Annotated in this window: 45 protein-coding genes and 1 tRNA gene (2 of these 46 cut by a window edge); 34 read left to right on the top strand and 12 right to left on the bottom strand. The window is 57.9% G+C overall.

From position 1 onward, the window contains the following. The 13 genes from QS713_RS07320 to QS713_RS07260 all read left to right on the top strand — a co-directional run. On the top strand, positions 1-4383 hold the 3' portion of the coding sequence (locus tag QS713_RS07320; RefSeq protein ID WP_313274000.1) for an acyl-CoA dehydratase activase-related protein. It extends 99 nt beyond the left edge of the window; only the last 4383 of its 4482 coding nucleotides appear in the window; its start codon lies off the left edge, out of view; its stop codon occupies positions 4381-4383. Positions 4384-4507: 124 nt separating this feature from the next. After that, complete coding sequence (locus tag QS713_RS07315; protein ID WP_313273997.1) at positions 4508-5725, top strand: NADP-dependent isocitrate dehydrogenase; 1218 nt, start codon at positions 4508-4510, stop codon at positions 5723-5725. Positions 5726-5875: 150 nt separating this feature from the next. Beyond that, positions 5876-7018, top strand: coding sequence for a DNA adenine methylase (locus QS713_RS07310; RefSeq protein ID WP_313273995.1), 1143 nt, complete (start codon positions 5876-5878; stop codon positions 7016-7018). Positions 7019-7185: 167 nt separating this feature from the next. Then, positions 7186-9486: a 6-phosphofructokinase gene (locus tag QS713_RS07305; RefSeq protein ID WP_313273992.1), complete on the top strand. Its 2301-nt coding sequence runs from the start codon at positions 7186-7188 to the stop codon at positions 9484-9486. 11 nt (positions 9487-9497) lie between these two features. Beyond that, positions 9498-11162: a glucose-6-phosphate isomerase gene (gene pgi / locus QS713_RS07300; RefSeq protein WP_376779577.1), complete on the top strand. Its 1665-nt coding sequence runs from the start codon at positions 9498-9500 to the stop codon at positions 11160-11162. Between the two features lie 83 nt (positions 11163-11245). After that, positions 11246-12232, top strand: a complete 987-nt coding sequence (locus QS713_RS07295; RefSeq protein WP_313273991.1) for a malate dehydrogenase — start codon at positions 11246-11248, stop codon at positions 12230-12232. A 397-nt stretch (positions 12233-12629) separates the two neighbouring features. After that, positions 12630-13709 (top strand): sugar-binding transcriptional regulator, encoded by a 1080-nt coding sequence (locus QS713_RS07290; RefSeq protein ID WP_313273988.1) that lies wholly within the window; start codon positions 12630-12632, stop codon positions 13707-13709. Positions 13710-13726: 17 nt separating this feature from the next. Next, positions 13727-14788 (top strand): NAD(P)H-dependent glycerol-3-phosphate dehydrogenase, encoded by a 1062-nt coding sequence (locus QS713_RS07285; RefSeq protein ID WP_102217158.1) that lies wholly within the window; start codon positions 13727-13729, stop codon positions 14786-14788. Positions 14789-14961: 173 nt separating this feature from the next. Next, the gene (purU, locus tag QS713_RS07280) at positions 14962-15816 is read left to right on the top strand and encodes a formyltetrahydrofolate deformylase (protein ID WP_313273985.1); all 855 of its coding nucleotides are present in this window, start codon (positions 14962-14964) and stop codon (positions 15814-15816) included. Between the two features lie 57 nt (positions 15817-15873). Next, positions 15874-17157: a serine hydroxymethyltransferase gene (gene glyA, locus QS713_RS07275; protein WP_313273984.1), complete on the top strand. Its 1284-nt coding sequence runs from the start codon at positions 15874-15876 to the stop codon at positions 17155-17157. Next, positions 17154-18044, top strand: coding sequence for a bifunctional methylenetetrahydrofolate dehydrogenase/methenyltetrahydrofolate cyclohydrolase (locus QS713_RS07270; RefSeq protein ID WP_313273981.1), 891 nt, complete (start codon positions 17154-17156; stop codon positions 18042-18044). The genes glyA and QS713_RS07270 overlap by 4 nt, the downstream gene beginning before the upstream one ends. 152 nt (positions 18045-18196) lie before the next feature. Beyond that, positions 18197-19021, top strand: coding sequence for an exodeoxyribonuclease III (locus tag QS713_RS07265; protein ID WP_313273979.1), 825 nt, complete (start codon positions 18197-18199; stop codon positions 19019-19021). Between the two features lie 112 nt (positions 19022-19133). Continuing rightward, positions 19134-20717 (top strand): Rib/alpha-like domain-containing protein, encoded by a 1584-nt coding sequence (locus QS713_RS07260; protein WP_313273977.1) that lies wholly within the window; start codon positions 19134-19136, stop codon positions 20715-20717. Between the two features lie 376 nt (positions 20718-21093). On the opposite strand, the gene QS713_RS07255 is transcribed toward QS713_RS07260, so the two are convergent. Both QS713_RS07255 and QS713_RS07250 read right to left on the bottom strand, forming a co-directional pair. Continuing rightward, positions 21094-22395 (bottom strand): YihY/virulence factor BrkB family protein, encoded by a 1302-nt coding sequence (locus QS713_RS07255; protein WP_313273975.1) that lies wholly within the window; start codon positions 22393-22395, stop codon positions 21094-21096. A gap of 133 nt (positions 22396-22528) precedes the next feature. Then, the gene (locus tag QS713_RS07250; protein ID WP_313273973.1) at positions 22529-23068 is read right to left on the bottom strand and encodes a 2'-5' RNA ligase family protein; all 540 of its coding nucleotides are present in this window, start codon (positions 23066-23068) and stop codon (positions 22529-22531) included. 131 nt (positions 23069-23199) lie between these two features. On the opposite strand from QS713_RS07250, the gene pth reads away from it, so the two are divergent. The 7 genes from pth to QS713_RS07215 all read left to right on the top strand — a co-directional run bounded on the left by pth (position 23200) and on the right by QS713_RS07215 (position 32196). Next, a complete protein-coding gene (gene pth, locus QS713_RS07245; RefSeq protein ID WP_313273971.1) occupies positions 23200-23799 on the top strand; it encodes an aminoacyl-tRNA hydrolase in 600 nt (199 codons plus the stop codon). A 221-nt stretch (positions 23800-24020) separates the two neighbouring features. Further along, positions 24021-27623 carry a transcription-repair coupling factor gene (gene mfd / locus QS713_RS07240; protein WP_313274036.1) on the top strand — a complete coding sequence of 1201 codons (3603 nt, stop codon included), beginning with the start codon at positions 24021-24023 and terminating at the stop codon, positions 27621-27623. 61 nt (positions 27624-27684) lie between these two features. Next, positions 27685-28233 (top strand): hypothetical protein, encoded by a 549-nt coding sequence (locus tag QS713_RS07235; RefSeq protein ID WP_313273969.1) that lies wholly within the window; start codon positions 27685-27687, stop codon positions 28231-28233. A 305-nt stretch (positions 28234-28538) separates the two neighbouring features. Then, a complete protein-coding gene (eno, locus tag QS713_RS07230; RefSeq protein WP_313273966.1) occupies positions 28539-29819 on the top strand; it encodes a phosphopyruvate hydratase in 1281 nt (426 codons plus the stop codon). A gap of 168 nt (positions 29820-29987) precedes the next feature. Beyond that, positions 29988-30656 (top strand): FtsB family cell division protein, encoded by a 669-nt coding sequence (locus QS713_RS07225; RefSeq protein WP_313273964.1) that lies wholly within the window; start codon positions 29988-29990, stop codon positions 30654-30656. After that, a complete protein-coding gene (locus QS713_RS07220; RefSeq protein ID WP_313273962.1) occupies positions 30646-31236 on the top strand; it encodes a DUF501 domain-containing protein in 591 nt (196 codons plus the stop codon). Before QS713_RS07225 ends, QS713_RS07220 begins: the two co-directional genes overlap by 11 nt. A gap of 30 nt (positions 31237-31266) precedes the next feature. Continuing rightward, entirely contained in the window at positions 31267-32196 is a 930-nt protein-coding gene (locus QS713_RS07215; RefSeq protein ID WP_313273960.1) for a Ppx/GppA phosphatase family protein, read from the top strand. 185 nt (positions 32197-32381) lie between these two features. Here QS713_RS07215 and nhaA read toward each other — a convergent pair whose 3' ends face one another. Further along, a complete protein-coding gene (gene nhaA / locus QS713_RS07210; protein WP_313273959.1) occupies positions 32382-33770 on the bottom strand; it encodes a Na+/H+ antiporter NhaA in 1389 nt (462 codons plus the stop codon). A gap of 142 nt (positions 33771-33912) precedes the next feature. On the opposite strand from nhaA, the gene QS713_RS07205 reads away from it, so the two are divergent. The 3 genes from QS713_RS07205 to QS713_RS07195 all read left to right on the top strand — a co-directional run bounded on the left by QS713_RS07205 (position 33913) and on the right by QS713_RS07195 (position 35525). Then, a tRNA-Leu gene (locus QS713_RS07205) sits at positions 33913-33986 on the top strand. 83 nt (positions 33987-34069) lie between these two features. Further along, positions 34070-34984, top strand: coding sequence for a Bax inhibitor-1/YccA family protein (locus QS713_RS07200; RefSeq protein WP_313273957.1), 915 nt, complete (start codon positions 34070-34072; stop codon positions 34982-34984). A gap of 133 nt (positions 34985-35117) precedes the next feature. Beyond that, complete coding sequence (locus tag QS713_RS07195; RefSeq protein ID WP_376779575.1) at positions 35118-35525, top strand: FKBP-type peptidyl-prolyl cis-trans isomerase; 408 nt, start codon at positions 35118-35120, stop codon at positions 35523-35525. 21 nt (positions 35526-35546) lie between these two features. Here the strand turns inward: QS713_RS07195 and msrA are convergent, their stop codons facing one another. Beyond that, a complete protein-coding gene (gene msrA / locus QS713_RS07190; RefSeq protein ID WP_313273956.1) occupies positions 35547-36176 on the bottom strand; it encodes a peptide-methionine (S)-S-oxide reductase MsrA in 630 nt (209 codons plus the stop codon). 273 nt (positions 36177-36449) lie between these two features. Between msrA and QS713_RS07185 the strand changes: the two genes are divergently transcribed. Then, on the top strand, positions 36450-37838 hold the full coding sequence (locus QS713_RS07185; RefSeq protein WP_313273955.1) for an AI-2E family transporter: 1389 nt from the start codon (positions 36450-36452) through the stop codon (positions 37836-37838). A gap of 169 nt (positions 37839-38007) precedes the next feature. On the opposite strand, the gene greA is transcribed toward QS713_RS07185, so the two are convergent. Next, positions 38008-38487 carry a transcription elongation factor GreA gene (gene greA / locus QS713_RS07180; protein ID WP_102217141.1) on the bottom strand — a complete coding sequence of 160 codons (480 nt, stop codon included), beginning with the start codon at positions 38485-38487 and terminating at the stop codon, positions 38008-38010. Between the two features lie 190 nt (positions 38488-38677). Next, positions 38678-39370 (bottom strand): PAQR family membrane homeostasis protein TrhA, encoded by a 693-nt coding sequence (trhA, locus tag QS713_RS07175; protein WP_313273935.1) that lies wholly within the window; start codon positions 39368-39370, stop codon positions 38678-38680. Positions 39371-39536: 166 nt separating this feature from the next. Here trhA and QS713_RS07170 point away from each other — a divergent pair, with 166 nt between their 5' ends. After that, positions 39537-40304: an isoprenyl transferase gene (locus QS713_RS07170; protein WP_313273934.1), complete on the top strand. Its 768-nt coding sequence runs from the start codon at positions 39537-39539 to the stop codon at positions 40302-40304. Between the two features lie 139 nt (positions 40305-40443). On the opposite strand, the gene QS713_RS07165 is transcribed toward QS713_RS07170, so the two are convergent. Both QS713_RS07165 and xseA read right to left on the bottom strand, forming a co-directional pair. Next, positions 40444-40698 carry an exodeoxyribonuclease VII small subunit gene (locus QS713_RS07165; RefSeq protein WP_313273933.1) on the bottom strand — a complete coding sequence of 85 codons (255 nt, stop codon included), beginning with the start codon at positions 40696-40698 and terminating at the stop codon, positions 40444-40446. Positions 40699-40756: 58 nt separating this feature from the next. Continuing rightward, entirely contained in the window at positions 40757-42064 is a 1308-nt protein-coding gene (gene xseA, locus QS713_RS07160) for an exodeoxyribonuclease VII large subunit (RefSeq protein WP_313274033.1), read from the bottom strand. A 167-nt stretch (positions 42065-42231) separates the two neighbouring features. Here xseA and QS713_RS07155 point away from each other — a divergent pair, with 167 nt between their 5' ends. After that, positions 42232-43242, top strand: coding sequence for a 4-hydroxy-3-methylbut-2-enyl diphosphate reductase (locus tag QS713_RS07155; RefSeq protein ID WP_313273932.1), 1011 nt, complete (start codon positions 42232-42234; stop codon positions 43240-43242). 31 nt (positions 43243-43273) lie between these two features. On the opposite strand, the gene QS713_RS07150 is transcribed toward QS713_RS07155, so the two are convergent. Beyond that, positions 43274-44287 (bottom strand): DNA recombination protein RmuC, encoded by a 1014-nt coding sequence (locus QS713_RS07150; protein WP_313273930.1) that lies wholly within the window; start codon positions 44285-44287, stop codon positions 43274-43276. Between the two features lie 119 nt (positions 44288-44406). On the opposite strand from QS713_RS07150, the gene ychF reads away from it, so the two are divergent. After that, entirely contained in the window at positions 44407-45492 is a 1086-nt protein-coding gene (ychF, locus tag QS713_RS07145; protein WP_313273928.1) for a redox-regulated ATPase YchF, read from the top strand. Positions 45493-45723: 231 nt separating this feature from the next. Here ychF and QS713_RS07140 read toward each other — a convergent pair whose 3' ends face one another. After that, positions 45724-47619, bottom strand: a complete 1896-nt coding sequence (locus QS713_RS07140; protein WP_313273926.1) for a potassium transporter Kup — start codon at positions 47617-47619, stop codon at positions 45724-45726. 245 nt (positions 47620-47864) lie between these two features. On the opposite strand from QS713_RS07140, the gene QS713_RS07135 reads away from it, so the two are divergent. The 4 genes from QS713_RS07135 to QS713_RS07120 all read left to right on the top strand — a co-directional run bounded on the left by QS713_RS07135 (position 47865) and on the right by QS713_RS07120 (position 53814). After that, positions 47865-48848, top strand: coding sequence for an ABC transporter permease (locus QS713_RS07135; protein ID WP_313273924.1), 984 nt, complete (start codon positions 47865-47867; stop codon positions 48846-48848). A 2-nt stretch (positions 48849-48850) separates the two neighbouring features. Further along, the gene (locus tag QS713_RS07130; protein ID WP_102217132.1) at positions 48851-49816 is read left to right on the top strand and encodes an ABC transporter permease; all 966 of its coding nucleotides are present in this window, start codon (positions 48851-48853) and stop codon (positions 49814-49816) included. Next, positions 49813-51960 carry an ABC transporter ATP-binding protein gene (locus QS713_RS07125; protein WP_313273922.1) on the top strand — a complete coding sequence of 716 codons (2148 nt, stop codon included), beginning with the start codon at positions 49813-49815 and terminating at the stop codon, positions 51958-51960. Before QS713_RS07130 ends, QS713_RS07125 begins: the two co-directional genes overlap by 4 nt. Before the next feature lie 174 nt (positions 51961-52134). Next, positions 52135-53814 carry an ABC transporter family substrate-binding protein gene (locus tag QS713_RS07120; protein ID WP_313273919.1) on the top strand — a complete coding sequence of 560 codons (1680 nt, stop codon included), beginning with the start codon at positions 52135-52137 and terminating at the stop codon, positions 53812-53814. 152 nt (positions 53815-53966) lie between these two features. Here QS713_RS07120 and QS713_RS07115 read toward each other — a convergent pair whose 3' ends face one another. Further along, positions 53967-54566, bottom strand: coding sequence for a hypothetical protein (locus QS713_RS07115; protein ID WP_313273918.1), 600 nt, complete (start codon positions 54564-54566; stop codon positions 53967-53969). A gap of 179 nt (positions 54567-54745) precedes the next feature. Here QS713_RS07115 and typA point away from each other — a divergent pair, with 179 nt between their 5' ends. Then, a complete protein-coding gene (gene typA, locus QS713_RS07110) occupies positions 54746-56665 on the top strand; it encodes a translational GTPase TypA (protein ID WP_313273915.1) in 1920 nt (639 codons plus the stop codon). A gap of 111 nt (positions 56666-56776) precedes the next feature. On the opposite strand, the gene QS713_RS07105 is transcribed toward typA, so the two are convergent. Further along, positions 56777-57094: a putative acetyltransferase gene (locus tag QS713_RS07105; protein ID WP_313273913.1), complete on the bottom strand. Its 318-nt coding sequence runs from the start codon at positions 57092-57094 to the stop codon at positions 56777-56779. Positions 57095-57188: 94 nt separating this feature from the next. On the opposite strand from QS713_RS07105, the gene fdxA reads away from it, so the two are divergent. Beyond that, positions 57189-57512: a ferredoxin gene (fdxA, locus tag QS713_RS07100; RefSeq protein WP_102217128.1), complete on the top strand. Its 324-nt coding sequence runs from the start codon at positions 57189-57191 to the stop codon at positions 57510-57512. Positions 57513-57621: 109 nt separating this feature from the next. Then, on the top strand, positions 57622-57671 hold the 5' portion of the coding sequence (locus tag QS713_RS07095) for a citrate synthase (RefSeq protein WP_313273909.1). 1306 nt of this gene lie beyond the right edge of the window; 50 of the gene's 1356 nt are visible here — the first part of the coding sequence; it begins with the start codon at positions 57622-57624; its stop codon lies off the right edge, out of view.

Below are 57671 nucleotides of genomic sequence, written 5' to 3'. Positions count from 1 at the left end.
AATACCGGTGAACGCGTGTTCGCAGACTACCGGCGTCACAACGCAGACGTGCGCCGCGAACTTGTGAAACTCCTGCGCGACGTCCTGCAGGACGTGGGGAACACGCCCGCACTAATGGCGGTTACCGGCTCGGGTGGGTTCGCTGTTGCCCAAGCGATGGGCGTTCCCTTTGTGCAAGAGGTAATCGCTGAAACAGAAGCCACCCGCGTGTTCCACCCCGACACGGATGTGATCATCGAGCTCGGGGGTGAGGACGCCAAGCTAACCTACCTGCACCCCACGCCGGAACAGCGCATGAACGGTACGTGCGCCGGGGGAACGGGCGCGTTCATCGACCAGATGGCCACTCTGCTGGACACCGACGCGTCCGGCCTAAACGAGCTGGCTGCCCAAGCGAAAACCCAGTACCCGATCGCCAGCCGCTGCGGTGTATTCGCTAAATCTGACGTGCAGCCCCTGCTCAACCAAGGAGCTGCCCATGCTGACATCGCTGCCTCCGTATTCACCGCTGTGGCCACCCAAACCATCGCAGGCCTGGCCTGTGGGAGGCCGATCCGGGGCAACGTCATGCTCCTGGGTGGGCCCCTGCACTTCCTCCCTGAATTGCGGGAAGCGTACCGCGCGCTGCTCCCTAAAGTGGAGAGCTTCATAACCCCACCGGATGCACAACTGTACGTCGCCCTCGGCGCAGCCCTCATGGCAACGCACACCAAACCGGGGCAAGATCCGCAAACCCCACGTCCCCTCAAAGACCTCATCAAAGACCTGGTACAAGCCGAAGTGGTAGCCGAATCCACGCGCATGCGGCCACTGTTCAAAGACGCGGCAGAACGCCAGGCGTTCGACACCCGCCACGCACAAGAAACCATCGAACAAATCCCCACTTCCCAAGCTCACGGGCGCTGCTGGTTAGGGATCGACGCGGGATCCACAACCATCAAGGCGGTAGTTATTGATGAGCGCGACCGCATCGTGTTCACCCACTACGCTTCCAACGAAGGGGATCCACTGCGCGCCGCCATTGAAATCGTTAAACAAGTGCGGACGCAACTGCCAGAGGACGTGGTGATTGGCCGGTGCTGCTCAACCGGATACGGCGAAGGACTCGTCAAAACCGCCTTGACCATGGACGAAGGCGAAGTGGAAACCATGGCGCACTTTAGGGCTGCGAACTACATGTCGCCCGGCGTTTCCTCTGTAATCGACATCGGTGGGCAAGACATGAAGTACATCCGCATTAAAGACGGCGTGGTGGATTCCATTTCCGTAAACGAGGCTTGCTCCGCCGGATGCGGCTCGTTCCTGCAAACATTCGCCGCCTCCATGGGGGTGAGCGTAGAAGAGTTCGCTAACCTCGCCACGCAATCACCCGCCCCCGTAGATTTGGGGACGCGCTGCACCGTGTTCATGAACTCCTCGGTTAAACAAGCACAAAAAGAGGGGGCGGACACGGGAGCGATCGCCTCCGGCCTATCCTATTCCGTAGTGCGCAACGCACTGTATAAAGTTATAAAACTAAAATCCCCCGAAGATCTGGGCGAAAAAGTAGTTGTTCAAGGCGGCACCTTCCTCAACGACGCCGTGCTGCGCGCCTTCGAGCTGCTCACCGGCCGGCAAGTAGTTAGGCCCAACATCGCGGGCCTCATGGGGGCGTACGGGGCGGCCCTCACGGCCAAAAACCACGACGACGGCACGGGCGTGTCCTCACTGGTGCAGTTAGAGGACCTCAAGAATTTCCAAGTGGAAACCACCCGCAAAACCTGCCGACTGTGCCAAAACCACTGCAACATGACGATCTCAACGTTCTCAAACGGGGAACGGCACGTGTCTGGGAACCGGTGTGAACGCGGTGCCTCCCTGGAGCGGATCCCAAAGAAATCCGAACTTCCGAACCTGTACGAATGGAAGTACAAACGCATGTTCGGATACCGGCGGCTGCGTGAAAAAGACGCGTACCGCGGCGACATGGGGGTGCCGCGCGTGCTGGGAATGTACGAAGACTACCCACTGTGGTTCACCGTGCTCACTAAACTCGGGTTCCGCGTGATGATTTCGGGGCGGTCAAACCACGAACTGTTCGAACGCGGGATGGAATCCATTCCGTCCGAGAACGTGTGCTACCCCGCTAAACTTGCGCACGGGCATATCGAAAGTCTGCTCGATAAGGGGCTGAAGAACATCTTCTACCCGTGCGTGAACTACAACCAGAAAAAAGACAGCCACGACGCGAACTTCAACTGCCCCATCGTCGCCACCTACCCGGAAGTGCTGCGGCACAACATGGAATCGCTCGCGGACGGACGGGCGAATTTCATTAGTCCGTATATGAATCTAGATAACCGTGAGGCCATGGCCCGGCAACTAGTGAAAGCGCTCGCGCCGTGGGATGTGGAACTAGAAGAAGCGCTGGCCGCGATCGAAGCGGGGTTTGAGGAACAAGAGGCGGTGCGCTGCGAAATCGCGCAGAAGGGGCGGGAAACGCTCGAGTGGATGCGCGAACACGACACGCGCGGCATCGTTCTGGCGGGCCGCCCATACCACTTGGACCCCGAGATTAACCACGGGATACCCGAGGTCATCGTGGGCTTGGGGATGGCGGTGCTCACCGAGGATTCAGTTATGGATCAGCGGTTAGCACGCCCTATTCGGGTGCGGGACCAGTGGACGTACCACTCGCGGTTGTACGAAGCGTCCGCCACCGTGTCCATGAGCCCGGATCTGCAGCTGGTTCAACTAACCAGTTTCGGCTGCGGCTTAGACGCGGTCACTGCCGAGCAAGTGCAAGAGATCTTGCAGCAAAACGGTGATATCTTCACCCAGCTGAAGATCGACGAAGTGTCCAACCTGGGGGCGGCAAAGATCCGGTTGCGTTCCCTAGACGCTGCCGCGGCCGAACGCGCCACCTCCTCCCAGGTGCTGGCCACGTATCCAGCTGGGAAAGGACGTGAGGACGGGGTTCCGTCCCCACTGGTACACACTGATTACGACCCGGTTGAGTTCTCGAAGCGGATGCGCGATGAAAACTGGGAAGTCTTGGTACCCCAAATGGCGCCCATCCAGTTCCGACTCGCCGAAGTGGCGTTGCGCAAAGCCGGCTATAACGTGCGGCTTTTAGAGCAAACCACCCCGGAGTCGAACGAACTGGGGTTGAAGTTCGTTAACAACGACGCCTGCTACCCCGCGATCGTGGTGATTGGACAACTGATCGACGAGCTGGAGTCCGGGCGGGTAGACCCCAACCGGGTTGCGGTTGCGATCTCACAAACCGGGGGTATGTGCCGCGCCACCAACTACGCGTCACTGCTACGCAAAGGGTTGCGCGACGCCGGTTACGGGCAAGTGCCCGTCCTGCCCGTCTCACTGCAGTCAGTGGAGAAGGCCTCCGGGTTCTCCCTCACTCCCGGGATTGTGCACTCCGTTATCCAATCGATCGTCATGGGTGATGCGCTGCAGACCATGGTGTTGCGCACCCGCCCGTACGAAGTGGAACCCGGATCCGTGATGGCCCTGTACGAGCGGTGGAACACGCTGATGCGCTCTTGGCTTGCCTCTGGCCGGGCCGGTGAGTTCGGACGCATTCGCTACAGCCGCCTAATCGCCCAGTGCGTAAGCGAGTTCGACAACCTTCCGATCGCCGGGCCGCGCAAACCCAGAGTCGGCTTAGTGGGCGAGATCCTCGTGAAATTCCACCCCTACGCGAACAACCACGCGGTCGGCACCATTGAAGACGAAGGCTGCGAAGCCGTCCTCCCCGGACTGCTGCAGTTCTTCCAATCCGCCATGTCAGACGGCGATTGGCGGGCAGAAAACATGGGTGAGACCGGTGGGCGCCGCCTGAAAAAACTCGTGCTCGCAGCCCTGTCACTGTACGAACGCCCGGTGCGCAAAGCGTTTGCGAAAACCAACGGGAAGTTCGAAGCCTCCACCCCGATCGACCAGATGGCTAAACGCGCCGCTGATATCGCGCCTCAAGGCCTGCAGGCGGGGGAGGGCTGGTACCTGGTCGGAGAAATGATGGACATGATCGAAAACGGGTGCCCCAATATTATTTGTGCGCAACCGTTCGCGTGTCTTCCGAACCACGTGGTGGGGAAAGGCATGTTCCGTCCGCTGCGGAAGAAGTATCCGCAAGCAAACATTGTGGGGATAGATTATGACCCGGGCGCGTCCGCAGTGAACCAACTGAACCGCATTAAACTCATGATTTCGACTGCGCTCATGGCCGACGGGTCGCTGCAGTGGGATGAGGCGGCGGTGGAAGCGCAGCCTGCGACTAAACCTGGAGCGGTGCCCGCATGTGGAGCTGCGTGTGGATGCGCTCCAGCGGGGCGCGCGGCCGGCCCGGTGGCAATTGGTATGCCGAGTGTGCGCAGCGCCCGCTAGTGGTTCAAAACCCCAAAAAGTATCTTGATGTCGAGTAATCTTGAGGTGTGTCCGAATGTGTCACTGATGGTTTACCCGCAGTAACACGCTATGCCTAGTTAGGGATGCTGGAGTTAGGAGAGCCATGTCGAAGATCAAGGTAGCAGGCCCAGTAGTGGAGCTTGACGGCGACGAGATGACGCGCATCATGTGGCAGTTCATCAAAGACCGCATGATCCACCCGTACCTCGATATCGATCTGAAATACTACGACCTCGGGATTGAAAACCGCGACGCCACGAACGACCAGGTGACGATCGATGCGGCGAACGCGATCAAAGAACACGGAGTGGGCGTCAAATGCGCCACCATCACGCCAGACGAGGCACGTGTCAAAGAGTTCGACCTCAAAGAGATGTGGAAGAGCCCGAACGGAACTATCCGCAACATCCTCGGGGGCGTAGTGTTCCGCGAGCCCATCATCATTTCGAACGTTCCCCGCCTCGTGCCGAACTGGACGAAACCCATTGTGATTGGCCGTCATGCGCACGGCGACCAGTACAAGGCCACTGATTTTAAAGTTCCCGGCGCAGGTACCGTAACTTTGACGTTCACCCCAGAAGATGGCAGTGAACCAATTCAGCATGAGGTAGTGAAGATGCCTGAGGGCGGTGGCGTCACAATGGGCATGTACAACTTCAATGAGTCAATCAAAGACTTCGCCCGCGCATCCTTCACCTACGGTCTGCAGCGCGGATACCCCGTGTTCCTGTCGACGAAGAATACGATCCTCAAGGCCTACGACGGGGCGTTCAAAGATATTTTCCAGGATATTTATGACTCCGAGTTCAAAGAGGAGTTTGAAAAAGCGGGGTTAACGTACGAGCACCGGCTGATTGACGACATGGTGGCCTCGTCCCTCAGGTGGGAAGGTGGCTACGTGTGGGCGTGTAAGAACTACGATGGGGACGTGCAGTCTGACACGGTGGCCCAAGGGTTCGGGTCGCTGGGGCTGATGACGTCCGTGCTGATGACGCCCGATGGGAAAACTGTGGAAGCGGAGGCCGCGCACGGCACGGTGACCCGCCACTACCGTCGTCACCAAAAAGGGGAACCGACTTCCACCAACCCCATCGCGTCGATTTTCGCTTGGACCGGGGGGCTGAAGCACCGAGGTAAACTCGACTCCACCCCGGAAGTTACGGGTTTCGCCCAAACCCTGGAGGACGTGATCATTAAGACCGTTGAGGGCGGGCAGATGACTAAGGACTTGGCGCGACTCATCGGGCCGGACCAGGAGTGGTTAACGACCGAGCAGTTCCTGCAGGCGCTAGACGAGAACTTGCAGGCACGGTTGAAGTAACGCGCAGCAAAACGAGGTTGCATCGCCACCCGCGAGCCATCATCTAAGATGGAGCGGGTGGCGTTCGCGTGAGCCAACGGGGTGCGGCGCCCCGCCGGAATAAACGAGCGTGGCACACGCCAGGTGTGCGAGCACGGTTTTGTAGGCACCATGCTGGCAGCGCAGGCACGGCAGGTGCAGGCGAACGAAAAATTCGTAACTTATGGAAGGGCGGACTTGTTCAAGTACTTAGGGTCAAAGCGGCGGCTTGTGCCCGCACTGGCACAGATTGCGCAGACCTTGGGTGCCGAAACGGCGGTGGACCTTTTCACCGGAACCACGCGGGTTGCGCAAGCGTTTAAAAAACTCGGGATCCACACCACCGCCTGTGACATCGCCACCTATTCGCACGTGCTGGCGCAAACTTACGTGCAAACTGACGCGCGCTCGCTCGACATGCGTGCGTTAGAAAAAGCCGTGGAGCAACTCAATGCCCTCGAGGGCAAAGACGGGTACGTGACTGACACGTTTTGTAAAAAGGCGCGGTATTTTCAACCCAAGAACGGGCGACGAATAGATGCGATTCGCGACCAGATTGAACACCGGTACGCTGGCACTGAGCTGTATCCGATCTTGCTGACTTCCCTGATGGAAGCTGCGGACCGGGTGGATTCCACAACGGGGGTGCAGATGGCGTACTTGAAACAGTGGGCGGCGCGGGCTTACCGCGATATGCATCTGCGGATCCCACATTTGCTGCCCGGTGGCGGCCGAGCCGTGCGAGGTGACGCCATGCGGCTCGTGGACGAACTGGAGCCCGTGGACCTCATGTACCTGGATCCGCCGTACAACCAGCACCGGTACTTTACGAACTACCACATTTGGGAAACACTGGTGCGTTGGGATGCGCCGCAAACCTACGGGGTTGCCATGAAACGCGTGGACGCGCGCGAAGACGCAACGAAATCTGTGTTCAACTCAAAACCGCGGATGAAACGCGCGTTCTTCGATCTTTTAGGCCGCGCTCGCGCCCGCACCCTGGTGGTGTCGTACAACGACGAATCTTGGATTGAAGCAGATGAAATGCGAACGCACCTAAAAAATGTTGGGTTCGAAGACGTCGCTATGCTCGCATTCGACTACAACCGGTACGTGGGGGCGAAAATCGGGATCCACAGCCCCACTGGTAAGCGGGTGGGGAAAGTGTCGCATACGCGCTGTAAAGAATGGGTTTTTGTGGCGGGGCCGCGCCAGCAGGTACAGCGGATCCGTGGGCTCAAAGGAATCGTGCCCGCAGGTGCGCCGCATCCGTAACCGCAACGCATAGTGAGGGACGTTAGCCCGAAATCCAGCGTGAGTACACCACAGGATTATTTTGAAACTTAAGAATTTTGTGTTGGGGATCGCGCATGAGGCACTGGGTTCGACATAATGGTGTGGGGCGCCTGGAAGGTAGCCGGGCGCATAACCGAAGGGGTGCTATGTCGAAGGTTCAAACACGCGCAGCAAAACCAGACGGGAAGAAACGCATTGGGATCCTCACTTCGGGTGGGGATGCGCAAGGCATGAACGCCGCGGTGCGGGCTGTTACTCGCACTACCCTCGAACTTGGTGGGCAGCCGTACGCGATCCTCGAAGGGTGGCAGGGCGCCGTGGATGGGGGCGATGGGATCCGGCAGATGCACTGGTCGGACGTGTCCTCGATCCTCAACGAAGGTGGCACTGTGATCGGTACTGCGCGGTGCGCTGCGTTTCGGCAACGCGAAGGGCTGCGGGCGGCGTGCAAGAATTTGATTGAACGCGGCATTGACCGACTCGTGGTGATCGGTGGGGACGGGACCCTCACGGGTACGAACGAGTTCCGGGAAGAATGGCCATCACTCGTGCAGGAACTGGTGGTGGATGGGCAGATCACAGAGCAGACCGCGCAGGCCCACCCGCAGCTGATGATCGTGGGGCTGGTGGGGTCGATTGATAATGACCTCGTTGGATCCGACATGACGATCGGAACCGACTCGGCGTTAACTCGGATCTTGGAGGCCATGGACGATATCGCTTCCACCGCTGCCTCCCACCAGCGCACATTCGTTATTGAGGTGATGGGGCGGCACTGCGGGTACCTCCCCCTCATGGCCGCGGTTGCGGGGGGCGCCGACTACGTGTTCACCCCAGAGAATCCCCCCTCCTCAGAATGGGCGGCAGACTTAGCGCAAAAACTACGGAAAGGCCGGGCGGCGGGCCGGCGCGATTCCATAGTGATCGTTGCCGAAGGAGCTCAAGACGCGGATGGGAACCGCATCACGTCCCGCGATGTGGAGCAGGCAATCAAAGATGAACTGCAACTGGACGCGCGCATCACCATTTTGGGGCACGTGCAACGCGGGGGTACCCCATCGGCGTACGACCGGTGGATGCCCACCCTCATGGGGTACGGGGCGGCGCAAGAACTCATGGACGCTAACCCGAACGATCCGGCTTACATAATTGGGGTGCGGCACAACCGGCTCACCCGCATTCCCCTCATGGAAGCGGTAGAGGCAACCCGTAACGTTTCCGCCCTCGTGAAAGACAAGCAGTTCGACCAGGCCATTCGCGCACGCGGAGTTTCGTTCACCCAAATGGTGCGCGTTAATGAAGTGCTTTCCACACCTCCTCAAGATCTTGAGGGCGTGCCCGAGGGGGCGAAACGCGTGGGGATTTTGCACGTCGGTGGGCTTGCGCCAGGGATGAACACGGCGGCTCGGACGGCGGTGCGTGCCGGGTTGGAAGCCGGAATGGAGATGGTGGGAATCCACGGTTCATTCCAGGGCCTCATGGATTCTAACGTGCAGACCCTTAAGTGGTCGGATGTGGAAGGTTGGGCATTCAAAGGGGGTGCGCAGCTGGGAACGCGCCGGCACATTCCGAAACTGGAGGAGTTCTACGCGCTGGGGCGGGCGATAGAGAATAACCGCATTGACGCCCTGCTGGTAATCGGTGGTTTCAACGCGTACCTGGCGGTGTACAACATGGTGTCGGAACGCGACCGATACCCCGCGTTCAACATTCCGATGATGCTGGTGCCCGCCACGATCGATAACAACCTGCCGGGTTCTGAACTGTCTATCGGGGCGGACACGGCGTTGAACAATGCGGTGTGGGCGCTGGATCGGATTAAAGAATCCGCGGCCGCGTCTAAACGCTGCTTTGTGGCGGACACGATGGGGCGCCGCTGCGGGTACCTGGCTTTAATGGCAGGCCTGGCCAGTGGGGCTGAGAAAGTGTATTTGAATGAGCAGCCGCAGGATTTAGCGTCGATTAGTGAGGACGCGCAGAATCTGAAAGAGAGCTTCCAAAATGGACGCCGCCTCCTCCTTGCGGTGCGTAACGAGGACGCGCACCCGCGGTACAACCGGGAGTTTTTAGCGCGCGTGTTCCTGTCTGAAGGGGAGGGGCTTTACGATGTGCGCCATTCCGCGTTGGGACACATGCAGCAGGGTGGGGCCCCGTCTGCGTTCGACCGGATTTTAGCGACCCGCTTGGTGTTCAACGCGATTGGTGAACTAGCGCAGCTGCTGGCGCGGGGAGAGAAGCAGGCGCTTTATATTGGGCAAAGTGGGGGAACGATTCGTTCCCACCCGGTTACGCACATGTTAGATGAGATAGATTTAGAGGCGAGGAGACCCATTAGCCAATGGTGGATGGGTTTGGCACCGGTTGTGCCCGTGGTGTCGATGCCGGGGGTTAAACGTAAACCCGCGCGCATTCCGATTGGTGACCCGGTTTCGTTAACGCCATATTAGAGAGGATATTGATCGTGAACATTGTGGATCCCACGAAGTTGGAGGCGTGGCAGGCCTTGAAGCAGAAGGCAGCGCAGTTTACGCCGAACTTGCGGGAGTGGTTCGAGCAGGACCCGCAGCGGTACCAGAAGTTCAGTTTTGATGCTGCTGATTTGCATGTGGATTTGTCGAAGAATCTGGTGGATGACGAGCTGGTGGAGTTGCTGACGGATTTGGCGCGCCAAGTGGATTTGGAGGGCCATCGGGAAGCGATGCTGCGTGGGGAGCACATTAATGTGACGGAGGACCGCGCGGTTTTACACACGGCGTTGCGCCTTCCAGCGGATGCGCAGTTGCGGGTGGATGGTCAGAATGTGGTTTCGGATGTTCATGAGGAATTGGCGCGGATCTACGCGTTTGCTAACCAGATCCGCAATGGGGAACGCAAGGGTGTTACGGGTAAGTTAATTAAGACGGTTGTGAACATCGGGATCGGTGGTTCAGACCTGGGGCCCGTGATGGTGTATGAGGCGTTGAAACCCTATGCGAGCAAGGGGATGGATGCGCGTTACATTTCTAATATTGATCCCCAGGATGCGGCGGAGAAGCTGGCGGATTTGAATCCGGAAACCACGTTGGTGCTGGTAGCTTCGAAGACGTTCACGACGTTGGAGACGCTGACGAACGCGCGGGTGGTGCGCGGCTGGCTGTTGGATTCGTTGCGGAAGGTAGATCCGGAAGTTGATGAAGCACAGGCGGTGCGGTCGCATTTCGCGGCGGTTTCCACGGCGCTGGATAAGGTGGAGGCCTTTGGGATTGACCCGCAGAACGCGTTTGGGTTCTGGGATTGGGTTGGCGGCCGCTACTCGGTGGACTCGGCTGTGGGCACGTCCTTGGCGATCGTGTTTGGGCCGGATGTGTTCCGTGAGTTCTTGGCGGGCTTCCACGCGATGGATGAGCATTTCAAATCCGCACCGCTGGAACAGAACGTGCCTGTGCTCATGGGGCTGTTGAATGTTTGGTACACCAACTTTTTGGGTGCGCATTCGCATGCGGTGCTGCCGTACTCGCAGTACCTGCATCGGTTCCCCGCGTATTTGCAGCAGCTCACCATGGAGTCGAACGGTAAGGGCGTGCGGGCAGATGGCAGCCCGGTTACGTACGATACGGGGGAAGTGTTCTGGGGGGAGCCAGGTACTAACGGTCAGCACGCGTTCTTCCAGTTGATTCACCAGGGGACGCGGCTGATTCCGGCGGACTTCATTGCGTTTGCGAACACGAAGGCGCCGTACCGTGATGGGGATGCAGACATGCACGAACTATTCTTGTCGAACTTCTTTGCGCAGACCCGGGCGTTGGCGTTCGGGAAGACCGCGAGCGAGGTGCGGGCAGAAGGCACGGATGAGGCGATTGTACCGGCCCGGGTGTTTGCGGGTAACCGGCCGACCACGTCCATTATGGCGCGGCGTTTGGATGCGCGGACGCTGGGAGAGTTGATCGCACTTTACGAGCACATCACGTTCACGCAAGGCGTTGTGTGGGGCATTGATTCGTTCGACCAGTGGGGCGTTGAGCTGGGTAAGCAGCTTGCCAAAGAACTTACGCCCGCGGTGGGGGGCGATGAGTCGGTGATTGACCAGCAGGATAGTTCCACTGCCGGGTTGATTCACTACTACTTGGAGAAGCGGGATAACTAGGACCACTTTCGCGCTCTCGAACTGAGGGAGCGCACTAATATTAGTAATGAGACAGAGACAACAACGTTGAAGGAGTTTTTGGTATGTCTGAACCTCGCGTCGTTACGGTAACGGGTGCGGCCGGTAATATCGGTTACGCCCTTTTGTTCCGCATCGCTTCGGGCCAGGTGTTTGGCCCGGATACGCCTGTGAAGTTGAATTTGTTGGAGATCCCGCAGGCAGTTAAAGCCGCTGAGGGCACCGCGATGGAGTTGGATGACTGCGCGTTCCCACTGCTGTCTGGGGTGGATATTTACGACGATGCTGCGAAGGCCTTTGAGGGCACGAACGCGGCGTTCCTGGTGGGTGCGCGTCCACGCACGAAGGGGATGGAGCGTGCTGACCTGCTGGCTGCGAACGGTGGTATTTTTGGCCCGCAGGGTAAGGCGATCAACGATGGTGCGGCTGATGACGTGCGCGTGCTGGTTGTGGGTAACCCCGCGAATACGAACGCGTTGATCGCTGCTTCTGCGGCACCGGATGTACCGGCTTCGCGGTTCACCGCGATGATGCGTCTGGATCACAACCGGGCGTTGTCACAGCTTGCACACAAGACGGGTAAACCGGTTTCAACTATTAAAGACATGGTGGTGTGGGGCAACCACTCCGCAGACCAGTACCCGGACGTGTCTTATGCAACTGTGGATGGCAAGCCGGCGGCGGACCTGGTGGACGAAGCTTGGCTTGATGACTACTTCGTCCCCACGGTTGCGAAGCGGGGCGCTGCGATCATTGAGGCGCGTGGAGCGTCTTCCGCGGCTTCCGCTGCGGGCGCGGCGATTGACCACATGCACGACTGGGTGCAGGGCACGCCCGAGCACACGTGGGTGACCGCGGGGATTGCGTCCGACGGATCGTACGGTGTGCCGGAAGGTCTGATCTTCGGGTTCCCGGTGCGTTCCAACGGTGGTGAGTGGGAGGTCGTGAAGGACCTCGAGATCTCCGATCGTACCCGCGCTGGAATTGAACGGAACGTGAAAGCACTGGAGGAAGAACGCGACGCCGTGCGTGAACTCGGGTTCGTTAAGTAACCACGAGATTACAGCGCCGCTGCTGCAAAGGTGCCGCCGCAAAGGTGGCATCACCGCTGCGCAGAAACGCTACTTACGCAGTAGCACCGCTTCTGCGTGGAAACTCCGTTTGACGCGGAGAGAGGAAGTTTCACAGCAGCGGCACTTAAGCAGCTGCTAACACTAAGCGCGCCTGGGGGAGTGACCAATTGGCCCACCCAGGCGCGCACTCTTATGCCGCTGGAAGTGCAGGTGATAGATAACTGCTTTCTCGACGCACAAAAAAGCTGGCGCTCAAAACCACTTTCTTTTAAAAAGCCTGCACTTATGAGCAGAATTTGCGTTCGCGTACACATGTGCGCACTCGTGTGGCATGCTGGAGGTGCGCTTGCAAGGATATGCAAGAGACGCGGGCTTTATGCGGCGGGCTTTATGCACAAATCGGCGGGCGCCACAGCTTAGCTGCGAAGCGACGATTTTGCCGGAGGAGGCGGGTAATCCGATGCGCGAAGACGACATGGTGACCGCCGCCGAACTTTATTACTTCGAGGGACAAACCCAGTCTGCGATTGGGAAAAAACTCGGGTGCACCCGCTGGACTGTTGGGCGTTTGCTGGAGCAGGCCCGCGCAAGCGGCTTAGTGACGATCACGATTAATCACCCGCGGGCCCGCAACCGGGAGCTGGAACAAGGGCTGGAGCAGTGCTTCCACCTGGAACGCGCGATCGTGGTGGCCTCCCCTGAGGCGGGGAATGTGGCGCAAGTGGCGGCGCGCTACCTGGCGGACCTGGAGCCAACCCCAAAACGCGTGGCGGTGTCGTGGGGGCGAACAGTCGGACGGGTGGCGGAGGAACTACCGCAAAGCTGGGCACCTAACGCGAAGATTTACCAAACCAACGGCGGCCCCGTGCAAACGGGGGACGAAGCGGTGTCCCGTTCAATCGGGGTGATGGCCCGACGCGCCCCCGGGGTGGGGTACTCCCTACCGGCCCCGGCGATTACGGCAAATAAAACACTTGGGGACGCGCTGCGCGGCGAACCGAGTATTGCCCGCACCCTGGTGAACGCCGCGAAAGCTGAGCACATCATCTACTCACCCGGGGCCGTGTCCGTGGATTCGGTGCTGGTTGAATCCGGCTACTTGGACGCCAGCGCAATTGAAGCAATTCAAAACCGTCAGGGCGTCGCAGACGTGCTGTCGCACTATGTGGATGCAAACGGTGTGCCCCTTTCGCAATCCCTTGAGAGCCGCACCATTTCAATTTCACTGCAGGAGCTGCGGCAAGCCCACGCGATAGCCATTGTCGATGAGGTCGAGAAAGTACCGGCACTCAGCGCCGTTTTAGCCGGTGGGTACGCCCGCGTGGTGATCACTGACGCCACGGTGGCGCGCCGCGTGCTGGATGGCTGTGCAAATACCCCGCAGGGGGCACGGGATTTAGATGTAGCGACCCCCTCAAGCAAAAATAGGTTTCAAAAACAGTTTCAAAAACAGTAATTAAAAGGAGAATGAATATGGCGAAAATAGCGATCCTCGGTGCGGGCATCATGGCGACCGCGTTGACGTTTCCACTGACTGAAAATGGGCACGAAGTTCACCTGGTGGGTACGCACCTTGACCAAGACATAATCGCATCTATCCAAAAGGATGGGACCCACCCGAATCTGGGGTTGAAGGTGAACGACGGGGTCACGGCCTACCAGCTGGAAGACGCGGATGAAGCGTTTGAAGGTGCGGACGTGGCGATGTCGGGAGTGAACTCGTTCGGGGTGCATTTTGCGGGCAAACACCTGTCGCAACTGGTTAAACCAGGTATGCGCGTGCTGTCGATCACCAAGGGGATGGAAGCGGACGAAGACGGTACGCTGCACATGCTGCCGGACGTGCTGAAAACCTACTTCACGCCCGAGTTGCGCGATTCCGTGTCGTGGTCAGCGATTGTGGGGCCTTCCATTGCGGGTGAACTGGCGGTGCATCACGATACTTGCGTAGTTTTTTGCGGTGAGGACCAGGCGGCACTCGATTACTTAGCAGGCCTGTTCCGCACGGACTACTACCATGTGTGGACGTCCACGGACTTCTTGGGCCACGAAATCGGGGCGTGCATGAAGAACATTTACGCGTTCGCCGCAGGGCTCGGGCAGGGCCTGACAATTAAAGAAGGGAAACAGGACGACCGGTACATTCGTTACAACTACAACGCAGCCGTTTTTGCGCAGGGGCAGAAGGAACTACGCCAGTTCATGCAGCTGCTGGGAGGGGTGCCAGAAACCTCCGATGGCCTAGGCGGGGTTGGGGACATGTTCGTAACCTCCATGGGCGGGCGCAACGTGCGTGCCGGTGAGTTCGTGGGGCAGGGCCGTCCGTTCTCAGAGGTGCGCGATTCCCTCATGAAAGGCGTGACCCTGGAGGGTGTCAACGCGATCCGCGTGGTTGGGGGTGCGTTGAAACCACTGACGGAACGCGGCGTGGTGAAACCACAGGATTTCCCCCTGTGCCGCTACCTGTACTCAATCATTGAAGAGGATGCGCCGCTGGACATGCCGTGGTCCAAATTCTTCGGAGGCGAAAAATAGCCTGAGGTCTCACGTGCCCGGGCCGACCCCGATGCGGGACAGTTCAACTCGATAATCGGGTGCGCCTGGGCCTAACACCCGGCTTGCTAATCTGGTGCGCCCCGGCTTAGCACCCGGCGCGACAGTGCGGACGCGTGGGCGTGGGGAGCGTGAAGTGTCCTATGGTTAGGGCTATGGAATCTAACGAGGACGCTTTCGTGCTGACCCTGTCTTGTTCCGACAGGCCCGGTATTGTAGCTAGGGTGACGGGACTGATCGCAGCTGCGGGTGGGAACATTATTCAATCCCAGCAGTTCGGTGACCCGCACACGCACCTGTTCTTCATGCGCGTTGAACTTTCGATTGAAGCGGGCCGCCACCGGATTGAGCAGGCCATGGCTGATTTCGCTGCGGATTTTGAGGCCCGGTGGGAACTGCATGGGTTGGGTGAGCAGCTCCGCACCCTGATTATGGTGTCACGGGAGGGTCACTGTTTGTCCGACCTGCTGTACCGCCACCGGGAGGGGCAGCTGCCAATCAACGTGGTGGCGGTTGTGGGGAACCATCCGGATTTGGCGCCGCTGGCCCAGTTCTACGGCGTGCCTTTTCTATGCATTCCAGTTACGCCGGAGTCTAAACCGAAAGCGGAGCGGGAACTACTGAACCTAGTGCATTCCGAACGCGTGGAACTCGTGGTTTTGGCGCGGTACATGCAGATTCTTTCCGAACAGCTGTGCCGGGAATTAGAGGGCAACGTGATTAATATTCACCACTCGTTCCTACCGTCTTTTAAAGGCGCGAGGCCGTATGCGCAGGCACACGATCGGGGCGTGAAACTGATAGGGGCAACCGCTCATTACGTGACCGCGGATTTGGATGAGGGGCCGATAATTGAACAGGACGTCACGCGGGTAACCCATCGGGATACGACGTCGGACCTGGTGGCGCGCGGGCAAGATGTGGAGCGGCGGGTCCTAGCTCAGGCGGTGCGGTGGCACAGTGAGCACCGGGTACTGCTTAACGGAGACCGCACCGTAGTTTTCGACTAGTCGGATTCTGAAAAAGCGTGATTGCGTTACACTAAATCTGGACTTCAGGAGGTTTACGTGACAAAACTTAATGATCTGCCCTTGGCGGAACTTGACCCTCAAATCGCACAGGTTCTAGATGGTGAGCTTGAGCGTCAACGCGGAACTTTGGAAATGATCGCGTCAGAGAACTTCGTGCCCCGCGCAGTGCTGCAGGCACAGGGGTCGGTGCTGACGAATAAGTACGCGGAAGGCTACCCTGGGCGCCGTTACTACGGCGGTTGTGAGCAGGTGGATATCGCGGAGAACTTGGCGATCGAACGCGCTAAAGAAGTGTTCGACGCGCAGTATGCGAACGTGCAACCCCATTCGGGTTCGCAAGCGAACGCGGCGGTGCTAGCTGCGCTGGCTAAACCTGGGGACACGATCTTGGGGCTCGCGTTAGATAACGGGGGGCACCTGTCGCACGGGATGCGGTTGAACTTTTCGGGCAAACTGTACGACGCCCAGTTTTACCACGTGAACGAGAAGTCCATGCGTATTGAAATGGATGAGGTCCGAGCTGCTGCCGTGGAGCATAAGGCGAAGGTGATTATTGCCGGCTGGTCTGCTTACCCACGGGTGTTGGATTTCCAGGCTTTTCGCGGTATTGCCGATGATGTGGGAGCTTACCTGTGGGTGGATATGGCGCATTTTGCTGGCTTAGTGGCTGCGGGTCTGCATCCAAACCCGGTGCCGTACGCGGACGTGGTGACCACCACGGTGCACAAGACGATTGGTGGGCCGCGGTCTGGGATGATCCTTTCGCGTGACCCGGAGCTGGGCAAGAAACTAAACTCCGCGGTGTTTCCCGGTCAGCAGGGCGGGCCATTAATGCACGTGGTGGCTGCGAAAGCGGTGTCTATGAAGGTGGCTCAAACCGAGGAGTTTAAAGACCGGCAGCGCCGCACTGTTGAGGGAGCGCGCATCATTGCGGACCGGTTGTTGCAAGATGATGTGAAACGCGCAGGTATTACCCTGGTTACCGGGGGGACGGACGTGCACTTGGTACTAGTGGACATGCGCGATTCGAAGTTGAATGGGCAAGAAGGTGAGGACGCGTTGCACGCGGTTGGGATCACAGTGAACCGTAACGCAGTGCCGTTTGACCCGCGCCCACCCCGCGTTACTTCGGGTTTGCGTCTTGGCACGCCAGCGCTTGCGACCCGTGGGTTTGGCGCCGCCGAGTTCGAAGAAGTTGCCGATATTATCGCGCAAACCTTGGTGCAGGCGGCGGCCGGCCAGGTGGATACCGAGCAGCTGAGTGGCCGCGTGAAAGCGTTGACGGATGCGTTCCCACTGTACGAAGGGTTGCAGCAATGAGGTTTCCATGGGCAGGAGCGGCGAAGCCTTTAGATGGGAAGCGTTGCGCCGCGCAGATTAAGAACGAGCTGAAGACCCGGGTGCAGGACCTCAAAAATAAAGGTATAACCCCAGGTTTGGGAACGATTTTGGTGGGGCAAGATCCAGCTTCGCAAACGTACGTGGCGGGCAAACACCGGGACTGTAAGGAAGTGGGGATTGAATCGTTCCGCATTGACTTGCCGCAGTCCGCCACGCAGGAACAGATTTTACGTTCGATTGAGGCCTTTAATCGCAATCCGGCACTCACGGGCTATATTGTGCAGTTGCCCCTGCCGCCGCAGGTGGATACGAATTTGTTGCTTGAGGCGGTGGATCCAGCTAAAGACGTGGACGGGCTCCACCCAACGAACTTGGGGCGGATGTTGCTGTCGGTCGATGGGTTGATTGATAATCCGCTGCCATGTACGCCCCGGGCGGTGGTGGAACTGCTGCGGCGCAATAACTTGTATCTGAACGGCAAGCACGTGTGCGTCATTGGGCGTGGGACCACGGTTGGCAGGACGATCGGGTCGCTGTTGACCACGCGGGAGGTAAATGCGACGGTCACGCTGTGCCACACGGGGACGCGGGATCTGAGCCGACACGTGCGGGCTGCGGACGTGGTTGTGTCTGCTGCGGGGGTAGCGGGGATCGTTACTGCGGACATGGTGAAACCCGGAGCGATTGTGCTGGACGTGGGGGTGTCGCGTGAAACGCATGAGGGCAAAACCCGGATCGCGGGTGACGTCGCCGATGGCGTGGATGCGGTGGCCGGGTGGATCACCCCGAACCCCGGTGGGGTGGGGCCGATGACGCGGGCGATGCTGCTGGCCAACGTCGTGGAAGCTGCGGAACGCACAGCTTAACTGGCTCGACCCCGCCGAGCGGTGGCGAAAACTGCTGCGTCTAACCGGCCCAACTGGCCATCGGTGGAACGCAGAGACTAACTGGCCCTGCCGAGAAAGTGCGGAGCACGGAGTCAAACGGGCCCGGTCTGGATGCATGGGATAATCGTGGTATGAGTATTGAGATTTCGACCTTTAATGTGAATGGTATCCGTGCGGCTTCCCGCAAAGGATTTGCCGAGCTCATGGCCGCAACCGGCCCGGACGTGGTTGCGTTGCAGGAAGTGCGCGCGTCTGACGAGATTGTCGATAAGCTCTTGGGGGAGCAGTGGGAGGTAGTTAATTTCCCGTGTGAGGTAAAGGGCCGCGCAGGGGTTGCGCTGGCGGTGCGAAAGAATGGGCGCGTGCAGATTGACCGCCAGAGCGTACGGTTCGGAGCGCAGCCGCAGGGTGTGGACGCGGTTGCCGTTGACACGGGCCGGTGGCTGGAGGCCGACATGCGTGCAGGTGATGAGGTTGTGCGCGTGGTGAGTGCGTACCTGCATTCCGGTCAGGTGGGTACCGAGAAAATGGATCAAAAGTACGCGCACTTAGAGTTGGTTACCCAGCGGATGCAAGAGCTGCTGGATGCGGATGTGCCGACGGTGGTGTGCGGTGATCTGAACATTGTGCACACGGAGCGGGATATTAAGAACTGGAAAGGGAACCACAATAAGTCCGCGGGCGTGCTGGATGAGGAGATCGCGTATGTGGACGCGTGGTTAAACCAGGGGTGGCGTGACGTGGTGCGAGACCTGGTGGGGGAGGAACAGGGCCCGTATACGTGGTGGTCCTACCGGGGGAAAGCATTTGATAATAATGCGGGCTGGAGGATTGACTACCAGTTGGCGTCCCCAAGCTTGGGGCAGAGGGCGCAGGCATGGCACGTGGATAGTGCGGATGCGTATGACGCGAGGGTGTCAGATCACGCTCCGCTGCGAATCTCCTACGGCTTGTAATTTTAACGACTCACTTATCTAAGCAGAGCTTTTTCGTATTCCTCCAGATGAGAGCGATTGCGGGGAATGATATTTTCAAGTTGTCATTGCCGACAATCGTTTAGGAGAGAATATGAGGTTAGAAAAGTGGTCGGCTAGTTCCCCGAGAGCGCTGCGGCGGTCTTGGCGGGCAGTGCTGTCTGCGTTCGCGGTGGGTGGTTTAGTGGTTGCGGGTGGAGCAGGTGTATCTGCGACCGCGTTCGCCGAAGATAGTACTGGTACCCCCGCAGCTGCGGATAGGGCAGAGGACTCCGCGTCCAAGCAGGCGATGTTAGATGTCGTTGAGTCATATCAGGTTAATGCTGGGCAAACCATTTGGAACATTGGGCTGGTAGAAGCTGCGCAATACGCGGACGGTAGTGATGCGAAGAAAGCAGTGGAGATCGTCAAGGACCCGGCGTTGGAAGGGAAGATTGAGTTTTCTAGTCCCAGCCAGATTGTCGCCCAGGTACCGGGTGAGTATCAGCTGAAACTGCACCTCACTTTGAAGACGGGGACCCCGATTGAACGCACGGTAGCGCTGAAAGTGTGGCCGGAGTACACGATCATTACGACGTACATGAAGTACATTACGGTTGATGACGTGAACTTGAAGGCGGACCAGACTACCGCGTTAAATGAGAAGTTTAGGGACGTGGCGCTAACGCTGACTTCTGAGGATAAGCAGAGTGAGTACACGTTCGACAATCTTTTCGCCAACGTTGGCGCGTATAAAGATTTCGAATCCGAAAAGCAGATTATTCGTTTAGATAAGGGATACACGAGTTCTGCGGCTAATGTGCCTGCGGGATATTTTTACGCGGGGCTGCTGCGAACCGGTTGGGATGGGGCCACTCGAACACCCCGGAAGGTGTTGAAGTTTAGTGCGAACACGATTGGCACACCGTATATCCGCCCCCTGTTCTACAGTAAGCTTTGGTATGCGGATTTGGATTTAAGTGAATCCGATGAGGGGAAGAAGACAGTAACGCCAAAGTTGACCCATGAGGATGCGGGGATTTCGTTAAAGTTTATTGCCAGCAACTTCCCGAAGTGGGCGTCGCTCGATGAGGCAACGGGTGCGGTGACGGTGGATGCGAAGTCGGTTCCGGCTGGCACGCGAGAGCTGAGTGTGATCACGAAGTATGGGGATCACGAGGTCACTCGCGTGACGAAAATGACGGTTCGTAAGACCGCGGATGCAGGGGTAGTTACGCCGGTCCCGCAGATTTCTAAAGATCAGATTGTGCCCGTGGTGATTCACAAGGGTGATGATTTAACTCTTGGAGCGGCTAATATCAAAAATTTGCCTGAGGGCGCCAAAGCGGAGGATATTACCGCGGATGGCGCTGTAAATACCGCTAAGCCAGGTGAGTACACGGGGAAGATTAAGGTTACGTTTAAGGATGGTTCATCTCGTGTGGTTGAGGTACCCGTGACTGTTAAAGACCGCGTTCCCGCAGCAACCTTAGAGCCTGCACAACCGATTAACCCCAGCGAGCAACCCGGAAATGGTGAATTGAATAACCCTGGGCATCACGGGAATGGCGCAATCACTTCGAGCACCCATATGCAAGGGAATAAGCAGCTCGCTAAAACTGGTATTGCTGCCGGTGCTATCGGTTTGGCTGCAATCGCGGTTACGGGAGCTGGGGTTGGACTCGCTAGGCGCCGTTAAGTAACGGAAATGTTTGCGGCACAACTACATGCGATTAGTTTTTAAGAGGAAAACATACGTGTCCGAAACATTCATTGAGTAGCTAATGGAAAACTAGTTGAGTAGTTAATGGAAGGAGCGCATAATGAACACCGCAGTTTTCTTTTCTGTACTTACGATTGTTCTTTATGTAGTGATTGCCGTTGCTGTTGTTGCCTTGTTTATTGCGGTTTGGCGGTATATTCATCGGACCAAACAATAGGAGCTATACGCAAATAGTAGGAGTAAGCGACCTAGAAACCTGATCAATAGAGATCAAACCGGATCAAGATAGCTCGAAAAAACTGTGGGGCTGCGGAAATAAATCCGCAGCCCCACGAAGTTTGCCCATCTGCACCTACTTTTTGTTGCGATGCTGAATCTTTCCCAGCGTCCATAGTTGCCGGCGGTAGCGGTCCGCTTTTCCGGTGTGCACGTCTATGCGCTGACGTAACCGGCGTGCCTGCGGTGAATGCCACGTAGCTGAATCCAAAACAATCTCCGTTGTGTTCGGGTCCATCAACGGGTCGGGTTCCAGGTCGCCCGTCATAGTGTGATGGGGCCACTGCAAAGTGCGCCGGTCCGAGTCAGTAACGTAGTTAGGGGACTCGTACCCATGCATGTGCTGCACTGATTCCGGTGTCGGTGCAATCGGCGGATTCGCCATCCAAGCAGCCGACATCAAAACAATCCGCGCCAACAAGTTAACCCACAGGAGCACCGTCACAATCGCCACGGACGCGCCTGTAAGAGCACTATCCGCCGACCCCAACGCGGAAGTACCTAAGAAACGCACTACCGAGGAACCTACCCCAGCGATCAACGCGCCGATCCACAAATCTTTCGCGGGCGCCCTCATTCCCGCAATCAACCGGATCAGACCCGCAATCACCAGCGTGTCAACCAGCAATCCCACCAGGATCGACAGGATCCGAAGTAGTACCTGCCCCAGTGTCCCAGAAATTCCTAGCCACTCCAGCACCTGAGAGCCGAGAGTGGATGAAACAATGCCCAGCACCGCGGTGAGCAGCACCCCTCCGGCAATTAACACGAATCCAAATAGGTCGCGTGCCTTAATCCATACCGCGTTCTCCGGAATCTTAACGATCCCAAACATGGACCACAACGATTTCTTCAACGCATCCATAACCCTAGATGCAGAAAACAAAAATAACACTAGAGCAATGAAACCAGTCAGAGTAAACGGGGAATCTGCCACCAAAGAATCGGGGTTGACCAGACCCTCCGGATGGCCGGAAGTTTGAATCAAACCGGGCATTGAAGAATCTATCGCGTCCAATACCGCGTTGCGAAGCTCCGCGTTAGACCCTAACACCGCCATGAAAATCGTCCACCCCACGGTTAAAGCCGCGGTTATAGAGAAAATCGCTACGTAAGAAATCCCCCCGGCCAGCAGGTTACCGCGTTTAACACTGTAGCGATCCAAACCACGTGCCACGCGGGTGTGCTTCCACCACGAGAGCGCAAGCTTCGCCTTCTCTCCCCACGTTTTTGCAGCCCAAGCTGCGGACAGGGACGGGCCCTCCACATGGTGATGCTCCGCCTGACGGGGAGCGTAAAGGTGGTGAACCGGTTCAACATCAATCTCATTCGCCGGTTTCGAATGCGCAACCAGTGGTGTCTGTGAAGATTTCGGCATACTGAAAACCTACCTGATTTCGCTCGCTTCTGCCGTGTCAACCACGATTCCAACCCAGCCCAGCGATAGCGCAATCTCGCTGATCAACAACACCTCTTGGGCCCATCCCCAAAAATCTGCACAGGCGGATTCTCTATGAGTTCAGTTCAAAAAGTGCCCTCGACTCGTACGCCCCACCCGCACTGACCGTATCTAAATGAAGCGACCGAGCTACCCAGGACGCCTCAAAATCCGCGCATTCCTGCGCCGCAAAATCCAACTGTTCCGGTGGCACAGACTGGGCAACAGTCACATGAGGGTGGTACGGAAACCGCGTGGGCCTATCCAGAACTCCACTGCGAATATCACTTTCTAACGCCACCAGCTCATGCACCCCACCCACAACTTGAATGTAAACAACGGGGGACACGGGTTGGAACGTTCCGGTTCCACGCAACGTAATTTGGAACGGCACGCTCCCTGCCGCCGCTTTTTGTAAGTGCTGCCGAACGCGCACGCGCTCCGCCACTTTCACCACAGTTGGTGGCAATAACGTAATGTGCGGCACAACCTGGTTTGCTAGCGGGTCACCGAACTGTAGACGCCAGTTAGTTAGCTGACTCCGCCACGGTTCCGGTACGGGGATCAGCACACCAATGACCTCCTCATCGGGGCCTGGTTGCGGCAAATACATGCAAATCCCTCATACAGAAACGAACAAAAGAACGTAACTATTGTTCCCCGTTGTCACTCTAGGTGCAAATACCAGCGTCGCGGTAAGATTCCGGTTAGGACCTAGAGGGAAATAGAAACTCAGGAGGGAACGTGGCTAGCAGTGGGCCGTGGCTAATCGTCGGACTGGGCAACCCGGGTGAAAAATACGCGCGGAACCGGCACAACATCGGCCACCAGGTTGTGCAGTACCTGGCAGAAAGTAACGGTGGCACGTTCACTCACCACAAGGCGGGGGCAAGCACTGCGCAAGTGCGGCTCGGGACGCTCCCGGGAGGCCGCCCAGGCCCCGCCGCTACAGTTGCATACCTGGACTGCTACATGAATGTGTCAGGTGGACCAACGGCTGCCCTCATGAAATTCTTTAAAATCCCCACCGACCACCTGCTGGTAGTACACGACGAACTGGACCTAGATGAGCACGTACTGCGGCTAAAGAAAAACGGTGGGGAAGGGGGCCACAACGGGTTGAAATCCATTTCCGCAGCCATCGGCACCCGCGATTACGCGCGTTTACGCGTCGGGATTGGGCGGCCTCCAGGGCGCATGAACCCCGCGGACTACGTGCTCAGCGACTTCCCACCACGCGACCAAGTGGAATGGGAAATAACAGTTCGCGAAGCCGCGGATGCAATCACGGACGTGGTGAGCACAGACCTTCCGGCCGCGCAGCAGCGCCTGCACACCCGGTAAGAGCGCGCTCATTTGAGCCACGCAGGTATAAATCGGGCGGGGCGGATGGGGCGCACTCGGGTGGCGGGGTGCGAATCAGCTTGGACAGCGACGCGGACTCGGGTGGGCGCGAGGGCGCGAGGAAATCAGCTTGGGCGGGGAATCGGACTCGGTCGGCGCGGGCTTAAGTGGGTACGGTAGGGAACGCTATGAGTGCGCGATAGACTGTGGCGGTGGAGAGCATGAAACTAACGGGTTTACTTGAAGAAATAAAAACGGACCCCGCGGCGGTGCAAGCAGCGCAAAGTATTAATGAGGGCGTCACCGCCACGGTCGTGGCACCCACAGGCGTACGCGCGCCCCTTGCTGCGCTAGCTGCCGCACACTCGCACGCTCGTAAACAAATCATCATTACAGCCACCGGTCGTGAAGCCGAACAACTCGCGGCTGCCCTGCGATGCTACACCGGCGGTGTGGCGGTGCTACCCAGTTGGGAGACCCTGCCGCACGAGAGGCTCTCTCCACAAGCAGACACAATGGCCCAGCGGGTTGCGGTGATGCGCCGTTTAGCACACCCGGAACCGCATGGACGAGCGGGCGCCATCCGGATCCTAGTGGTACCCCTGCGCGCATTTTTGCAACCCATTATCGGTGGTCTCGGAGAGCTGGAACCACTGCGCGTCCACGAAGGCAACATTGTGGACCTAGACCACCTGGTTGAGCAGCTGAAAAACCTGGGGTACGAAACCACCGATATGGTTCGCTCCCGCGGGCAGATGGCGGTGCGCGGCGGAATCCTCGACGTATTCGCTCCCATCGACCCCCACCCAATCCGCGTGGAACTATTTGGCGATGAAGTCGACGACATCCGCTACTTCTCTGTATCCGACCAACGTGCCGTCGGGAAAGCCCCGGATGGCCTGTGGGCACCCGCTGCCCGCGAACTCCTCTTAACCCCAAAAGTTAAAGAACGCGCCGCAAAACTCGTGGGGGAACTGCCCGGGTCAGAACAAACCCTGGAACTCATTGCCCAGGGCATCGCGGTTCAAGGCATGGAATCGTTAAGCCCCGTACTGGTCGACCAGATGGTGACGCTACTTGACCTCGTGGATAGTGACACCACCGTGGTGCTGTCCGACCCCGAACGTATCGCCGCCCGCTCAGAAGACCTCGTGGCCACAACCGAAGAATTCCTCTCTGCCGCCTGGAGTGCCGCTGCCGCTGGGGGGAACATCCCCGTACAAGCCGGCGCGGCCTCCTTCAAGACACTAGAAGAAATGCACACTCAAGCCGATGATCAACAACTCGGGTGGGTGCAACTAACCGCCCTGCCACCAGCTGCGCTCGCGGGCGCAATTCAAAACCAAGTCGAAACCCAAGAAACGGACGCGCAGCACGGCTCCATCGTCGTGTCAAAGCATTTAATGCAGGTGGGGGCCCGTGCCGTAGTGCCATACCGCGGCAACATCGAAGCAGCCACAAAAGACCTCGCGGATTTAGAACAACAAGGTTGGCGCCTGGTCCTCACTACAGCCGGCCCTGGCCCGGCGAAACGGTTGCGCGACGTGCTGGCCGACAAAGATGTAGCAGCCCGGCTCGTAGACGCGATCCCGCAGTGCGTGGAACCCGGTGTAGTGCACGTCCTCGCTGCCAGCGCGCACGTGGGATTCGTGCTTGAACAACATCGCCTCGCGGTCATCACCGAATCCGACCTCACCGGCAGGTCGGGCCCATCCACCGCGGACATGCGCAAAATGCCGTCCCGCCGCAAACGCGGCCTAGATCCCCTCACGCTAAAAAAAGGTGACTTCGTCGTTCACGAGCATCATGGGATCGGCAAGTTTATTGAAATGGTGTCGCGCACCATGGGTAGTGGGAAGCAGGCGGTGACGCGCGACTACCTCCTAATTGAATATGCACCCACGCGGCGCGGACAGCCGGGGGATCGCCTCTACGTGCCCACCGACCAGCTTGACCAAGTTTCGAAATACTCTGGTTCCGATGCTCCCTCCCTGTCAAAAATGGGTGGGGCCGAATGGGCGAAGACTAAAGCCCGTGCCCGCAAAGCCGTACGGGAAATCGCGGGTGAACTCGTGCGTCTCTACGCGGCTCGGCAAGCCACTAAAGGGCACGCATTCAGCCCGGACACCCCGTGGCAACGCGAACTGGAAGACGCATTTGAACACGTGGAAACTCCCGACCAGCTGGTGACGATCGACGAAGTTAAATCCGACATGGAAAAACCCGTGCCGATGGACCGGCTGCTGTGTGGCGACGTGGGGTATGGGAAAACGGAGATCGCAGTGCGCGCGGCGTTCAAAGCCGTGATGGACGGTAAACAAGTTGCCGTCCTCGTCCCCACCACGCTGCTTGTTCAGCAGCACATGGAAACGTTCACGCAGCGTTATGCCGGGTTCCCGATCGAAGTGGCGTCACTATCGCGGTTTTCAACCCGCAAGGAATCACAGGAGGTTCAGCAACGTCTCCTCGACGGGCAAATTGACATTGTGATTGGCACCCACTCCCTTCTGACCGGTGCGGTCCGGTTCAAGGACCTGGGGTTGGTAATTATTGATGAGGAACAGCGTTTCGGCGTCGAGCACAAAGAAACCCTCAAGCAATTACGCACGAACGCGGACGTGCTATCCATGTCTGCGACCCCTATTCCACGCACCTTGGAGATGGCGGTTACGGGCCTGAGGGAAATGTCTTTGCTGCAAACCCCACCGGAGGATCGCCATCCGATTTTGACGTTTGTGGGGGCGTATACGGATCAGCAGGTCAGTGCCGCCATTAAACGAGAACTGCTGCGCGACGGGCAGGTGTTCTACGTGCACAACCGGGTGAATGATATCGATAAGGTGGCGGCGCACTTGCAGGAGCTAGTGCCGCAAGCACGCGTGCGGGTTGCGCATGGGAAGCTGTCTGAATCCCAGCTTGAGGCCGTGATCGTGGACTTTTGGAATCGGGAATTCGACGTCCTCGTGTGCACCACGATTGTCGAAACCGGGTTGGACATTTCGAACGCGAACACGCTGATTGTGGATCGGGCGGACGCCATGGGCCTGTCGCAACTCCACCAACTGCGCGGCCGCGTCGGGCGGGGCCGGGAACGAGCCTACGCGTACTTCCTCTACCCGGGGGATAAGGCGCTCACAGAAACGGCGCACGAACGTTTAAGCACAATCGCGGCGAACACGGATTTGGGGGCGGGTCTGGCGGTAGCGCAAAAAGATTTGGAAATCCGCGGGGCCGGTAACCTGCTTGGCGGAGAACAGTCCGGGCATATCGCGGGCGTCGGATTCGACCTGTACGTGCGCATGGTGGCCGACGCGGTAACCGCCTTCCGCGGTGGGGAAGAAGAGAAACGGGAGGACTGCCGGATCGAACTACAAATCGACGCGCACATTCCCGTTGAGTACATAAAGGGCGAGCAACTGCGGCTCGAAACGTATGCGAAAATCGCCGCTCTCACGTCGGCGCAAGACGCGGCGGACGTGCGCGACGAACTCACCGACCGGTACGGGCCGATCCCAGAGCAGGTGCAACTGCTGTTCGCCCTGTCTGGCTTGCGTGCTCACGCCCGGGCGGAAGGGATTGAGGAGGTCGTGGCGCAGGGCAAATACATTCGCTTCGCCCCGGCAGAACTGTCAGATGCAGCTGCAATGCGCCTCAAGCGCCTGTACCCAGGGGCGATTCAAAAAGCGGCGGTTCGACAAGTACTGGTACCCGCCCCCACTACCTCGCGCATAGGCGGGAACCCGCTGGTGGACCAAGAACTCATCGACTGGGTCGACAAGTTCATTGACTCCATCGTTGCTTACAAACCCGCCCGCAGCCACTGAATGGGTACCATAGGGTGCAGCGGGTAGCATAGAAGCGGTGAGAAAACTTTTGGGAGGATTAGTGAAAAAGCGGTTTTTAGCAGCAGGTTTGCTAGCAGCCACACTGGGATTATCAGCCTGTGGCACACACCCCGGGGCAGCGGTGATTGTGAACGGGACGCAGTACTCGCAGGCAGATGTGAGTGAAGCTTCGCAGCAACTGTCGCAGGCGCTGCAGAATAACATAACGCCCGCAATGGTGGTGAACTACCTGTCGTACAAAGATGCGTTCGAGCAGGTAGCGAAAGATCACAACGTGGCAGTAGCCGTGGGGGATGTGCGCAACCAGTTCACTGAGCAAGAGAAACACTTGGGGGTAAAGTTCACTCCCACAACGGTTGACCTACTGCATTTCTTCAGCAACAACCAAGCCGTGCAGCAAGTGGCGCAAGACCCGAAGAGTGGGGGTGCAGACCAGCTCAACGCGGAGTTAGCGAAAGCGCAGGAGAAGCAGCACCTCAACGTGAACCCGCGGTACGGGCAGTTAGCCCCCGGGAACGTGCTGACGGCCTCCACACTGCCCGGAGTGCTGGCGCAAAACGCGCCCGCTCAAATGTCCGGTGATAACTAAGCAAAAGGAAACACGCCTTTCAGGCCGTGGGCGGGATCGATTGTAGGCACACCCACTAGGGTGAGGTGACTGCACCTGAACGAGATAGTGGGTGGCCCTATTGGAATCTGAGACGGATCTACCGGTTAGTAATGTCACGTTAAATCCGCGTTGAGCTGGGACCATTGGCTTTAGTTACCCAGCCCACCTTTAACCGCGGTTGGGGTGGCGCGGGGAAAACCTTGCCTATGCTTTCACCGCGGCCAGAAACGTAATAACGTATAAGTAGTGCGACGATATCGCAAACCAAAAGAAGGAGATAGACTGTGGCACTTATTGAAGCAATCGGCGCTCGTGAAATCCTAGATTCACGCGGCAACCCCACTGTTGAAGTTGAAGTGGAGCTTGAGGACGGTACCACGGCCCGCGCGGACGTGCCTTCGGGCGCATCCACCGGTGCTTTCGAGGCAGTTGAACACCGCGACGGTGACAAGGAACGCTACCAGGGCAAAGGCGTTCAAGAAGCTGTGGACGCTGTCATTGAGGTGATTGCTCCTGAGCTGATTGATGAGGATGCTGCTGAGCAGCGCCGCATCGACGAGATCATGATCGACCTCGACGGAACGGACAACAAAGGCAAACTGGGGGCCAACGCAATCCTCGGGGTTTCGCTCGCGGTTGCGAAAGCTGCGGCTAACTCCGCTGGCTTGCCACTGTACCGTTACCTGGGTGGGCCAAACGGCCACGTGCTTCCCGTTCCGATGATGAACATCCTGAACGGTGGTGAGCACGCAGACACGAACGTGGACATTCAAGAGTTCATGATCGCACCGGTGGGTGCTCCCACTTTCCGCGAAGCACTGCGTTGGGGCGCCGAAGTTTACCACCAGCTCAAAGCGGTGCTCGGTGAACGCGGGCTCGCTACCGGCCTGGGCGATGAGGGTGGTTTCGCCCCGAACCTCGATTCGAACTCCGCTGCGTTGGACTTGATTATTGAAGCGATCGAGAAGGCTGGTTACAAGCCGGGTGCGGACGTGGCGTTGGCACTCGACGTGGCGTCCACCGAGTTCTTTAAGGACGGTGCCTACCAGTTTGAGGGCGCTGCCAAGACCACGGATGAGATGGTGAAGTACTACGAGGAACTCGTCGCTAAGTACCCGCTGGTTTCCATTGAAGATCCGCTCTCTGAGGATGAGTGGGACGCCTGGGCTTCGCTGAACAAGGAGCTCGGCGACCGGGTACAGCTGGTGGGTGACGACCTGTTCGTAACGAACCCGGCTCGGTTGAAGAAGGGCATCGAGATGGGAGCGGCGAACGCTCTGCTCGTAAAGGTGAACCAGATTGGTTCGCTAACTGAAACCCTCGCCGCCATCGACATGGCTCACCGCGCGGGCTACCACACGATGACGTCGCACCGCAGTGGTGAAACTGAGGACACGACGATCGCGGACCTGGCTGTGGCAACGAACTCCGGTCAGATCAAGACGGGCGCTCCGGCTCGTTCTGAGCGCGTAGCTAAATACAACCAGCTGCTACGCATTGAGGGCCAGCTCGGGGACGCAGCGCAGTACGCGGGACACACCGCGTTCCCCCGCGCGAAGTTCTAAGCACAAACCTGCGTTTGGTTTAAGAGCGTCGTCTAGCGACGCTGGGCGCGCCGTCTCCTAGTGAGGCGGCGCGCCTGCTTGCGCGTGGCGATCATCTCAGAATCCTAACTTCTGATCCGAGCGCGCGCCGCCTAGAGGGACCCCAGTGGAAGGTGAGACACTACCGGTATGTCTGAGTACTCGAGGCAGTCCGCACGCCGACCCCGCACCCCACGGCCGCGTGCACCTCGTGCACAAACGGGGCGACCAGCGTCTACCAGTGCCCCCACGCGCGGGTGGAAACGCGTGAAGGCGGGGAAAAAACCGGGCCCACCGGTAGGGAAACAGCGTGTCAAAGCGGTCAACAGCCTCAAGGTACCGCGGGTTGAGCGGGAGAAACCGAAACCGGATCCGACGAAGGTTCCGTTCAAAAATCTGGGGGTGGCGCTGCTGGTGATTCTTGCGCTGTTGGCGGTAGTGGACCCCATTCACCTGCGGTGGGAGCAGCTGCGGGAAAAGAAGAATGTGCAACTGCAGATTGAGCAGGCGACGCACGATAATGCGCAGCTGCGTTCGCAACTTGAGCGGTGGAAAGACAAGAACTACATTGCCGCCCAGGCACGAGCCCGCCTGGGGTACGTGCAGCCGGGGGAAACGCAGTATTCCGTGGTGGATGCGGGGGAGGATTTGAACAAGCCGTTTGAAGCCACCCGCCCAGCTGCGAAGGATGGACCTGCGAAACCCTGGTACTTGGTGGTCAGTGACACCGTGAAGATGGCGGCCGAACCAGACCAGTTGACCGTGCCGCCACCCACCGTGATGCCAAAAATCAAGAAGGATGCCGCAGATGAGCAGTAATCACCCTCCAGTTAATGCTATTAATAATGAGGACCAGGGCAAGCCTCCAGCTGGAACGCAAACGCCAGTTGCGGGTGCTGCTTCGGGGCAAATCAGTGCGGCAGACTTAGAAGCTGTGCGCGAGCAGTTGGGGCGCGAACCTCGGGGAGTGCTGAATGTGGCTGCCCGGTGCGCGTGTGGCGCCCCGGCGGTTGTGGCCACAGCGCCGCGTCTAGACGATGGGACGCCGTTCCCAACCATGTTTTACCTAACTCACCCGGCAGCGGTCAAAGCCTGCTCCGTGCTCGAAGCCGAGCATTGGATGGACGAGTTAAACGAACAGTTGCGGGCGGATGAAGACTTGCAAGCTAAGTACCGCCGGGCGCACGAGCAGTACTTGCAGGCTCGAGATGCAGTGCAGGTAGTACCGGAGATAAGTGGTGTTTCCGCAGGTGGGATGCCCACACGGGTCAAGTGTTTGCACGCGCTAGTGGGCCATGCACTCGCAGCGGGCCCGGGGGTTAACCCGATTGGGGACATGGCGTTGAAACGCATGGAAGAGCGGGGCTTGTGGAACCCAAATCAGTGCGCGGACAAGTAGCGTTGCACGTTAAAACCTTGGGGGTAGAGATTGAGTAAGCCAATCCCGGTGGCAGCGGTGGATTGTGGGACTAATACGATCCGACTGCTCGTGGGGTACGAACAGCGAGGTAAGTGGCACGACCTGGAACGTACGATGCAAATCGTGCGGTTGGGTGAAGGTGTGGACCAAACCGGGTATTTGAGTGAGGCCGCAATTGAGCGCACAGTTGCTGCCGCACGCCAGTATGCGCACATCTGTCGGCATTACGGGGTGGATCCGCTACACATACGCTGTGTCGCCACGTCCGCGAGTAGGGATGCGAAGAACGCAGCCGAGTTCAAATCCAAAATGCGTGAGGTACTGGGCGTTACCCCTGAGGTAATAGAAGGCCAGGAGGAGGCACGGCTGTCTTACGCAGGTGCGCTTTCTACTTTGAGGGACGCGGCCGAACCCGCGTTGGTGGTGGATATCGGTGGGGGATCGACCGAGTTCGTGGTTGGTGACCACGGGCAGGTTCAAGCGGTTTCAACGAATATGGGTTCTGTGCGGGTAACGGAACGTCTTGCAGCTGGCAGTGGGATTAAGTTTGTGGATGATTTACTGCGTGAGGCCGATGACGAACTGGATTTCTCGCGGGTACGCACCGTGATTGGGGTTGCGGGAACGGTAACGACAATTGCGGCGCATGCGTTAGACCTGAGTGAGTATGAACCGCAGAAAATACACGGTTCCGTGCACAGCGTTGAGCAGATGCTGCGTTCGTGCGCGTACATGATCGACACGCCAGTCGAGCAGAAAGCACAGCTGGGTTACATGGCGAAAGGCCGCGCCGACGTGATCGGGGGTGGCGCACTGATTTGGCGCGCGATTGTGCGTCGGCTCGAAACCCGCGCGGGCACTCAGAAGATCATCGTTTCAGAAAACGATATTCTCGACGGCGTTGCGCTCTCTCTAGTTCACGCGGATTCTTCGCAGTAAACCCGCGGGTTGGCGAGCATGCCCTGGGCAGACTCGACCGATATCCCCGTAGCGGGCTCGGTCGTCCTACCGTCGGCAAGCTCGGTCGCCTTACCCTTCTGCGGGATCAACCTGCATATTCCGGGGCCGTGGCCGCTTTGGTTGCTGAACCGTGCCGCTCAGGTTACCGAACTGTATAGCTCGGATTACCGAACCGTGCCCCGTGCATATGCGGCTGGGCCACGGGCGTGTAGCTTGGCGCGCCGGTGTACTGCGTACCCACCGAAGATTGCGGCGGATGCGGTACCGAGCATGACTCCCAGCTTGGCGTGTGGAATGTGCGCGCTGCCCTCTGGGAATGCGAGTCCGGCCACCAGCAGAGCGACTGTGAAGCCAATGCCCGCCAGGAGTGCAATCGCGTTAATGTCACCCTGGTCCACACCCGCGCCCAAACGTAGGCGAGTGAATTTCGTGAGGATAAACACGGAACCTGCGATTCCGAGTAGTTTACCGATGGGGAGCCCGAACAAGACGCCCAGTGCGACCGGATCAACTAGGGCTTCGTGGATCCCACCGGAGGAACGTATGTCTACCCCAGCGGCGAAGAACGCGAAGATCGGAACCACGATCCCCGCGGAAATCGGGTTCAGTTTTTCCGCCAGGTGATGCGACCACTGGGGTTCGCGCCTGCGCCGCGCCGCCGGAACCAGCAGGCCCATCGCAACCCCGGAAATGGTGGCGTGCACACCGGATACGTGCATGAACCCCCACGCGATCACCGCAATCGGGATGAGCGCCCACCAGTGCATGAACCGTTTTTGTACCAGCACGCCAAACAGGACGATTGCCAGAAGGGCGCAGCCGAGGGCGATGAAGTTCAGTCCGGTCGAGTAGGCAACTGCGATCACGATGATGGCGAGCAGATCGTCCACCACCGCGAGGGTAAGTAGGAATGTGCGGGCCGCGGGCGGTAGGCCCTTACCGAATAAGCCCAGTAGGGCAACGGCAAACGCAATGTCTGTTGCCGCGGGAATCGCCCACCCGTGGTACGCCTCCGAACCAGTGAGCACTTGCGTTAGTAAGTACACGGATGCGGGCCCCACCATGCCGAAGAACGCGGCGAGCATCGGCAGGGCAGCTTCGCGGATATCCCGCAACGCACCGGTTACGAACTCGGTTTTCAACTCGAGCCCTACTACGAAGAAGAAGATGGTCAGGATCCCATCGGCAGCCCACGAGTTTAGCGGCAAGTGCATGTGCAACGAAGCGGGTCCGATTTCGTAGTTGGCGATTGCCTCATATATCCCAGAAAAAGGTGAGTTTGCCCACGCCAAAGCCAGTAGTGCGGCGGCAACTAAAAGTAACCCAACTTTCGTTTCATCCTTCGTGGCCTGTGTGAACGCATTAGGGATCGAACGGATCCGCTCGCCAAAGCTTAGTTCGCGGCGCGGGTCAGTTGTGAACCGGTGGCGGCGCGCAGCTGATGACATGTAGGGGCGTTGCGTTTTGCGTAAAACCCCCTGATTGTGCCGGGAGGTCCGGATTATTGAGGGGTCCGCTTCGAATCTCCAGTGTCGTTTCCCATCGGACCACATGGTGTTAACCCCTCCGTTATTATTTGCGCTCGTTAAAATCTACCCACTAATACTAATGGTTCTTGCCCTTTGACGCGCCGTCCACTCAGAGCGTAATCACGAATGAGACTTATAGGCCTCAAATTTGTACAATAGAAACCACGCCCCCATAGCCCAATTGGTAGAGGCAATCGGCTTAAACCCGATCCAGTGCCGGTTCGAACCCGGCTGGGGGTACTGTCTTTAGCGGTTTTCCAGGTTGGATTTGTATATTTCTCGTAGATGCTTGAAAGATTTTGTTCTCGAGGGAAAGGGCAGTGATGGCGAACCCGGTAATGAACTCGCTCGAAAAAACGTTTACGTCCCGCACTCCGGCGGGGTACCCGACGATGCCAGGATACGAATCTGACGCTTCGGGGCAGTATGGTCAAACGGCGAGTGGGCCACGTTTTGAACGGCGTGCCCAGGCGGAACCGTCGGCGGGCTACTCTGAGGAAGATTTCGAGCAGGTCCAGAGCGCGTACTACGCGCCGTCCGCGGATGCGGTGGATCGCGGGGTCATGACGTATGACGACGTGATCGTAAAAACTGGTTCTATGCTTGCGATAGTGGTTGCCGCTGCGGCAGTTACGTGGCTGGTTGCAGCTGCGAACCTGGGCGCAGGTATGGCCATGTTGGCAGTGGGTGCGATCGCAGGTTTTGTGCTTGCGATGGTGAACATTTTTAAGCAGAAGATCTCCCCGATTCTTATCTGCCTCTATGCCGCGGCAGAAGGGATGAGTTTGGGTGGGGTTTCATTTATTTTTGAAACCACTTACCCCGGGATTGTGGTGCAAGCAGTACTGGCTTCGTTTGTGGTTACCGCGGTGACGCTGGTTCTGTTCAAGTCTGGGCGCGTGCGCAACAGTGCGAAGCTCAGCCGGATTGCGCTCATCGGTCTGCTTAGCTTGATTGGCTACCGCGTGCTCTCACTGATCTTGACGGCCACGAACGTTATTTCGGAACCGATCTCGAATCAAACCGTGTTTGGCATCCCAATTGGGGTGTTCGTAGGGGTAGTCGCAGTCGTGCTCGGGGCGATTTGCCTGATTGGTGATTTCGACGTGGCCAAGCGCGGCGTTGAGGCGGGGGCTCCGAAAGTGTACGCATGGCGAGTTGCGTTCGGCATTATGGTGACCCTCGTGTGGTTGTACCTAGAGATCTTGCGGCTGCTTTCGTACCTGCGCGATAACTAGGTCCATGCACCTGCGCGATAACTAGGTTCATGCACCTGCGCGATAACAAGGTTCATGCACCTACGCGATAACTAGGTTTATGCACCTGTGAGATAAATAGACTGAAAACTATTGACTAACGAGGGGAGTTCCCATGAGTGAAATTGTGAATGTATCCGACAACTTCATGCGCAAACCAACTGTCGAGTTCCTAGTGGACGAGGCTCCGGACGTGCTGGTTGTGGATGTGATCCGCGAGGGTGCGGGCCCAGAGATCACCGCGGGCTCGCAGATTTCCGCGCACTACCTTGGCCAGGTTTTTGGCGGTGAGGTGTTTGATAACTCTTACGATCGCGGGCAAACCTTGGATTTCACGGTCGGTGTCGGAATGGTAATCCCCGGTTGGGATCAGGGCCTGCTGGGAGTGCGGGAAGGCTCCCGAGTTGTCCTCTCGATCCCATCTGAGATGGGCTACGGTGACGCCGGGGTACCTCAGGCTGGTATTAAAGGAGGGGACACGCTCCTGTTCGTAACGGACGTGGTGAAAGTAAACCAGCGGTAGGTTAACCAAAATTTGCGCGGATTAAATGATGCCGATTGGGCACGTCATTCCATTTGGTCCGTGGTTACAGTACCCACCGGGTACGTGATGCAAATATGCCTGATGTGAGCCCTCTGCAAGGTAGAACGGGCCCGCTTCAGTGGATGTTGTAATCTCGGTTGTGATCTGCCCGTGACCCGCGTCCGCCAGAACTTTCTGGAATGCGTCGCGGGTCTTTTGCGCGGCCTGTAGCTGCCCGTCAGTTGTGCAGAACACGCATGAGCGATACTGACCGCCAATGTCGTTACCCTGCCGATCAGCTTGCGTGGGATCGTGGTTTTCCCAAAACACCTTCATCAACTGGGCGGCACTGACCTGGGTTGGGTCGTACACCACGCGCACAACTTCCGCATGTCCCGTAGCGCCCGTGCAAACCTCTCGGTAAGTTGGATTCTTCGTGGTCCCACCCATGTAGCCCGCAGCGGTGGCAATCACCCCGTCGACGTTCCAAAAGATGCGTTCCACACCCCAAAAACACCCCATCCCGACGTACAGGATTTCGTGCGGGTCCGCCCACGGACCATCGATAGGGGTACCCAGCACGGGGTGGTTACCGGGCGTGGCGTTCACCGGCCGGTCAGTCCCCGGAATTGATCCCTCGCGTGTGGCCATTTCGAACCTCCAAAAATTGATGGTTAAACGACGTGGCTTAAGACTACCGCTAAATCCCCAAGTCCGGTTACCTGGAACAGGCCGAGGCGGAACCCTGCGGGTTCTAGCAACAGGCACAGACGGTACTAGCCGATTCGGAACTGCCCGGTTTGAGCGGGGCTGGCCTAGCAGGAAGTGGAATGTGTGGTTCATCTAATTTGCGGGCGGAACCCGTCTCAAATGTAAATCTGTACTTAGCGGCTACGGTAACGCCGCTATACTTGACTAGAGTTAATGACCAGTCAATACGGAGGCGTTGTGCAAGAACCACAGTCCAAACCGACTCTTGCGGAGTTTCTTCAGCCCTTCAAAAAAAAGTATGCGGACCTGCGTGAGCGCAGGCAAGAACCGCGGGTTGTGCAGCGAGTTATATACGAGGGGGAACTCGCGGAACCGGAAGAGACAGTACCTCGGTCACTGCGGATGAGTGCAGAATGGGCGTGGCGTTTCCTAGTGGTTATCGCGGCGGTCGCTGTCGGGGGGTACCTGCTTTCGTACCTCACGCAGATCGTTATTCCCGTTCTGTTAGCGCTACTGTTCGCGGTGCTTTTGGACCCGGTGAACCGGTTCTTACAGCATTATCTGCATTTCCCCCGCACTCTGTCGGCAGCCGTGAGTTTACTGCTTGGTCTCGGGTTCGTGGTGGGCCTCGTCTCAGTTGCGTCAACGCAGATTATTTTGCAGGTGGGTACGCTCGCCCAGCGCGCGCAGCAGGGCGTGCGGGAGATCCTGGATTGGCTGGCGCAAAGCAATTTGGGGCTTAATGCGGACATTATTCACGGTTATGTCGCGCAGGCAACTGACGAGATTACGCAGTGGGTACAGGCGAACACGTCTCAACTCGCATCCGGTGCCCTGTCCGTAACGGCGTCGATTGGGACCGTTCTGTCGGGGTTGTTGATCGCCCTGTTCTGCCTGTTCTTCTTCCTCAAAGAAGGCCGCCGGATCTGGTTGTGGTTCGTCCGCATTCTTCCTGAGGGGGCGCGCGTGCCCGTGCACGAATCCGCGATCCGCGGGTGGATAACACTGGGATCTTACGCGCGCACGCAGATTCTGGTGGCAGCAATCGACGCGGTCGGGATTGGTTTGGGCGCCTACTTCTTGAACGTACCGCTGGTGATCCCCCTGGCTGTGCTCGTGTTCGTCGGTGCGTTCATCCCGATTGTGGGTGCGATTTCTACGGGAGCAATAGCGGTTATGGTTGCTCTCGTGGACCAGGGTTTGCAAACCGCGGTGATCATGTTCGTGGTGATTTTGCTGGTCCAGCAGATTGAGGGAAACTTCCTGCATCCTCTGCTGATGTCGAACGCCGTGTCTCTACATCCGATTGCGGTTTTGCTGGCGGTGGCTGCCGGTGGCTTCATGTTCGGTATTCCCGGGGCTCTGTTCGCAGTGCCGATCTTGGCGTTTGTCAACACGTCCGTGCTGTACCTGCATGGTTACGACAAGTTCCCGGAGGTCGCTACCCAAGAGGACCGGCCCGGGGGTAAACCCGGGGAGCTAGACGAACTGGTGCGGGGGACATACGATCCGAAGATGATGAAGGTGGATCCAGAGACAGAACAAGCGGATGCGGAACCGGTTAACCCGGAGGCCTATGAGGAAGCAACGAAAGAAGAATAGCCGGTGAGAGTGCGGTCGTTTTCGCCGGTTCCAAAACTGTCATTGGAGTCACTCTTAAAATGAGCATAGAAATGAGGCGGAGGTTAAACCTCCGCCTCATTTACTTGTATATTTCGCCTTTAAGCCGCCAATGAGCGGCCTTTCAGCTGCCCGCAAGCCGATATTTGCTTTAGCCTTTGAACGGTACCGCGTTGATGATCTTCACTGAGATCTCTTTACCGTTCGGGGCGTAGTAGCTAACTTCGTCGCCCTTCTTCGCACCAATGATGGCTTGCCCAAGAGGTGCGTCCGGCGAGTAGGTTTCCACGCCCAAGCCGGTGCCAGCCATGCGGGTGGCGAGTAAGAACTCGTTCTTTTGCCCCGCGATCTCAGCGGTGACCATCATGCCTGGTTCCACGACGCCATCATCCGCAGGAGTTTCCCCAACCTCAGCTTCCCGCAAAAGTGTGTCCAGCTGCTGGATGCGGGTCTCGTTCATGGACTGTTCATCCCGAGCCGCGTGGTAACCACCGTTTTCTTTCAGGTCACCCTCTTGCCGGGCGTTATCAATTTTCTTCGTAATCTCGTTACGCAAGGTCGTGGAGCGGTATTCCAGTTCCTCTTTCAAATGCTCGTAAGCATCTTGAGTGAGCCATGTCTTGTCTGCCATCAAGACCTCCTAATACTTCTAACAGGGCAATCAGAGATCAGCTCCGTGCCGTGCGTCATTTCCCCAAGTGGGTGATTTGACTTATTGGTGATTAAAAGCGAGGCCCCAACGGGACCTCGCGTTTAGTAACGGTCAATACCTTAGCAGGTTTACCGGGTAGGTGTTGACACCCACCGCCGCTTGAGGTGCTTTAAACAGCGGTGAGTACCGCCAGATACGCGGCAACACAGTGGCACACCCAGCCGGCGACCGTGAAGGCGTGAAAAATCTCGTGAAAACCGAATGCTCGGGGGGACGGGTTGGGCCACTTGAACCCGTAGACGAGCGCCCCCACGGTGTAGGAAAGCCCTCCGGCAATAAGAAGCCAAACGATTGCGGCGCCTCCGGTGTGCCACAAGGCGGGTAGGTACCACAATGCAACCCAGCCGAGCACCACGTAAATGGGGGTGACGAACCAGCGGGGCGCGCTCGGCCAGAACACGGCGGTGCCGATGCCCAAAGCAGCGCCGATCCACACGATGCTCAGCACGCGTGTGGCCGCTCCGACGTCTAGTAGCGCAACACAGATGGGGGTGTAGGTGCCAGCAATGAGTAAGAAAATGTTGGAGTGGTCAAAACGCCGCAGCAGCTGCTGTGCTTTCGGCCCCCAGTACAAGCGGTGGTAAAGAGCGGACACGCCGAACAGCAGCAGGGTAGATGCCAAGTAGACGACGGAAGCCCACCGCGTGGGAGTGGTGGGCGCGAGGATCAGCAGAACGAGTGCTGCTGCGAACGCCAGCGGGGTGGCAACTAGGTGGATCCAGCCGCGCAGTAATGGTTTTGCTGTTACCCGAGCGCGTGCCGCTGTGAGGTGCGGTCGCCACGGATGGCGGTAGGTTGTCATGAAACACCTGCTTTCTGGTTCGTTTTGACCTCAAGAATCGTGTTTTTGGATCCCGCACAGACCCATAACTTACGGTACCGTAACTTAGGCTCAGATTCGAGACCTCAGATATATTTTGATCCTCCAGTAAAATAAGGGTGAGTAACCGATCAAGTTTGGGGGAAGCGTGAAGAATCATCTGCTGTACCGCATTTACGAACGCCGGCTGGTGAAGCAACTGGCGAGCGATAGCATCCCTAAACACATCGGCATCATTTTGGATGGGAACCGGCGTTGGGCGAAACAGGCAGGTAACGCGGCAACGTACGGGCATCGCAAAGGGGCGGACAAGGTAACGGAAGTGCTCCAGTGGGCAGAAGAAACCGGGGTGAAAATCGTTACCTTATGGATGCTTTCGACGGACAATTTGGAACGCGACCATAAAGAGCTGGAACCGTTACTCGCGATTATTTCTGACACGTTCGCGAACTTAGCTGCGGATGGGCGGTGGCATTTACGCGTGGTGGGGGACATGTCTTTGCTGCCCGAATCGGTGGCGCAGTCCCTGTGCAAAACGGTGGAGTCGAATCAGATTGAAGGCCCGGATAACCGGATGACGGTGAATGTGGCCATTGGTTACGGTGGCCGGCACGAGATCACGGATGCAGTCCGGTCGTTACTGCGTGATCAGTCTGCGAAGGGAATGACGATCGACCAGGTGGCGGACGTGCTCACGGTTGACGACATCGCGGACCACTTGTACACGCGGGGTTTGCCGGATCCGGACCTGGTGATCCGCACGTCGGGGGAGCAGCGTTTGTCGGGGTTCCTGCTGTGGCAGTCCGTCCATTCGGAATACTATTTCTGCGAGGTGTACTGGCCAGATTTTCGGCGCGTCGATTTCTTGAGGGCCCTGCGCGATTACGCGCAGCGGGAACGGCGGATGGGTAAGTAGGTATCCCCCGCGGGACTGTGTCGGTGCACTAGCGCGGGGCGAGTTCGGGGCTGCGGTGGCGCGGAACGGCAGTCAGTATTGCAAGAATCGTAGCTGCTAGCCCGATGTGGACACGCATACTGCATTGGGTTCGTCGCTGCTATTGTTGTGCGGGCTCGGGGTCTGCGGTCTGCTGCGTGGTGTCGGCTTTGGTTGCCGCTTCCATGCGGGCTTGTGCACTGTCAAGGATGGATTCGCAGTGGCGCGCTAGTGCTTCCCCGCGTTCCCACAGCGCCAAGGTTTGTTCGAGGGGGGCTTGTCCCCCTTCTAGTTTGCGAACAATGCTTACCAGTTCGTCGCGCGCAGCTTCGTACGATAGCTGTTCCACTTCGGGTGCTTGGTTGTTGTCAGTCATGAATGTCCTCTTTCGTATCTGTATTTTTATTTGTCACTAAAGCCTGCGGGCTCGTGTGTTAAGGCTGAGTCAGTTCTTCTTCACCGGGGTTGGTTCCTGGTTTTTCGCCAGGATTGGTGCCGGATTTTTTGCCAGGGTTGGTGCCGAACACTGTGACAATCATTGATCCGCGGGCGAGTGTCGCTTGCAGGATCTCCCCCTTTTTCACTTGCGCCGCGTCCGTGAGCACACCTGTTCCGGGGGCTTTCAAAATTGAGTACCCGCGTTCCAAAGTTGCTTGAGGGCTCATGGCCCGCAGTGATGCCAAGGCGGAAGCTAGCTGGGTGCGGGCCGCAGACAAGCGTTGGCTCGCGGTGTTGCGCAGGCCAGTTAGCGCTTGCTCAAGGGTAGCGCGGTGGCCTTGCAGGGAGGCGGTTGGGGAAGTGAAAACTGGACGGGAGGTCAGCAGCTCAAGGTGGTTGCGTTCCACCCCGATGCGTCCCAGTACTGCTTGACGCAGTCGTGCGCGTGCCTGCGCCAACCCGTCACCTTCCGCTTCCAGGTCAGGTACCGTTTTTTTCGCCGCATCCGTTGGGGTGGAGGCGCGCAGGTCCGCCGCCAAGTCCAGTAGTGGTGCGTCACCTTCGTGGCCGATCGCGGACACAATCGGGGTGTGCGCGTCCGCCGCGGCGCGCACCACGATTTCTTCGGAAAACGGCAGGAGGTCTTCCACGGAGCCGCCGCCGCGCGCCACAATAATCACATCCACGTGTTCCAGCCCGTCCAGTTCCGTGATCGCACGGCTCACTTGCGCAGCAGATTGCGGGCCCTGTACCAGAACTTCACGAATCTCGAACTTGGTTGCGGGCCAACGCAGCCGAGCGTTAACAATCACGTCGTCTTTCGCCTTGGCGTTCCGCCCGCAGATTAGCCCCACGGTGCGTGGGAGAAACGGAAGGGGTTTCTTGCGGGAGGCTGCGAATAGGCCTTCTGCGTCGAGTTTTTTGCGTAACTGTTCGATTTGCGCCAGCAGGTTGCCAACGCCCACCGGGTGAATCTCTTTTGCCTGCAGGTTGAGCCGCCCAGAGCGGGTCCAGAACACTGGTTTTACGCGCGCCACAATCCGCGACCCCGCGGTCAAATTTCCTTGGGTTTGCGCGATCACCGTGCCAAAAGCGGTCATGTTCATAGACACGTCGGCGTCCACGTCGCGGATAGTTAGAAACGACATTTTTGTGGGCGGACGTTCGTTGAACTGCACCACTTGCCCCTCGACCCACAGTTCCGACATGCGCTCCACATACGCTTTAATATTCTCGCTCAGTAAACGCAGGGGCCACGGATTATCCCGCGTGGTGTCGCGCGCCATTTTCGCCAACGGTTTCATTTCTGCCACGCCTCCCACTATCTCACACGCGCATTAACTACGTTGCCTCCCCTGTGGATGTTGCCTGTGCTGTGGATATCGGCTGGCTGCCACGCGGTTTTTGTGAGGTGAGTGGTCAGGCGGATGTGGGGCAGAGAAAAACTGTATCGGAAGGTAGATTAAGAGGCGTGAGTGAAACGACTGGGAAGAAAATTCTGCTGGCCTCTCCGCGTGGCTACTGTGCGGGTGTGGACCGAGCGGTGGATGCGGTAGAGAAAGCGTTGGATCTTTACGGCCCACCGATTTACGTGCGTAAAGAGATCGTTCACAACCGCTATGTGGTCGAGACCCTCAGTGAACGCGGCGCGGTTTTTGTAGACAAGACTGATGAAGTGCCTGAGGGCGCGCGCGTGGTGTTCTCAGCCCACGGGGTGTCTCCCGCGGTGCGTAGCGAAGCCACGGCCCGGAACTTGAGTACGATCGATGCCACGTGTCCTCTCGTGTCTAAGGTACACAAGGAAGCGATCCGCTTCGCGAAGAATGATTACGACATCATTTTGGTCGGTCACCAGGGGCACGAAGAGGTGGAAGGCACGCAGGGAGAAGCACCTGAACACATACAGGTGGTTGGTACCCCTCAGGAAGTAGATCAGGTGCAGGTACGGGACCCCGATCGGGTGGTGTGGCTGTCGCAAACTACGCTGAGTGTGGACGAAACGAAAGAAACGGTGGCGCGGTTGCGTCAGCGGTTCCCGAACCTGATTGACCCGCCCAGTGACGACATTTGTTACGCCACGCAGAACCGGCAGGAAGTGGTTAAGAGAATCGCTCCGAACGTGGATGTGATGATTGTGGTGGGGTCTGCGAACTCGTCTAACTCGGTGCGGCTCGTGGAGGTGGCGCTCGACGCGGGTGCCCCCGCGGCCCATCGGATTGACAAGGCCAGCGAGTTGGATGCAGATTGGCTTGCCGATGCCCACTGCGTGGGTGTTACGTCCGGGGCTTCTGTCCCTGAGATCCTGGTGCGCGACGTGATCAAGAAACTACAGGGCTTAGGCTACCCGCAGGTGGAAGAGGTAAAGACCCGCACAGAAACCATTACGTTCCAGTTACCGCGCAACCTCCGGACAAAACTGCAAAATGCAGGGAAAACCGGGGCGGGTGCGAAACGCGTGCCAGGCCCCGACCACACCTGCTAAACAAGCAGCCACGCTTGGGAATGCGAGCTGACTAGTTGTCGGTTTGCGGTTTCGGTTGGCGCAACGGTTCGTCCACATTCGGGGGAGTATCCGCAACCCGGTCTGAGACTGCTCGGATGCTGCGGGCGGTGACCAGCAGGCGACCTTCAAGCGACCCGATGGTGGCGTTGTAGTGTTTGGCAACGGCGCGAATACTGTCGCCTAGGCTCACCAGGTGGTTCGTCACCACATTTAAACGATCAACGAGTGTGTTGCCGAGCTCGAGTAGAGCCTGCGCGTCGTCGTTAACTTCTTGTCGGGCCCATAGGCTCCCTACTGAACGCAGCAAAATCATGAGGGAAGCGGGCCCGGCGATAATCACGCCTGCGCTCAGTGCTTGTTCAAACAGCGTGGGGTCTTCGTCGAAAGAGGCGGCGACAAGCGCTTCGGAGGGCAGGAACATGATGGTGGAATCCACGCTGCCTTCCACTAGTTGCGGGTAGGTGCGGCGCGCGAGTTCTTGCACGTGCCGGCGCACTGCCCGCACGTGTTCGCGCATGTAGGTGCCGGCTTGCTCGTCGTCTTCACGGGCTTTCAGGTAGGCGTCGAGGGGGACTTTCGCGTCGATTACCAAGCTTGATTTCGCGGGGAGTTGCACCACCACGTCGGGGCGTTTCCCACCTGCAGAGACCTGCTGTTCGAAATCTATGTGGCGGGTTAAGCCGGAAGCTTCCAGCACGCGTCGCAAACTGACTTCACCCCACGTGCCCCGTTTGGGGGATTGTCGCAATGCGGAGTCGAGCCCGCTGGTTGCCTCTAGGATCATCCGGTTTAGGTTCTGGGTTTGACGCAGTTGTTCCCCAAACGTGCCCATGCTTTGCCCCTGGGTGACTTCCATGTGTTGCACGTGTTGGCCGAGTGCGCGAATGGAGTCGTGAAGCGGGCCCAGGTCAACTGGTGGGGTTGGGGTGGTGTCGGTGTGCGGGCGGGAGCGTCCGAGCGCGTAGCCGACTGCACTGCCAATTAGCAGGCATATTAGGGCGATTATCCACGTTGCAGTTTCCATATGGTTATTGAATCAAGTTGGTCTAGTGGTGCCAAATAGGGGGTTGGTTTGACGGCTGTTCCCAGTTGGGAATGCAGGGCGTTATTCGTGTTTTCTTTTGCGGAGGGTAGACTGTTCGCGTGGCTTTAACGATTGGTATTGCAGGATTGCCTAACGTAGGCAAGTCGACGTTGTTCAATGCGCTCACCCGCGCAACCGTGTTGGCGGCGAACTATCCGTTCGCAACGATTGAACCGAACGTGGGGGTAGTGCCTTTGCCTGACGCGCGGTTGAACCGGCTAGCGGAGATTTTTGATTCCGAACGGATCCTGCCAGCCACCGTGTCTTTCGTGGACATTGCGGGGATTGTGAAGGGCGCTTCCGAAGGTGAGGGGATGGGCAACCAGTTCCTTGCTAATATTCGTGAGGCACAGGCAATCTGCATGGTGACACGCGCGTTCCAGGATGCTGACGTGACCCACGTGGACGGCAAGATTGATCCGAAGTCTGATATTGAAACGATTGAGACGGAACTGATTCTTGCGGATATGCAGACGTTGGAGCGGCAGATTCCGCGTCTTGAAAAAGAAGTGCGGGGCCACAAGACGGATGCGGCGGTGCTGTCGACGGCGCAGAAGGCCTTGCAGATCCTTGAGGACGGACAGTTGATTTCGCGAGCGCTACCGGGTTCGGATTTGGATCCGGAGGTTGTGGCCACGTTCCAGTTGATGACCGCGAAGCCGTTTATTTACGTGTTCAACATGGATGCGGCCGGCATGGACGATGAGGCTGCGCAGGCGCAGTTGCGCGACCTAGTGGCCCCGGCAGAAGCAGTTTTCTTGGATGCTCAGTTCGAAGCGGAACTGGTGGAGCTCGACGAGGATGAGGCGCGGGAGATGCTGCGTGAATCCGGGCAGGACGAGTCTGGGCTAGACAAGTTGGCGCGCGTTGGGTTCGACACGCTGGGTTTGCAAACCTACTTGACTGCTGGGCCCAAAGAAGCACGGGCGTGGACTATTCACAAGGGGTGGACGGCACCTCAGGCAGCTGGTGTGATTCACACAGATTTTGAACGCGGCTTCATTAAAGCGGAAGTGGTTTCGTTTGAGGATCTGGATGAGCTCGGTTCTACCGCGCAGGCGCGTGCGGCTGGGAAGATCCGGCTCGAAGGTAAAGACTACGTGATGCAAGACGGGGACGTTGTCGAGTTCAAGTTCAACGTCTGAGCCGAGGTTAACCACCTGCGTCTTATCGACGCGCTTAGTTGATTAACACTCCCGTGCAGTCGGGTAGCTCTCCCCGTGCAGTCAGCGACGCGATTAGCTTTACCAGCGCAACCAGACAAGTTGGCTAACGCTGCTAGAACTTGATGCGTTCGCACATACTTGCGCGTTAATCCTCCACGGGCTCATGCGCAAACTCGGGCTCCACGGGCTCATGCGCAACTTGGGCACGCGTTAAACTTCCACTGACGCGCCCACTACGATGGTGCGGTCCAGTGGCAGTTTGAAACTTTGGGTTCGGTTCGCGCCCATGCGTTCTAACCAGCGGAACAGTTCACTGCGCGCGTACCTCACGCCCTTGTCCTTGCCCGGTTCAATCCGATAGGTGGACAGCACGTACTGGGCAATCGTTGGGTCGATTCCGAACTCCGGGTGGGCGCTACACATCAGCTGCACCGCGGCAGGTACGTTCTGAGAATCGTTGAAGCCCACCCGGTAGTTCATGTGGATTATCCCGTAGGTCTGGTCGCCGCGAGTCGTCACTTCCACTCGGCGTGTGTGGCGCACATGCGGCACCCCAATGTGTTTAATCGTCACAATCACAATGTGGTCGTGTAGCACGCGGTTGAACAGCACGCTTGAACGCAACGCTAAAGGCGCTGTGGTGGGGTTGCCGTGCGGGTAAATGGCGACGCCAGATACGCGTCGCACACCCCGGGCCTTAACGGTCGAAATGAAATCCGATAGGGGGCCTTCCAGTTCCGCGCGGCGGCTGAACACGATCTTGGATCCCTTCTTCCAAGTCGTCATGATGATCACCATCATGATCGCCACCATGAGGGGGAGCCACCCGCCGGTCGCTAGTTTTGCGATATTCGCGAGGAAGATCGCAACCTCAACAGACCCAATTGCGAGCGCAACCAGCGCGATGCGCCAAACCGGCCAGTGCCAGATTGTGCGGGCCATCAGCAGGAACAAGCTCATCTCTAAAATCAGTGTGCCAGACACCGAGAAACCGTATGCGGACGCCAAGTTCTGGGAACTTTGGAAGATCAAAACCAGGGCCATTACAGCGATCCACAGCATGTGGTTTACGGCCGGTAAGTAAATCTGCCCACCCATGCTCTTACTGGTCTGCAGTACCTTCAAACGTGGTAGGAACGACAGCCGGGACGCCTGTCGGGACACGGAGAATGCCCCTGAGATTACGGCTTGTGATGCGATGACTGTGGCGAGGGTAGCGAGGATGACGAGGGGTAGTTGCCCCCAGCGGGGCGCGAGCTCAAAGAACGGGTTATTCAGCGCCTCGGGGTGTAGCAAAAGGTTCGCACCTTGCCCCAGGTAGTTCAAAATGAGCATGGGGAACGCAAGGGTGAACCACGCGATCACAATTGGGCGCCGCCCAAAATGCCCCATGTCGGCGTAAAGGGCTTCCACACCGGTGACGGTAAGCACCACGGCGCCAAGAGCTAAGAACGTGATAAACGGGTGCGCAACCGCCAGCCGAAGCCCCGGCATGGGGGACAGTGCCCATAAAATCGATGGATTGTCAAGGATTGGGCCCAGGCCCAGCCCACCGAGGGTGAGGAACCAACAGCACATGATAGGGCCGAACGCCACGCCAATGCGTCCCGTTCCCCAGCGCTGCACAAAAAACAGGAGCGAAAGAATCACGATCGACGCGGGGATCACCCAGTGGGAAAACTCCGGGTTCGCCACCTCGAGCCCCTCCACCGCACTCATTACGGAAACCGCAGGGGTAATCAGGGAATCACCATAAAATAATCCCGCTCCCATAATCGCTATGAACGTTGCAACTACGGCGCGGGGATCGGCTTTCCCAAGTCGATGTCGAATCAAAGAAACAAGCGAGAGGATACCACCCTCACCCTTATTATCGGCACGCATAATAAAGGTCGCGTAACCAACCGACACGATAATAATTAAGCACCAAATAATCAGCGAAAGTACGGCAAGAATATCTTCTTCGGTAGGTTTTAAAGCCCCATTATGTAACGTAAATACTGCGTGTAGGGAGTACAGAGGGCTCGTGCCCAAGTCTCCGAAGACTACGCCAAGAGCGCCTACCACCAGCAAGGGAAGAGGAGTTGCCCCCTTTTTACTCAGCATGGATCAAAACTATACACCTGTGCCTGTAGAAAACATAGTGTGTTAATCACATGCAGAACTATCCGATTAATGGGAGTAAAAGGCGCGCCGTCCAATCGTGTGCTAGTCTGCAAAAAAACATCTGAAGAAGAGATGGATTCTTCTTTAGATGTGCTTAGACAAGAAATGAAAATCCGTTGGTGCCCACGCACTCTCCCTCATACAATGTGGTGTTGCCAGGGGTGGCATATTTGAAGGACGGGCTTATGTTCTTCTATTTACTAAGAAGAATAGCGAACTATGCGGTGTTGCTTTTCGTTGCCGTGTCGCTCGCATACCTCATCGCGGCTGTTTCAATGGACCCGAAAGCGGCGTACGACCTGTCCAATCCCAACCTGGATTGGGCGTTGATTGAACGCACTTTGACTTCGTACAACCTTTCGGACAGCATCCCACTGACAGACCGCTACATGCACTGGCTGCAGTCCATTGTGACCAGCTGGGACTGGGGGAAAACCCCGAAAGGAGAGTCGGTTAACGAGATCATTTCGATCCGCATTTGGGTGTCGGTTCGCCTAATTGTAATCGGATCGCTAATCGGCATGGTCGGTGGCGTGGCGGTTGGTGCGTGGACGGCGACTAAGCAGTACTCGTTTGCGGACCGGTTGATCTCACTGCTTTCACTGGTGGTCATCTCCACTCCCGTGATCGTGCTCGCAACCCTACTTCAGGTGGGGGCAACGCAGTTCAACGCCGCTACCGGCACGCAGTTCTTCGAGTTCGTGGGGGAAACCGGGCAGATAGGCAGTTATCCGGGAGCGGCGATAGTAGATCGGCTCCAGCACCTGTTACTGCCCACCATCTCCATGTCCCTCACCGGTATTGCCAGCTATTCGCGGTATCAACGTAACCTCATGCTCGACACGCTGGGGGCCGACTACGTTCGCACTGCCCGCGCAAAAGGCCTGTTTAAAACCAAAGCGGTTATCCGCCACGCGCTGCGCACCTCCATGGTGCCGATGGCCACGTACTTCGCGTTCGCGGTTGCCACCCTGTTCCTGGGGGCCACGGTTACGGAAACGATTTTCGGCTGGCACGGCCTGGGCCAGTACTCGGTTGAGTCCATTATGAAACAAGACATTAATGGCACCGCGGCGGTCGTGGCCTTCTCTGGGGTTTGTACGTTAACCGGTGCCATCCTTTCCGACGTGCTTGTAGTGCTCGTTGATCCGCGAGTGAGAGTGAGCTAAACATGTCCGAACAAGTAACTAGCGCAGCGCACGCGCAGCCACCTTCAGCGGTGGAAGACGAGGCCGCTCAGGTAGTGGACCCCTCCACCCAAGAGGGCAAGCAGATGACCCGGCGGGCACTGGTGATGCGGCGGTTCGCCAGGTCAAAAACAGCGGTGGTGGGCTTAATCGGGTTCTTCCTGATTGTGCTCCTAGCCATTATCGGCCCGTTCCTCAGCCCGTGGAACTTCGCGGATGTCGACAACGTCTCTTTCTTGCAACCCCCGTCGGGTGAGCACCTGTTTGGAACCACACAAGGGGGACGTGACGTGCTCGCATTAACCCTGGAGGGGCTGCGCAAATCCCTCCTAATTGGCGTGTGCGTATGTCTGATCCAAACCGTGGTCGCAGCCCTCGTTGGGTCTGCTGCGGCGTATTTTGGCAAAGTGGTTGACAAAGTCCTGCTCTGGGTCGTGGACTTGCTGTTGGTGATCCCCTCGTTCCTGCTGATCGCCGTGATCTCGCAACGCGGCGGCGCCTCAAAAGGTTCGATCGTGACGTTCATTATTCTGCTCGCCGCATTCGGGTGGATGCTTACCGCCCGCGTGGTGCGGTCGATGACGCTCGCGGTGAAGGATCTGGAGTACGTGCGGGCAGCGAAGTTCATGTCCGTCCCCTCGTGGGTGATTATTACGAAACACATCATCCCGAACGTGGCGTCCTATTTGATTATCGACTGTGCTCTGGGGTTCGTAACCGCTGTTATGAGTGAGACCGTCCTGTCTTACTTCGGTTTTGGTGTCCAGGCGCCAAACACGTCTTTGGGCAAGTTAATTGCTGAGGGCCAGGCGTCCGCCACAACGACACCCTGGGTGTTCCTCGCGCCCGCCACAATCTTGGTGTGCACACTTATTTGTGTGAACTTCATTGGGGATGGTTTACGCGACGCCCTCGATCCCTCATCCAAATCAGGAGGTCATGCAGCATGAGCAGCAAAACTAAGCAGCAGGCCGCGACGGAAGCGGTTCCGCAGCGGCAAGAGGGCGTGCCCGTCCTCGAGATTGAAAACTTGAATGTAACTTTCCCTTCAGAAGACGGTAATGTGCACGCGGTGCGGGGGGTGAACCTGCACGTGAACGCCGGGGAAGTGCTCGGCATTGTTGGGGAATCCGGCTCGGGTAAGTCCGTGACGTCGATGGCGGTGATGGGCTTGTTGGAGGAGTCCGCGCGAGTTAAAGGCAGTGTTCGACTGCATGGAACGGAACTGTTAGGTAAGTCGGACCGGTGGATGTCGGATGTGCGCGGCAAGAAAGTGGCGATGGTGTTCCAAGACCCGCTGTCGGCCCTCACGCCCGTGTACACGATTGGCGATCAGATTGTGGAGGCCTTGCGGATCCACCAGAACATGACGAAAGCGCAGGCGGAAGAACGCGCGGTAGAGCTACTTGACCTGGTTGGGATTCCGAATCCGAAGGGGCGGGTGAAGTCGTTCCCACACGAGTTCTCCGGCGGGATGCGCCAGCGCGTAGTGATCGCAATGGCGATTGCGAACGATCCGGATTTAATTATTGCGGACGAGCCGACCACAGCGTTGGATGTGACGATTCAAGCGCAGATTCTTGAGGTTCTAAAAACCGCGCAGCAAGAAACGGGTGCGGCGATTATTTTGATCACCCACGACCTGGGGGTTGTTGCGGGCTTGGCGGACCGGGTGGCGGTAATGTACGCGGGCCGGTGTGTGGAGTCGGGGACGGTGAATGACATTTTCTACCGCTCATCCATGCCGTACACGATTGGCCTGCTGGGGTCTTTGCCGCGACCGGATATGACGCGGGATGAGGCGTTAGTGCCGGTTGAAGGTAACCCGCCGTCCATGTTGACGCCCCCTACGGCGTGCCCGTTTGTGCCGCGGTGCCCGCTGGCTAATGACGAGTGCCGCAAGGGGGAACCCGAGTTGAAGGCGGCGCCGGAAGTGCCAGCGGAGCAGGCGGGGGAGCAGGACGTGCACCGGTTGGCGTGTGTGCGTGCCCCGGAAATTAGTGAGCACAACTGGCAGTACCGCGAGATTTTCCCGGTGCCGGAGGCGTACACTCCCTCTGCGCTCGATGAGGACCGCAATAAGCGTGAGGAAGTGCTGAGGTTAGAGAATGTCCGCAAGTACTTCCCCCTCATGAAGGGCGCGGTGTTTAAGAGGCGCGTGGGTACTGTGCATGCCGTGGATGGGATTTCGCTGGATATTAAGGCCGGGGAAACGCTGGGGCTCGTGGGTGAGTCCGGGTGTGGGAAGACCACCACGCTGCTGGAAATTCTGGATTTGAAGGCCCCGGAGGATGGCCGCATCGTAGTGCTCGGTAAGGATACGGGGCAGATGGACCGTTCGGAACGCAAGCGCGTGCGCCGGGATCTGCAGGTCGTGTTCCAAGATCCGATGGCTTCGTTGGATCCGCGCATGCCGATTTACGACATTATTGCGGAGCCACTGAAGTACAACGGGTGGAAGAAGAAGGACATTGACGAGCGGGTACACAAGCTGATTGAAACTGTTGGTTTGGAACCGTCGCACTTGAATCGGTATCCGCGCCACTTCTCAGGTGGGCAGCGGCAACGCGTGGGGATTGCCCGTGCGTTAGCGTTGCGTCCTAAGCTGCTGGTGTTGGATGAGCCCGTATCGGCCCTGGACGTGTCGATTCAGGCGGGGGTCATTAATTTGCTTGAGGAATTGCGGGCGAAACTGGACCTGTCGTACCTGTTCGTCGCCCACGACCTCTCGGTGGTGCGGCACATTGCGAACCGGGTGGCGGTTATGTACTTGGGGCAGATTGTGGAGATCGGGGATGTGGATGAGGTCTTTGACCATCCGCGCCACCCGTATACGCAGGCGTTGCTGTCGGCGATTCCGATTCCGGATCCGAAGAAGGAACGCAGTCGTGACCGGGTGCTGCTGCAGGGGGATTTGCCTTCACCAGCGAACCCGCCGTCGGGTTGCCGGTTCCGCACGAGGTGCCCCAAGTTCGCGGCGATGACGGATGAGCAGCGGCGGCCTTGCTTGGAGCAGATGCCGCAACTGAAATCTGTGGAGAATGCGGATAGTGCAAACGCGTGCCACTATCCGCAGACCGCGGACGTGTTCTAGCTTCAGTGCCGGTGGTGGGGGCCACCGGCGCATGAGGTTACATTTAGGTAAATTTCGATCAAAGAATGAGACAACGGCTTACAGGTGGCTGAACATTCTATACATTGCACCTAACGCGTTCCATCAACCCGGTGGGGTGCAGACGTGATTCATCGGTATGGAGGAGGTACTACGGTGAAACGAGTGACACGGGTACTGGCAGCAGCCGCAGCGGCGGGTGCGCTGGTACTAACGGGCTGCGCTAGCGGCGGTGGTTCTGGCAGCGGTAAAGGTTCCGGTGACGCCCCGGCAGCTAGTGATATTAACGCAATGGATCGCAGTAAGTTGAAGGAAGGCGGCAAGCTGCGTCTTGAGATTGGCACATTCCCCGCTAACTTCAACTACCATCAGGCGACGGGGAACACCGCTGATTACGGCACTATTCACAATTTCACGATGCCGACGAACTTTGATAACAGTGCAGACAATAAGCGGACCCCGAATCCGAACTTCATTAAGGATGTGAAGGTGGAGGACGGCCCACCCCAGGTGGTGACGTTAACGCTGAATCCGGATGCGAAATGGGGCAACGGTGATCCCATTACCGCCAAGGATTACATTGCCACCTGGAAGGCATTGAACGGCGAGAACGAGGGATATGAAATCGCCAGCACTGACGGTTACCGCGAGGTTAAAGAAGTAAAACAGGGTAAAGACGAGTTCGAAGTAGTCACGACCTTCAAGTCGACGTACCCGGACTGGCAATCGATGTGGTCCACTGTGGAGAATGCGGAGGCAGTGAAGGACCCGGAGACGTTCAATACGGCGCGACAGAAAGAACCGCACCCCGAGTGGGCTGCCGGCCCGTTCAAGATCTCTAAAGTGGATCAAGCGCAGAAGATGATCACGCTGGCGCCGAACGAGAACTGGTGGGGCGATAAACCACTGTTGGACGAGATGACGTTTAAAGCGATGACCCCGGATCTGCGTGGGAACGCGTTTGCGAACAACGAGATTGACGTCGTGACCTCGATTGTGACGAAAGATGAGTTCGACAAGGTGCAAAAACGCAGTGGGGCGCAGGTGCGTGCAGCCAGTGGTTTGCAGTGGCGCCATATCACGTTTAATAACAATGCTGGGAACCTGAAGGACAAGAACGTGCGGCAAGCGATCGTGAAGGGCACGAACCGGAAGGCGATTGCTGCTTCTGACTTGGCGGGGCTTCCCGTTGACGTTGACAAACTGATGGTGGGCAACCACTTCTTCGTCCCCACCGACTCCGAATACGCGGATAACTCCACGGACTTCAAGTACGATCCGAAAGCGGCCGAGAAGCAGCTCGACGAAGCAGGGTGGAAGAAAGAGAACGGCAAAGATTACCGGATGAAAGACGGTAAGGAACTGGAGATTAAATACTCCATGCTGGTTGGGATCCCCACCTCGGAAAACGAAGGGAAACTCTTCCAAGACGACATGAAGAAGATTGGCGTTAAGGTCAACTTGGTGAACACGTCGCAAGAAGAGTGGCAGAACGTGCTGCAGAATCGGCAGTTTGAATCCGTCTCGTTCGCGTGGGAGTCCACGGTGTTCCCAATGAATAACATCACCCAGCTGTATGGCTGCGAGGCACCTCAGAACTACTCGGATGCGTGCAACGAAACGATTAAAGAACTCACGCCGAAAGCAGATACTGAGCTAGATCAGAAGAAGCGTGCAGAAATTGTGAACAAGATTGATAAAGCAATCTGGGATGAAGTGATGGTTATGCCTCTGTACCGCCGCATGGACTTCACCGCTGTCCCATCTGACCTAGCGAACTTCGGTTCATTCGGGCTCGCTAGCCCGCGTGCAGAAAACATCGGCTTTGTTAAATAGGCCTGTTGGATAGGTTTGTTTATACAGGTTTGTTGAATGAACCCTAGGTTCATTTAGGTGCCCCGGGGCGCACAACTTGGTTTGCGATACCGCAGCCGGTTGAGTGCTCACCGGGGCACTTTTATTGAACGAAGAGCAGGGAGAGCGTGGGATTAAATGAACCACAGGGAAGCCCAAAGAGCCGCCAGAGCAAGGCAGGCAAATAATGTGGGATAGTTTAAGCGCCGGCTCACGGTGAATGGTGCGGGCGACCCAGGCTGGGAGTAACCCGCTTGTTCCACGCGGGCGCGTTGTTGCTCATGCTCTTGCGTGCAGCGGATCTGCAACTGCTCGTGCTCACGCCTGTACTGCAGGGTGGTTAGTAATTCTCGCCCCTGGTTGGCATCCAAATCGCACGTAAACTGTGGGCGGGCTTCGTCAATATGAGGCAGTGGCAGCGGAGTGCGATCCCCAATGCGGCGCAGCGAACTGGGAGGCTGGCAGGCAGACAAACGGTAGTGCTGGCCGCTGGCGACAAGGATTAAGCCAAGCCGCACCTCTACTCCCTCAAGCGCATCCCAAGGAACAAACACGCGGGTCCAGACATTACGGGCCCACACGCCCTTCCCATCTACGACTAGCAGCGGAACCCACCACAGTAACCACGCGACAACTAAGACGGTGGCGATCACCGGAATGGAACGCCAACCTTGACGAAACCCATCGGAAAACAAGAAAAACCCGCCGGCGAGCAGACCAAAAGCAGCTAGCACCAGCACACCTATACGCGGCGCGCGCGCACGTGAAACAATGACGGGGAACATGCCAAGAGCATACCTATCGCGCCTGGCACGTGTCGAACGTCGCATCGCAGTGGTTTCGGCATGACGCTGGCGAAAGACTAGAGTTATAACTGATTTTTAAGACAATGAGGAGCCCTGAGGAGATCCGTATGCACAGCCGTGAAGATATCCGTAACGTCGCTATCGTTGCCCACGTGGATCACGGTAAAACAACGCTGGTGGACGCGCTTTTGCGTCAGGCCGGTGCTTTCTCCGCCCACGAGGAGTCGAAACAAGAAGATCGGGTGATGGACTCTGGGGATCTGGAACGGGAAAAGGGCATCACCATTCTGGCGAAAAACACGTCGGTGCACTACCGGGGGCAAGCCGCGCAAAAACGTGGTCTGACCGATGGGGTGACCATCAACGTGATCGACACTCCGGGCCACGCGGATTTCGGTGGGGAAGTGGAGCGAGGCTTGTCAATGGTTGACGGCGTACTCCTGCTCGTCGATGCGTCCGAGGGGCCTCTGCCGCAAACCCGGTTCGTGCTGCGCAAAGCGTTGGAAGCGCGCATGCCCGTCGTGGTGGTAGTGAACAAAGTGGACCGGCCCGATCAGCGCATTAACGAAGTGGTTGATGAGACCACGGACTTGTTGCTTTCCCTCGCGGAAGACCTCGTGAATGAGGGGGTGGAGCTGGACCTGGATCGGCTGCTGGACGTGCCGGTAATATACGCGTCCGCGAAACTGGGACGGGCCTCCCTGACGCAGCCCGAACCCGGCGAGGTGCCCGATTCAGACTTAGAGCCCTTGTTTGAAACCCTGCTCGAAACGATTCCGGGGCCGGTGGTGGACACGGATGCGCCGCTGCAGGCGCACGTGACGAACTTGGATGCGTCTCCATTTTTGGGCAGGATTGCGCTGCTGCGCATTCATGCGGGCAAGCTAACTAAAGGGCAGAATGTGGCGTTAGCGCGCCGCGACGGCAGCATTGAAAACGTGCACATCACTGAGCTGTTGCGCACCGAAGGTCTGGAGCGGGTCCCAGCGCAAAGCGCGACCGCCGGTGACATTGTGGCGGTAGCTGGGGTTGACGACATCATGATCGGGGAGACCCTGGTGGATCCGGAGGATCCGCGGCCACTTCCGCTAATTCACGTGGACGATCCTTCCATTTCGATGACGATCGGTATTAACACGTCCCCCATGGCTGGGCGTGTGCGGGGAGCGAAGGTAACTGCTCGGCAGGTGAAAGACCGGTTGCAGCGCGAACTAGTGGGGAATGTGTCGCTTCAGGTGCTGCCTACCGACCGTCCGGATGCGTGGGAGGTGCGGGGCCGGGGTGAACTGGCGTTGGCAATCTTAGTTGAACAGATGCGGCGCGAAGGGTTTGAACTCACGGTTGGGAAACCGCAGGTGGTTACCCGCGAGATTGACGGGGTATTGAGCGAACCAATGGATGCGCTCACGGTTGACGTTCCGGAAGACTACCTGGGGGATGTGACTCAGCTGCTTGCAGCCCGCAAAGGCCGGATGGAAACAATGGCGAATCACGGAACCGGGTGGGTGCGCATGGAGTTCACCGTGCCGGTGCGCGGTCTGATTGGTTTCCGTACCGCGTTCCTCACAATCACGCGCGGCACCGGGATTGCGGCGTCGATCAGTGCGGGCTACGAGCCGTGGCACGGGGTAATTGAATCGCGCAAAACCGGGTCTTTAGTTGCCGACCGGGCGGGGCAAGCGACCCCGTACGCCATGGTTAACTTGCAGGAACGGGCCACGTTCATCATTGAGGCCGGCTCCGAAGTTTACGAGGGGCAAGTGGTGGGGGAGAACCCACGCAATGAGGACATGGACGTGAACGTGTGTCGCGAGAAGAAACAGACGAACACGAGGGCTGCGTCCGCGGATAACTTCGAGGGCCTGGTGCCGCCGCGTCGCTTGACGTTGGAGGAGTCACTAGAGTTCGCCTCTAACGACGAATGCGTGGAAGTGACGCCGCACGACATCCGCATCCGCAAGAACGTGCTTTCAGCCCAGGAGCGTTTCAAGATCGCAGCGCGGATTCGCCGGGGCGCACGCGGCTAGACAAAACGCGGGTCGGAACGCAGGCAGTACGATCGTGTGCTACCGCGCCGGTTTCCGCTGAACGCCATAGTTGCCTAAATACTGGCTGCGGCTAAGACGCAGCCGGTGGGTTCACTGCCTTTGCGTGGGAGGCGCCGGTGGCACTCGCTTTCCTGTCACCATGGTTTGCGCCGGTACTGTAACCGGGCCGCGTTTAGTTTCAACGGTCACGGAGTGCGCATTCACTTCCGTTAGGTGCCCGAGTGCGTCGTGCAGACCGTCTGGGAGCCGGTAGCGCACCACTACGCGTTCCCCCACCTGCCAGGCCATCCACGGTAGCTGGGGCGTGCTTGCTCCGTGTTCGGCTTGGGGCCTGCTTGTGCCATGCTCGCGCTGGGGCTTGGCTGTGCTGCGTTCGCGGCGGGGTCCAGTTGCGTTATGTTCGTTCATAAGTGAGATAATAGTAGACGCCGATTGAGGTACTTTTTCTCCCGGTGCTTACGGCACCCAAAGTGCTTGGATCGATTGATTAAGGAGTGGAGTTTTGACCTACATTATCGCCCAACCGTGCGTAGACGTTAAAGACCGCGCGTGTGTAGACGAATGTCCAGTGGACTGTATTTACGAAGGTAACCGTAGCTTATATATCCATCCTGAGGAGTGCGTTGACTGCGGTGCGTGCGAACCAGTGTGCCCGGTTGAAGCGATCTTCTACGAAGATGATGTGCCAGACGAATGGTCTGATTACTACCGTGCGAACGTGGATTTCTTCAAGGACTTGGGATCCCCCGGCGGGGCCATGGCGGTAGGCAAACAAGACTTCGACGATGAGATGATCGAGAACCTTCCGCCTCAGAATCAAGATTAAGAAAAGAAGCGGCCTCTAACTATCGAAAAAACCTCGATTTCGAGATATTCTCACTATGAGGAGTGCCACAGCGGATCGTTGTGGCAACGATTTAGATGGGAGAGGCGTCATGGCTGACAAGAAGGTAGCTGACAAGGTGTCAGAAAAGAAATCTGATGC

Origin of the sequence: Gleimia hominis, from assembly GCF_032085515.1 — a bacterium.
Lineage (GTDB): Bacteria > Actinomycetota > Actinomycetes > Actinomycetales > Actinomycetaceae > Gleimia > Gleimia hominis.
This window is presented reverse-complemented; position numbering and strand designations above follow the sequence as displayed.

What these genes read in the sequence shown, in the direction of transcription:
- QS713_RS07315 (WP_313273997.1), top strand. Translation starts at nt 4,508, where the DNA reads ATGTCGAAGATCAAGGTAGCAGGCCCAGTAGTGGAGCTTGACGGCGAC.
- QS713_RS07310 (WP_313273995.1), top strand. Translation starts at nt 5,876, where the DNA reads ATGCTGGCAGCGCAGGCACGGCAGGTGCAGGCGAACGAAAAATTCGTA.
- QS713_RS07305 (WP_313273992.1), top strand. Translation starts at nt 7,186, where the DNA reads ATGTCGAAGGTTCAAACACGCGCAGCAAAACCAGACGGGAAGAAACGC.
- QS713_RS07295 (WP_313273991.1), top strand. Translation starts at nt 11,246, where the DNA reads ATGTCTGAACCTCGCGTCGTTACGGTAACGGGTGCGGCCGGTAATATC.
- QS713_RS07290 (WP_313273988.1), top strand. Translation starts at nt 12,630, where the DNA reads ATGCGGCGGGCTTTATGCACAAATCGGCGGGCGCCACAGCTTAGCTGC.
- QS713_RS07285 (WP_102217158.1), top strand. Translation starts at nt 13,727, where the DNA reads ATGGCGAAAATAGCGATCCTCGGTGCGGGCATCATGGCGACCGCGTTG.
- purU (WP_313273985.1), top strand. Translation starts at nt 14,962, where the DNA reads ATGGAATCTAACGAGGACGCTTTCGTGCTGACCCTGTCTTGTTCCGAC.
- QS713_RS07270 (WP_313273981.1), top strand. Translation starts at nt 17,154, where the DNA reads ATGAGGTTTCCATGGGCAGGAGCGGCGAAGCCTTTAGATGGGAAGCGT.
- QS713_RS07265 (WP_313273979.1), top strand. Translation starts at nt 18,197, where the DNA reads ATGAGTATTGAGATTTCGACCTTTAATGTGAATGGTATCCGTGCGGCT.
- QS713_RS07260 (WP_313273977.1), top strand. Translation starts at nt 19,134, where the DNA reads ATGAGGTTAGAAAAGTGGTCGGCTAGTTCCCCGAGAGCGCTGCGGCGG.
- QS713_RS07255 (WP_313273975.1), bottom strand. Translation starts at nt 22,395, where the DNA reads ATGCCGAAATCTTCACAGACACCACTGGTTGCGCATTCGAAACCGGCG.
- QS713_RS07250 (WP_313273973.1), bottom strand. Translation starts at nt 23,068, where the DNA reads ATGTATTTGCCGCAACCAGGCCCCGATGAGGAGGTCATTGGTGTGCTG.
- mfd (WP_313274036.1), top strand. Translation starts at nt 24,021, where the DNA reads ATGAAACTAACGGGTTTACTTGAAGAAATAAAAACGGACCCCGCGGCG.
- QS713_RS07225 (WP_313273964.1), top strand. Translation starts at nt 29,988, where the DNA reads ATGTCTGAGTACTCGAGGCAGTCCGCACGCCGACCCCGCACCCCACGG.
- QS713_RS07220 (WP_313273962.1), top strand. Translation starts at nt 30,646, where the DNA reads ATGAGCAGTAATCACCCTCCAGTTAATGCTATTAATAATGAGGACCAG.
- nhaA (WP_313273959.1), bottom strand. Translation starts at nt 33,770, where the DNA reads ATGTGGTCCGATGGGAAACGACACTGGAGATTCGAAGCGGACCCCTCA.
- QS713_RS07200 (WP_313273957.1), top strand. Translation starts at nt 34,070, where the DNA reads ATGGCGAACCCGGTAATGAACTCGCTCGAAAAAACGTTTACGTCCCGC.
- QS713_RS07195 (WP_376779575.1), top strand. Translation starts at nt 35,118, where the DNA reads ATGAGTGAAATTGTGAATGTATCCGACAACTTCATGCGCAAACCAACT.
- msrA (WP_313273956.1), bottom strand. Translation starts at nt 36,176, where the DNA reads ATGGCCACACGCGAGGGATCAATTCCGGGGACTGACCGGCCGGTGAAC.
- QS713_RS07185 (WP_313273955.1), top strand. Translation starts at nt 36,450, where the DNA reads ATGACCAGTCAATACGGAGGCGTTGTGCAAGAACCACAGTCCAAACCG.
- greA (WP_102217141.1), bottom strand. Translation starts at nt 38,487, where the DNA reads ATGGCAGACAAGACATGGCTCACTCAAGATGCTTACGAGCATTTGAAA.
- trhA (WP_313273935.1), bottom strand. Translation starts at nt 39,370, where the DNA reads ATGACAACCTACCGCCATCCGTGGCGACCGCACCTCACAGCGGCACGC.
- QS713_RS07165 (WP_313273933.1), bottom strand. Translation starts at nt 40,698, where the DNA reads ATGACTGACAACAACCAAGCACCCGAAGTGGAACAGCTATCGTACGAA.
- xseA (WP_313274033.1), bottom strand. Translation starts at nt 42,064, where the DNA reads ATGAAACCGTTGGCGAAAATGGCGCGCGACACCACGCGGGATAATCCG.
- QS713_RS07150 (WP_313273930.1), bottom strand. Translation starts at nt 44,287, where the DNA reads ATGGAAACTGCAACGTGGATAATCGCCCTAATATGCCTGCTAATTGGC.
- QS713_RS07140 (WP_313273926.1), bottom strand. Translation starts at nt 47,619, where the DNA reads ATGCTGAGTAAAAAGGGGGCAACTCCTCTTCCCTTGCTGGTGGTAGGC.
- QS713_RS07135 (WP_313273924.1), top strand. Translation starts at nt 47,865, where the DNA reads ATGTTCTTCTATTTACTAAGAAGAATAGCGAACTATGCGGTGTTGCTT.
- QS713_RS07130 (WP_102217132.1), top strand. Translation starts at nt 48,851, where the DNA reads ATGTCCGAACAAGTAACTAGCGCAGCGCACGCGCAGCCACCTTCAGCG.
- QS713_RS07125 (WP_313273922.1), top strand. Translation starts at nt 49,813, where the DNA reads ATGAGCAGCAAAACTAAGCAGCAGGCCGCGACGGAAGCGGTTCCGCAG.
- typA (WP_313273915.1), top strand. Translation starts at nt 54,746, where the DNA reads ATGCACAGCCGTGAAGATATCCGTAACGTCGCTATCGTTGCCCACGTG.
- QS713_RS07105 (WP_313273913.1), bottom strand. Translation starts at nt 57,094, where the DNA reads ATGAACGAACATAACGCAACTGGACCCCGCCGCGAACGCAGCACAGCC.